This is a genomic window from Roseateles sp. GW821-FHT09H10, assembly GCF_059415865.1.
The window spans coordinates 343172-400842 of the sequence record NZ_JBWKOB010000004.1; the positions used below are offsets into that span (position 1 = coordinate 343172).

44 protein-coding genes (2 of these 44 running past the window's edge) are annotated in these 57671 nt (G+C 68.1%); 20 read left to right on the forward strand and 24 right to left on the reverse strand.

Features of this window, described 5'->3' with window-relative positions; genetic code table 11:
* The 5 genes from AC07OY_RS20190 to AC07OY_RS20210 form a co-directional block, all read right to left on the reverse strand.
* On the reverse strand, positions 1-438 hold the 5' end (the start) of the coding sequence (locus AC07OY_RS20190) for a glycoside hydrolase family 16 protein (protein WP_495044404.1). Its footprint begins 495 nt before the window's first position; only the first 438 of its 933 coding nucleotides appear in the window; it begins with the start codon at positions 436-438; the stop codon falls past the left edge of the window.
* A 126-nt stretch (positions 439-564) separates the two neighbouring features.
* On the reverse strand, positions 565-1902 hold the full coding sequence (locus AC07OY_RS20195) for a GH1 family beta-glucosidase (RefSeq protein ID WP_495044405.1): 1338 nt from the start codon (positions 1900-1902) through the stop codon (positions 565-567).
* An 18-nt stretch (positions 1903-1920) separates the two neighbouring features.
* Positions 1921-2742, reverse strand: a complete 822-nt coding sequence (locus AC07OY_RS20200; RefSeq protein WP_495044406.1) for a carbohydrate ABC transporter permease — start codon at positions 2740-2742, stop codon at positions 1921-1923.
* A complete protein-coding gene (locus tag AC07OY_RS20205; protein ID WP_495044407.1) occupies positions 2739-3650 on the reverse strand; it encodes a carbohydrate ABC transporter permease in 912 nt (303 codons plus the stop codon). Before AC07OY_RS20205 ends, AC07OY_RS20200 begins: the two co-directional genes overlap by 4 nt.
* Positions 3650-4918, reverse strand: a complete 1269-nt coding sequence (locus AC07OY_RS20210) for an ABC transporter substrate-binding protein (RefSeq protein ID WP_495044408.1) — start codon at positions 4916-4918, stop codon at positions 3650-3652. The genes AC07OY_RS20205 and AC07OY_RS20210 overlap by 1 nt, the downstream gene beginning before the upstream one ends.
* Positions 4919-5244: 326 nt before the next feature.
* Here AC07OY_RS20210 and AC07OY_RS20215 point away from each other — a divergent pair, with 326 nt between their 5' ends.
* The 11 genes from AC07OY_RS20215 (at position 5245) to fusA (ending at position 24334) form a co-directional block, all read left to right on the forward strand.
* Positions 5245-6999, forward strand: a complete 1755-nt coding sequence (locus AC07OY_RS20215; RefSeq protein ID WP_495044409.1) for a glycosyl hydrolase family 18 protein — start codon at positions 5245-5247, stop codon at positions 6997-6999.
* Positions 7000-7077: 78 nt separating this feature from the next.
* The gene (locus AC07OY_RS20220; RefSeq protein ID WP_495044410.1) at positions 7078-8691 is read left to right on the forward strand and encodes a chitinase; all 1614 of its coding nucleotides are present in this window, start codon (positions 7078-7080) and stop codon (positions 8689-8691) included.
* 319 nt (positions 8692-9010) lie between these two features.
* Positions 9011-10666 (forward strand): carbohydrate-binding protein, encoded by a 1656-nt coding sequence (locus tag AC07OY_RS20225; protein ID WP_495044411.1) that lies wholly within the window; start codon positions 9011-9013, stop codon positions 10664-10666.
* Between the two features lie 42 nt (positions 10667-10708).
* Positions 10709-12124, forward strand: a complete 1416-nt coding sequence (locus tag AC07OY_RS20230) for a carbohydrate-binding protein (protein WP_495044412.1) — start codon at positions 10709-10711, stop codon at positions 12122-12124.
* A gap of 193 nt (positions 12125-12317) precedes the next feature.
* Positions 12318-13367 carry a LacI family DNA-binding transcriptional regulator gene (locus tag AC07OY_RS20235; protein WP_495044413.1) on the forward strand — a complete coding sequence of 350 codons (1050 nt, stop codon included), beginning with the start codon at positions 12318-12320 and terminating at the stop codon, positions 13365-13367.
* Between the two features lie 408 nt (positions 13368-13775).
* A complete protein-coding gene (locus AC07OY_RS20240) occupies positions 13776-16790 on the forward strand; it encodes a TonB-dependent receptor (RefSeq protein WP_495044414.1) in 3015 nt (1004 codons plus the stop codon).
* 386 nt (positions 16791-17176) lie between these two features.
* On the forward strand, positions 17177-18709 hold the full coding sequence (locus AC07OY_RS20245) for a tryptophan halogenase family protein (protein ID WP_495044415.1): 1533 nt from the start codon (positions 17177-17179) through the stop codon (positions 18707-18709).
* Positions 18706-19416 carry a SapC family protein gene (locus tag AC07OY_RS20250; protein ID WP_495044416.1) on the forward strand — a complete coding sequence of 237 codons (711 nt, stop codon included), beginning with the start codon at positions 18706-18708 and terminating at the stop codon, positions 19414-19416. The genes AC07OY_RS20245 and AC07OY_RS20250 overlap by 4 nt, the downstream gene beginning before the upstream one ends.
* Before the next feature lie 11 nt (positions 19417-19427).
* The gene (locus tag AC07OY_RS20255) at positions 19428-20435 is read left to right on the forward strand and encodes a cupin-like domain-containing protein (RefSeq protein ID WP_495044417.1); all 1008 of its coding nucleotides are present in this window, start codon (positions 19428-19430) and stop codon (positions 20433-20435) included.
* On the forward strand, positions 20432-21979 hold the full coding sequence (locus tag AC07OY_RS20260; protein ID WP_495044418.1) for a tryptophan halogenase family protein: 1548 nt from the start codon (positions 20432-20434) through the stop codon (positions 21977-21979). The genes AC07OY_RS20255 and AC07OY_RS20260 overlap by 4 nt, the downstream gene beginning before the upstream one ends.
* 339 nt (positions 21980-22318) lie before the next feature.
* On the forward strand, positions 22319-24334 hold the full coding sequence (gene fusA, locus AC07OY_RS20265; RefSeq protein WP_495044419.1) for an elongation factor G: 2016 nt from the start codon (positions 22319-22321) through the stop codon (positions 24332-24334).
* 111 nt (positions 24335-24445) lie between these two features.
* Here fusA and AC07OY_RS20270 read toward each other — a convergent pair whose 3' ends face one another.
* A complete protein-coding gene (locus AC07OY_RS20270; RefSeq protein WP_495044420.1) occupies positions 24446-24730 on the reverse strand; it encodes a hypothetical protein in 285 nt (94 codons plus the stop codon).
* Positions 24731-24893: 163 nt separating this feature from the next.
* On the opposite strand from AC07OY_RS20270, the gene AC07OY_RS20275 reads away from it, so the two are divergent.
* Entirely contained in the window at positions 24894-27029 is a 2136-nt protein-coding gene (locus tag AC07OY_RS20275; RefSeq protein WP_495044421.1) for an acyl-CoA dehydrogenase, read from the forward strand.
* On the opposite strand, the gene AC07OY_RS20280 is transcribed toward AC07OY_RS20275, so the two are convergent.
* From AC07OY_RS20280 to AC07OY_RS20310, 7 genes are all read right to left on the reverse strand, one after another.
* On the reverse strand, positions 26975-27886 hold the full coding sequence (locus AC07OY_RS20280; protein WP_495044422.1) for a spherulation-specific family 4 protein: 912 nt from the start codon (positions 27884-27886) through the stop codon (positions 26975-26977). The genes AC07OY_RS20275 and AC07OY_RS20280 overlap by 55 nt on opposite strands.
* Before the next feature lie 14 nt (positions 27887-27900).
* Complete coding sequence (locus tag AC07OY_RS20285) at positions 27901-28773, reverse strand: spherulation-specific family 4 protein (RefSeq protein WP_495044423.1); 873 nt, start codon at positions 28771-28773, stop codon at positions 27901-27903.
* A 23-nt stretch (positions 28774-28796) separates the two neighbouring features.
* Entirely contained in the window at positions 28797-30731 is a 1935-nt protein-coding gene (locus AC07OY_RS20290) for a DUF4832 domain-containing protein (RefSeq protein WP_495044424.1), read from the reverse strand.
* A 150-nt stretch (positions 30732-30881) separates the two neighbouring features.
* Complete coding sequence (locus AC07OY_RS20295) at positions 30882-32780, reverse strand: NPCBM/NEW2 domain-containing protein (protein WP_495044425.1); 1899 nt, start codon at positions 32778-32780, stop codon at positions 30882-30884.
* Positions 32777-35452: an alpha-galactosidase gene (locus AC07OY_RS20300; RefSeq protein WP_495044426.1), complete on the reverse strand. Its 2676-nt coding sequence runs from the start codon at positions 35450-35452 to the stop codon at positions 32777-32779. The genes AC07OY_RS20295 and AC07OY_RS20300 overlap by 4 nt, the downstream gene beginning before the upstream one ends.
* The gene (locus AC07OY_RS20305; RefSeq protein WP_495044427.1) at positions 35449-36543 is read right to left on the reverse strand and encodes an amidohydrolase family protein; all 1095 of its coding nucleotides are present in this window, start codon (positions 36541-36543) and stop codon (positions 35449-35451) included. Before AC07OY_RS20305 ends, AC07OY_RS20300 begins: the two co-directional genes overlap by 4 nt.
* On the reverse strand, positions 36543-39374 hold the full coding sequence (locus AC07OY_RS20310) for a TonB-dependent receptor (RefSeq protein WP_495044428.1): 2832 nt from the start codon (positions 39372-39374) through the stop codon (positions 36543-36545). The genes AC07OY_RS20305 and AC07OY_RS20310 overlap by 1 nt, the downstream gene beginning before the upstream one ends.
* Before the next feature lie 388 nt (positions 39375-39762).
* Here AC07OY_RS20310 and AC07OY_RS20315 point away from each other — a divergent pair, with 388 nt between their 5' ends.
* From AC07OY_RS20315 to AC07OY_RS20340, 6 genes are read left to right on the forward strand one after another with little or no spacing between them, the layout of a single operon-like run.
* Positions 39763-40671 carry an EamA family transporter gene (locus AC07OY_RS20315; protein ID WP_495044429.1) on the forward strand — a complete coding sequence of 303 codons (909 nt, stop codon included), beginning with the start codon at positions 39763-39765 and terminating at the stop codon, positions 40669-40671.
* On the forward strand, positions 40668-41957 hold the full coding sequence (locus AC07OY_RS20320; RefSeq protein ID WP_495044430.1) for a D-tagatose-bisphosphate aldolase, class II, non-catalytic subunit: 1290 nt from the start codon (positions 40668-40670) through the stop codon (positions 41955-41957). Before AC07OY_RS20315 ends, AC07OY_RS20320 begins: the two co-directional genes overlap by 4 nt.
* 2 nt (positions 41958-41959) lie before the next feature.
* Positions 41960-43141, forward strand: coding sequence for an SIS domain-containing protein (locus AC07OY_RS20325; RefSeq protein ID WP_495044431.1), 1182 nt, complete (start codon positions 41960-41962; stop codon positions 43139-43141).
* Between the two features lie 2 nt (positions 43142-43143).
* The gene (locus AC07OY_RS20330) at positions 43144-44097 is read left to right on the forward strand and encodes an N-acetylglucosamine kinase (RefSeq protein WP_495044432.1); all 954 of its coding nucleotides are present in this window, start codon (positions 43144-43146) and stop codon (positions 44095-44097) included.
* Positions 44098-44142: 45 nt separating this feature from the next.
* Positions 44143-44949, forward strand: coding sequence for a DeoR/GlpR family DNA-binding transcription regulator (locus tag AC07OY_RS20335; RefSeq protein WP_495044433.1), 807 nt, complete (start codon positions 44143-44145; stop codon positions 44947-44949).
* 10 nt (positions 44950-44959) lie between these two features.
* Positions 44960-45457: a DUF6714 family protein gene (locus AC07OY_RS20340; RefSeq protein WP_495044434.1), complete on the forward strand. Its 498-nt coding sequence runs from the start codon at positions 44960-44962 to the stop codon at positions 45455-45457.
* 5 nt (positions 45458-45462) lie between these two features.
* Here AC07OY_RS20340 and AC07OY_RS20345 read toward each other — a convergent pair whose 3' ends face one another.
* Entirely contained in the window at positions 45463-46362 is a 900-nt protein-coding gene (locus AC07OY_RS20345) for a LysR substrate-binding domain-containing protein (protein ID WP_495044435.1), read from the reverse strand.
* A 98-nt stretch (positions 46363-46460) separates the two neighbouring features.
* Between AC07OY_RS20345 and AC07OY_RS20350 the strand changes: the two genes are divergently transcribed.
* Both AC07OY_RS20350 and AC07OY_RS20355 read left to right on the forward strand, forming a co-directional pair.
* Positions 46461-47666 carry an MFS transporter gene (locus AC07OY_RS20350; RefSeq protein WP_495044436.1) on the forward strand — a complete coding sequence of 402 codons (1206 nt, stop codon included), beginning with the start codon at positions 46461-46463 and terminating at the stop codon, positions 47664-47666.
* A 17-nt stretch (positions 47667-47683) separates the two neighbouring features.
* A complete protein-coding gene (locus AC07OY_RS20355) occupies positions 47684-48850 on the forward strand; it encodes an L-dopachrome tautomerase-related protein (RefSeq protein WP_495044437.1) in 1167 nt (388 codons plus the stop codon).
* Here AC07OY_RS20355 and AC07OY_RS20360 read toward each other — a convergent pair.
* The 10 genes from AC07OY_RS20360 to AC07OY_RS20405 form a co-directional block, all read right to left on the reverse strand.
* Positions 48828-49235, reverse strand: coding sequence for a RidA family protein (locus AC07OY_RS20360; protein ID WP_495044438.1), 408 nt, complete (start codon positions 49233-49235; stop codon positions 48828-48830). The two genes, AC07OY_RS20355 and AC07OY_RS20360, sit on opposite strands and share 23 nt — an antisense overlap.
* Positions 49232-49675: an acyl-CoA thioesterase gene (locus AC07OY_RS20365; protein ID WP_495044439.1), complete on the reverse strand. Its 444-nt coding sequence runs from the start codon at positions 49673-49675 to the stop codon at positions 49232-49234. Before AC07OY_RS20365 ends, AC07OY_RS20360 begins: the two co-directional genes overlap by 4 nt.
* 2 nt (positions 49676-49677) lie before the next feature.
* Positions 49678-50379 carry an ABC transporter ATP-binding protein gene (locus AC07OY_RS20370; protein WP_495044569.1) on the reverse strand — a complete coding sequence of 234 codons (702 nt, stop codon included), beginning with the start codon at positions 50377-50379 and terminating at the stop codon, positions 49678-49680.
* Positions 50380-50384: 5 nt separating this feature from the next.
* Entirely contained in the window at positions 50385-51179 is a 795-nt protein-coding gene (locus tag AC07OY_RS20375; protein WP_495044440.1) for an ABC transporter ATP-binding protein, read from the reverse strand.
* Positions 51130-52089, reverse strand: a complete 960-nt coding sequence (locus tag AC07OY_RS20380) for a branched-chain amino acid ABC transporter permease (protein ID WP_495044441.1) — start codon at positions 52087-52089, stop codon at positions 51130-51132. Before AC07OY_RS20380 ends, AC07OY_RS20375 begins: the two co-directional genes overlap by 50 nt.
* The gene (locus AC07OY_RS20385; RefSeq protein WP_495044442.1) at positions 52082-53002 is read right to left on the reverse strand and encodes a branched-chain amino acid ABC transporter permease; all 921 of its coding nucleotides are present in this window, start codon (positions 53000-53002) and stop codon (positions 52082-52084) included. The genes AC07OY_RS20380 and AC07OY_RS20385 overlap by 8 nt, the downstream gene beginning before the upstream one ends.
* Positions 53003-53348: 346 nt before the next feature.
* Positions 53349-54512: an ABC transporter substrate-binding protein gene (locus AC07OY_RS20390; protein WP_495044443.1), complete on the reverse strand. Its 1164-nt coding sequence runs from the start codon at positions 54510-54512 to the stop codon at positions 53349-53351.
* A gap of 22 nt (positions 54513-54534) precedes the next feature.
* The gene (locus AC07OY_RS20395) at positions 54535-56133 is read right to left on the reverse strand and encodes a benzoate-CoA ligase family protein (protein WP_495044444.1); all 1599 of its coding nucleotides are present in this window, start codon (positions 56131-56133) and stop codon (positions 54535-54537) included.
* Positions 56134-56135: 2 nt separating this feature from the next.
* Positions 56136-57305 carry an acyl-CoA dehydrogenase family protein gene (locus AC07OY_RS20400; protein WP_495044445.1) on the reverse strand — a complete coding sequence of 390 codons (1170 nt, stop codon included), beginning with the start codon at positions 57303-57305 and terminating at the stop codon, positions 56136-56138.
* A gap of 2 nt (positions 57306-57307) precedes the next feature.
* Positions 57308-57671, reverse strand: the 3' end of a protein-coding gene (locus AC07OY_RS20405; RefSeq protein WP_495044446.1) for an enoyl-CoA hydratase family protein. 476 nt of this gene lie beyond the right edge of the window; the window shows 364 of its 840 coding nt (coding positions 477-840); its start codon lies beyond the right edge, outside the window; its stop codon occupies positions 57308-57310.

Here is a 57671-nt window from a genome sequence, read left to right on the forward strand (position 1 = left end):
GCTGGTGTGGATGCGCGCCGAGGTGTAGTCGCAGGGCTTGGCGTTCCAGCAGGGGCCGGGGTTGGTCGCCTTCTCGGCGGTGATGACCAGCATGCCGGCGCCGTCGGTCTGCGCATTGCGCGCATTGGACGTGTAGTACTGGTGCTCGTGGTTGCCCCAGCCGTTGTTCTCGGCATTGCCGAGGTCGTAGTTCCAGTTGGCTGCCTTGGGCACGGTGCCGGCGGCGTCGTCGAACTCGTCGCTCCAGACCAGGGTCCACTTGTTGGACGGCGCGGGCGTGGGTGCAGGCGCGGGAGCTGGGGCCGGAGCGGGCGCCGGCGTGGGCGCGGCGGGGGCCGCTGTGGCCGAGCCGCCACCGCCGCCACAGGCGGTCAGCACGGCGGCGATGACGGGCAGGGTACGGCGCCAGGGGCTGGGTGCCGGGGTGATCTTGTTCATGTCTTGTCTCCGTAGTTTTCTTGTCAGGCGTCGTGCATTCCCAAGCGGGCGCCGCGGAACTGGCTTTGCCAGGCCGCTGGCGACGCCCCTTGAGGGGCCGGCGGAAGCCGGTAGGGGTGGTCTCATCTAGCCGCGCCAGTCACGCAGGAAGTCGCGGTACCACTCCGCGCTGGCCTTGAGCGTGCGGGCCTGGGTCTCGTAGTCGACATGCACGATGCCGAAGCGCTTCAGATAGCCGCTGGCCCACTCGAAGTTGTCCATCAGGCTCCAGACCATATAGCCGGCCATGGGCACGCCCTGCTGCATGGCGCTGGCCACGGCGGCGATGTGGTCGCGCAGATAGGCGATGCGGTCGTCATCCTGCACGCGGCCGCCCGTCACGGTCTGGTCCTTGAAGGCGCCGCCGTTCTCGGTCACGTAGACGGGCGGCAGGCCAGGGTAGTCGCGGTGCAGCAGGCAGAGCAGGTCGTCCAGGCCCTGGGCATAGATCTCCCAGCCCATGTCGGACACCGGCAGGCCGCGCTCCTCGGGCTTCCAGTCGGCGCCGCTGGCCGACACGACGGTGCGGGTGTAGTAGTTGACGCCGAGATAGTCCATGGGCTGCGCGATGGCGCCCATGTCGCCGGCATGCACGACGGGCGCATCGGCGCCGAGTTCGGCGAGCACCTCCTCGGGATAGCTGCCCTTGAACAGCGGGTCGGCGTACCAGCGCCGGCCGCGCGCATCGGCCATGGCCGCGGCGGCGATGTCCGCGGGCATGGCCGTGGCCGGCACGCACGACGACAGGTTGAGCACGATGCCGAGCTGGCTCTTGGCGCCGTCGGCACGCAGGGCCTGCAGGGCCAGGCCGTGGCTGAGCAGCAGGTGGTGGCAGACCTGGGTCGCGATCTTGCGGCTCTTGATGCCGGGCGCGAAATTGCCTTGCTCGTGGCCCAGCACGGCGACGACCCAGGGCTCGTTGTGCGTGGTGATGCCGTCCAGGCGATCGCCCAGGCGGGCGTTCACGTGGCGCGCGTAGTCGACGAAGCGGTGCACCGTGTCGCGGTCGTTCCAGCCGCCGCGGTCCTGCAGGCCCTGGGGCAGGTCCCAGTGGTTCAGCGTCGCGAAGGCCTGGATGCCGCGCTTCTTCAGGCCGTCGACCAAGCGCTCGTAGAAGTCCAGGCCCTTGGGGTTGAACTCGCCATGGCCCAGGGCCTGCACGCGCGGCCAGGCGATGGAGAAGCGGTAGCAGTTGACGCCGAGCGACGCGATCAGGTCGAGGTCTTCCTCCAGACGGTGGAAGTGGTCGCATGCCACTTCGCCGTTGCTGGCGTCGGCGATGGCGCCGGGCTGCTTGCAGAAGCGGTCCCAGATGGACTCGCCCTTGCCGTCCGCGAAGGCGGCGCCTTCGATCTGGAAGCTGCTGGTGGCCACGCCCCAGACGAAGTTGGGCGGGAACTGGCGATGCAATGGGGCTTGGGACATGGGGAGCTTCTTGTTGCTTTACTTGACGGCGCCGGCGGTGAGGCCCGCGATGAGCTGGCGCGACGAGATGACGAAGAGGACGAGCAGGGGCAGGGTCGCGATGGCCGAGCCGGCCATCAGGGCGCCCCATTCGGTGCTGGTGGTGCTGAAGAGGCTGCGCAGGGCCAGCGGCAGCGTGTAGTTCTCGGCCGTGCGCATGACGATCAGCGGGTTCATGAAGTTGTTCCATGAACTGATGAAGGTGATGAGGCCGAGGGTGCCGAGGGCCGGCTTCATCAGCGGCAGCGCGATGCGCCAGTAGATGCCGAGCTCGCTGCAGCCGTCGATGCGGGCGGCGTTGATGAGCTCATGCGGCACGGTGCTGGCCGCGAACTGGCGCATCAGGAAGATGCCGAATGCGCTGGCCGCGCCGGGCAGGTAGAGGGCCCGGTGGGTGTCGATCCAGCCCAGGGCGTCCATGACCATGAAGCTGGGGATCATGTTCATGAAGGCCGGCACCATCATGGTGGCCATGACGAGGGCGAACAGGGCCTTCTTGAAGCGGAACTCCAGCATCGCGAAGGCATAGCCGGCCATGGAGCAGAACAGCAGGGTCAGCGCCGTCGACATCAGGCCGACATAGAGGCTCCAGCCGACGTTCTTCCAGAACGGCAGGCGCGTCGTCAGCACGGCGATGTTGTTCATCAGCTCGGTGCTGAAGAACAGCGGCGGCGGCACGTTGAAGATGTCGGTGCGCGACTGGGTCGCGAACACGAACATGAAATAGAACGGCGCCAGCATGATCAGCGCGCCGACGCCGACGATGGCATAGGCCGCGTACTTCGGCATGGACCGGGTCATGCTGCCGGCCTCCGGTCCGCGAAGGCCTTGTTGGTCAGCCAGGTCAGCAGCGCGATGATGCCGAACATGATCCAGGCCAGGGCGCTGGCGCCGCCGAAGTCGCTGAAGTCGAAGGCCTCGCGGTAGAGATACATGGCCACCGTCATGGCCTGCTGGTCGGCGCCGCCCTTGCCATTGGTCAGGATGAAGGGCTCCTCGAACAGCTGCAGGCCGCCGATCAGGGACAGCGTGACGCCGAACAGGATCATGGGCTTGAGGCTGGGCAGGGTGATGCGCCAGAACTGCTGCCAGGCATTGGCGCCGTCGAGCTTGGCGGCCTGGTAGAGATCGTGCGGGATGGTCTGCAGGGCCGCGAGATACAGCACCACGTTGAAGCCCACATAGCGCCAGAACACGATGATGGCCACGGCCGGCTTGACGGCATCGGGCGAGCGCATCCAGTTGATGTGCTCGTCGATGCCGAACAGGGCTTCGAGCGCCTGGTTGACCAGCCCATAGTCGGTCGAGAACAGCGAGCCGAACAGCATCGCGATGGCGACGGTGGACGTGATGTAGGGCAGGAAATAGGCCCCCGAGAACAGGCCGCGCCAGCGCCCGAAAGCCTGGTGCAGGAAGACGGCCAGCGGCAGGGCCACCAGGTGCTGGGGCGCGCCCGACATGAAGGCCAGCCACAGCGTGTTGCGCAGCGACTTCCAGAACCAGCCGTCGGTCAGCGCGAAGACATAGTTGTCCAGGCCGACGAACTGCATGGAGGCGATACCGCTGGTGGGCTCCCAGGACTGGAAGGACAGCCAGGCCGAGAACAGCAGCGGGAACAGGCCGAAGACGGCGAACAGGATCAGGAAGGGGCTGACCAGCACATAGGGCGTCCAACTTGCAGGAACACGGGCGGGGATGCGCAGCTTCATCAGCGGTTCGCTCGGTGGACCAGCAGGGCCTGGGCGTCTTCCAGGGCCTTGGGGATGGGCTTGCCGTACTCCAGCACGTTGTCGAGCTCGGCGTTGATGACCTCGTCGGCGAACTTGTGCTGCTTGTGCATCTTGACGACGGGGATGCGACGCGCCGCCTCGCGCCACAGCACGCGCGCGTGCTGGCCGCCGAGGAAGGGCACGGGCTGGTCGAAGAAGGCGTCCTGCTGGGCGTCCAGCAGGGCCGGGAAGGCGTCCTGGGACTTGAAGGCCTCGAGCTGGCGCGCGCGGTCCAGCGTCAGCTCCTGCACCAGCTGCCAGGCGAGCTGCTTTTTCTCCGGCGCCGAGCGGCGCGGGATGGCGTAATAGGTGCCGCCGTAGGAGCAGAAGGTGTTCTCGGGCAATTGCGCGATGCGCCATTTGCCGGCCGTCTGCGGTGCCACCCAGTTGGCCATCTGGCCGGCCATCCAGCCGCCCGACAGCTCGGTGGCCAGGCGGCCGCGCTTGAGCATCTCGGCCCAGTCGTTGAACCAGACCTCGACGCGCGCATCCAGCTTCTGGCGGCGCACCTTCTGGGCCAGCTCGAAGGCGCGCACGAAGCGCGCCGAGGTGATCTGCGGCCGGCCCTGGTTGTCGAAGAACTGGCCTTCGCCGGCCGGCGTGCCGCCGCGCACGATGATGTCCTTCAACAGGCGCACATCGCCGATCAGATAGGCACCCGTCTTGGCCTTGAGCTGCAGGCCGGCGTCGACATAGCTCTCCCAGGACTGCGTCAGGTCGGCTTCCTTCAAGCCGGCCTGGGCCAGCAGGTCGGTGCGATAGAACAGCGAACCCGGGCCGATGTCGGTGGGCAGGGCCACGATGGCACCCTGGCGGTTGCGCGCCGTCTCGATGGCGAAGGGCACGAAGCGATCCCTGAAGCGCTCCGCACCGAAGGCCGGGGCCGACAGGTCCTCCAGGCCCGAGCCCAGCGAGAAGCGGCCGAGGTAGCTCGTCTCCAGCGCGATGACGTCGGGCAGATGGCCAGAGGTCGACAGCGCCGTCGTCATCGCGGTGTGGTGATCGTCGTACTGGCGGCTGATGACCTCGGTCCGCATTTCGGGGTGGCGCTGGCTCCAGCCCTTGAGCACATCCTTGGCGATCACGTCGACCAGCGGAAAGGCCGCCACCGTCAGCGGCGCCTGCGTTTTCGCATGGCCCAGGCCGGCGGCACCGCCGAGGGCGGCCGCGAGCAGGTGGCGACGGGGAAGGGAAAGCTGGTCTCGCATAGTTCTGAAAGCGCTTTCAGAATTGTGCTTGCAGCGGGTGCAGCGCCCCAGCAGCACAAACCCTAGGACAACTCCAGACGAAGGCTCGGCCTCCCTAGAAACCCGCGTCAGCAACGTTTTGACACCCTTGCTCCGGGTTTTTACCGGTGACGCCGGAATCACTGGTGGCAAAGTGGTATTCAAGAGGTGGTAGCAGTCGCAAACTGGATGCATACCAGTTAGAACCAGCTCCAAGAGCCTGCTCGGAGAGGCAGGCCAGCCGCCGGAGAGCCCCCGTTGGGACTCTTCTTTTCAACGAGCTCTTGCCACAGCACAGGACGTCTCCCATGAAGCAGCCCTCATCCAGCATCCCGATGCACCAACTGCGTCGCCTTGCCGCCATCACCGCAACCGCTTTCGCCCTCGGCGCCAGCGCCACGGCCGCCCTCGCCCAGGCCTATCCCGCCTGGGCCCCCGACGTCTACTACACGGCCGGCACCGTCGTGACCTACCAAGGCCGCCTCTATCGCGCCAACGTCAACCAGACCGACTACGCCAGCACCGGCTGGAACCCGACCAATGCCTCGCTGTGGACGGACATCGGCGCCGCCAACGGCCCCGCACCTTCGCCCGCCCCCACGCCTGCGCCGACGCCCGCACCCACGCCGGCCCCGACGCCCGCCCCCAGCCCTGCCCCCGCACCCAGTGGCAATTGCGCACCCGTGTGGGTGGCCGCCACGGCCTACAACGGCGGCGCCATCGCCAGCAAGGGCACGACCAACTACAAGGCCAACTGGTGGACCCAGGGCAATGACCCGGCCACCAACAACGGCCCGGTCGGCAGCGGCCAGCCCTGGACCTCGCAAGGCGCCTGCACGACCGGCCCGGCCCCGAGCCCCAGCCCGTCCCCGAGCCCCTCGCCTTCTCCGTCGCCCAGCCCGAGCCCCTCGCCCAGCCCGGCACCCTCTCCCGCTCCGGCCCCCGGCCTGAGCGACCCGGCCGCCAAGTCGGCCAACCAGAACGGCCGCGCCTACACGGTCTACTACCCGAGCTGGAGCGACAACTGGTTCGATGCCACCGGCAAGACCATGAACCAGGTCTTCCAGGCCAGCAACTTCGCGCGCATCCCGGCCAACTACACCCATGTGGTGGCGGCCTTCGCCCAGCCCAACTTCACCTGGGGCGGCATGGCGGCCAACAACTGGTCGGGCACCGGCATCAACTTCAACGGCCGGCCGTCGGACATCAAGGCCGCCATCGACGTGCTGCACGCCCGCAACATCAAGGTCATCCTGGCCGTGGGCGGTGCGACCTACAACAGCTGGGGCACCCTGTCCGCTGAGGGCCATGCCGGCAGCGGCCCGACCATCACGGCCCTGTCCAACATCATGAAGGACGTGGGCTTCGACGGCCTGGACGTGGACTTCGAGATCGAAGGTCTCGATGCCTATGCCGGCGCCGTGAAGGCCATGCGCAAGGCGGTCGACCTGGCCGGCGGTGGGCGCATCCTCAGCGTGGCCGGCTGGTCCACCGGTGCCGACTGCACGGGCGCGACGCAGAACGATCCGCAATGCGCGGGCGTGGGCGTCAGCTACTGGGGCGGCAAGGCCGGCCTGGAACGCCAGCTCGTCAACAGCTACCCGGCGCTGAAGACCGCGTTCAACCTGGTCAACATCATGACCTACGACGCGCGCTTCGAGCACTTCGACGGCCCGACGTCCTGGAAGCAGTACCGCCAGCTCTTCCCGAGCAGCACCATCGTGTCCATCGGCTTCGAGACGTCGCCGGAAGGCTGGAGCGGCGCGAACCTGGTGGTGAACAACGCCGATGCACAGTGCACGGGCTCCGTGATCCTGCAGAACAGCTATGGCGTCAACATCAACCAGCCCTACTCGGTGGAGCGCTACCTGAACGCGGTCGTGACCAGCAACCTGGCCAACAAGAACCCGCGTGACGGCGCCATGCTGTGGCAGGCCCTGAAGACGGCGAGCGGCAGCTGCGGCAGCGCGCCGCTGGCATCGCCGGGCAGCATTGGCAAGAAGGCCGCCGGCGTGCTCAACCTCGTCGACGACCCGGCGCTGCAGAACGCGCCCTGGAAGTAAGCAGCTCGCCTTGAGCTGAATCGCCGCCGCACCGGTCTGCCGGGCGGCGGCCTTTTCCATCCCTTCTCGGAGAACTCCATGATCTCGCGCCCACCCCTGCCGCGCGCGGCTGGCCCCTGGCTGCTCGCCGGCGCCCTCGCCTTCTCTTCCGCCGCCTTTGCCCAGAGCTATCCCGCCTGGGCACCGGACGTCTACTACACGGCCGGCACGGTGGTGACCTACCAGGGTCGCATCTACCGTGCCAACGTCAACCAGACCGACTACGCCAGCACCGGCTGGAATCCGACCAACGCCTCGCTGTGGACGGACATCGGCGCCGCCAACGGCCCGGCGCCCTCGCCGACGCCCGCGCCCACCCCGGCCCCCACGCCTGCGCCGACGCCTGCCCCCGTCACCCCTCCTCCACCCTCTCCCGCCCCCCCACCGGCCGGCGCCTGCGCGTCCGTGTGGGTGGCCTCCACCGCCTACAACGGCGGCGCCATCGCCAGCAAGGGCACGACCAACTACAAGGCCAACTGGTGGACCCAGGGCAACGACCCCGCCACCAACAACGGCCCGAGCGGCAGCGGCCAGCCGTGGACATCGCAGGGCACCTGCGCCACCGGCGGCCCGTGGCCTGTGCCCCCGCCGCCCCCGGCGCCTGCCCCTTCTCCTTCTCCTTCTCCGTCCCCCAGCCCCAGCCCGAGTCCCTCGCCATCACCGAGCCCCAGCCCGGCCCCCTCGCCGTCGCCCAATGGCAAGCACCAGCTGGTCGGCTACTGGCACAACTTCACCAACCCGTCCGGCCCGACCTTCCCGATCGCCAATGTGCCGAACGCCTATGACGTCATCGTCGTGGCCTTCGCCGACGACGGCGGCAACGGCAGCATCACCTTCAACCTGGACCCGGGCGCCGGTGGCGAAGCCAAGTTCATCGCCGACATCGCGGCCGCCAAGGCCAAGGGCAAGAAGGTCGTGCTGTCCTTCGGTGGCCAGAACGGCACGGTGACGCTGAACAACGCGACCAACGTGACCAACTTCGTCAACAGCGTCGAGGCCATCCTGCGCAAGTACGGCTTCGACGGCATCGACATCGACCTGGAGAGCGGTGCCGGCGTCACATCCGGTGCGCCGGTGATCGCCAACCTCGTCACCGCGGTCAAGCAGTTGAAGGCCCGCATCGGCAGCAGCTTCTACCTGTCGATGGCGCCGGAGCACCCGTATGTGCAAGGCGGCTACACGGCCTACAGCGGCATCTGGGGCGCCTACCTGCCCATCATCGACGGCCTGCGCAACGAGCTGAACCTGTTGCATGTCCAGTACTACAACAACGGCGCGCTCTACACGCCCTACGCGACCCAGGGCTTGGCCGAGGGCAGCGTGGACATGCTGGTCGGCGCGAGCAAGATGCTGATCGAAGGCTTCACGACCAACAACGGCACCGGCAGCTACCGCTTCGCAGGCTTGCGGCCGGATCAGGTGTCGCTCGGCATCCCATCCGGTCCGTCGTCGGCCAACTCCGGCCAGGCCAGCGTCGCGACCATCACTGCGGCACTGAACTGCCTGACGCGGTTGACCCAGTGCGGCGCCATCAAGCCCGCGGTGGCCTACCCGACCTTCAGCGGCGTGATGACCTGGTCCATCAACTGGGACAAGAAGGATGGGCAGTCCTTCTCCAACGGCGTGCGCAACGCATTGAACGCCTTGCCTTAGCCCCTCGCCCAATCTGGCCTGCTGAACGCGGGCCAGCCTGGTCGGTCTTGCAGACCGCGCTGCGCCAATGGCGCAGCTCTTCGGCAGGCACATCACGTCCACTGGACGTGATGTGTCCGGCCTCAGCCCCCGAGGTGACGGCTAGGGGCGGCCCGGCGCTCGGCCCGAATACCCCGTTGAAACCCGCCCTCGGGTAGCCCCGTCCCTGAGTTCTGGCACACGACCGTGTTGCCGCCAAGGTCCTCGTCCGCTTAATCTTGAAAGCGCTTTCAGCTGACGCGGTACCTGGCGGTGAGCACCTCAACCCTGGAGATTTCCAATGAGACTGCTTCGTCCCCTTACCGCCGCCCTGGTCCTGCTGGGCCTGGCCGGCACCGCCTTCGCCCAGACCAAGGTCGTCGGCTACATCCCTTCGTACAAGGGCCTGCGTGCCGTCGCTGACCGCACGGACCTGGCCAAGCTCACCCACATCAACCTCGCCTTCGCCAACCCAGCCCCGGGCGGCAGCTTCCTGAACGGCGGCAATCCCGCCTGCATGGAGGCGGCGACTGGCGCCGACATCAGCTATGTGGTGCAGAAGGCCCATGCCGCTGGCGTCAAGGTGCTGGTCTCGCTGGCGGGTGGCGTCATCCCGAGCTGCTCCGGCAACTGGCAGACGCTGCTGCAGCCGGGCAGCCGCGCCACCGTGGTCAACAGCCTGGTGCAGTTCGTCAACAGCTACGGGCTGGACGGCGTGGACGTCGACATCGAAGGCGCGCTGCTGACCTCCATCGACAACGCCGGCAACTACACGCCCTTCATCCAGGCCCTGCGCAACGCGTTGCCGGGCAAGCTCGTCACCGCCGCCACGGCCACCTACGAGGGCGGCATGGTGCCGGTGTCGTCGCTGCCCCATTTCGACTTCGTCACGCTGATGGCCTATGACGCCGTCGGCCCGGGCTGGGGCACGGTGGGCACCGAGCATTCGACCTATTCGATGGCCCAGAGCCACATCGCCACCTGGCAGGCGCGCGGCCTGCCCAAGGACAAGCTGGTGCTGGGCCTGCCCTTCTATGGCTATGGCTTCAACGGCTATGCAGCCAGCTACGCCTTCTCGGACATCGTCAACCAGTTCGGCGCGGCCGCGGCCCAGACCGACCTGATCGGCCAGCTCTGCGCCAGCTGCGCCTACATCACCTACAACGGCATTCCGACCATCAAGGCCAAGACGCGCCTGGCCCTGCAGCAGGGCGCTGGCGTGATGATCTGGGAGCTGTCGCAGGACCCGGCCGGCGCCAACAACCTGCTGGCCGCGGTGCGCGCCGAGATCGGCAGCCCGCCCACCGGCGTGGCCACGGTCTACCAGCATTGCAACTACGGTGGCTATGCGGCCGGCCTGCCCGAAGGCAGCTACACGCGTGCGCAGCTGCAGGCCCGTGGCGTGACCGACAACGACCTGTCCTCGCTGCGCGTGAATGCCGGCTACCAACTGCAGCTGTTCGACGGCGACAACTTCAGCGGCGCCAGCGTGACCCGCACCGGCGACACCGGCTGCCTGGTGGACCAAGCCTTCAACGACCGCGCCACCTCCGTCGTCGTCTCCAAGGTCAGCACTCCGTCCTGGTCGCGGCAGATCGAGGCCGAGAGCTTCAGCAACCAGAGCGGCGTGCAGACCGAGGCCTGCAGCGAAGGCGGCAGCAACGTCGGCTGGATCGACGCCGGCGACTGGATGGCCTACGCCAACATCAACTTCCCGACCAGCGGCACCTATCGCGTCGAGTACCGCGTCGCCAGCGTCAGCGGCGCCCGCCTGTCCCTCGACCTCAACGGCGGCAGCATCCAGCTCGGCCAGGTGAACGTGCCCGCAACGGGCGGCTGGCAGAACTGGGCCACGGTCTCGCACACCGTGACCATCAACGCGGGCACCTACAGCGTCGGCGTCTACGCGCCGGCCGCCGGCTGGAATCTGAACTGGATCAAGTTCACCAAGCTCTGAGCCAAGTACTCGGAGCATTTCCCACCACCCCAGGAGACATTCATGAGATCGTTGAGATTCATTGCCGCCGCCTTGCTGGCCGCGGCCAGCAGCGTGGCCCACGCCCAGTGGCAACTCGTCTGGAGCGACGAGTTCAACGGCAGCATCGGCCCGCAGTGGGCCTTCGAGATCGGCACCGGCTCCGGCGGCTGGGGCAACAACGAGCTGCAGTACTACCGCCGCGAGAACGCCACCATCGAGAACAACGCGCTGGTCATCACGGCCAAGCGCGAGAACTTCGGCGGCATGGCCTACACCTCGGCGCGCATGAAGACGCAGGGGCTCAAGACCTTCAAGTTCGGCCGCATCGAGGCCCGCATGAAGCTGCCCTCCTTCCTGGGCGCCTGGCCGGCGTTCTGGATGCTGGGCGCCAACCTGCCCCAGGTCGGCTGGCCGGCCTCCGGCGAGATCGACATCATGGAGAAGATCAACGACGAGCAGAAGGTCTACGGCACCATCCACTGGCAGGACCACAACAACACCTACGCCCAGTACAGCGGCAACATCGGCACCACCGTGACCGACTGGCATGTCTACGCCGTGGAGTGGGACACCAACAGCATCCGCTGGTATGTGGACGGCACGAAGTACCACGAGGCCAGCATCGCCAACGGCGTCAACGGCACCAGCGAGTTCCAGAACGACTTCTTCCTGCTGCTGAACTTCGCCATCGGCGGCAACTGGCCGGGCTTCAACGTCAACACCGCCGCCCTGCCCGCCAAGATGCATGTGGACTATGTGCGCGTGTACGCCCCCGCTTCCTCCGGCGGCGTGGCCACGGTCTACCAGCACTGCAACTACGGTGGCTATGCGGCGGGCCTGCCCGAGGGCAGCTACACCCGTGCCCAGCTGCAGGCCCGCGGCGTGACCGACAACGATCTGTCGTCGCTGCGCGTGAACGCCGGCTACCAGGTGCAGCTGTTCGACGGTGACAACTTCAGCGGCGCCAGCGTGACCCGCACCGGCGACACCGGCTGCCTCGTGGACCAGGCCTTCAACGACCGCGCCACTTCCGTCGTCGTCTCCAAGGTCTCCACACCCGCGTGGTCGCGCCAGATCGAAGCCGAAGCCTTCAGCGCGCAGGCCGGCGTCCAGCTCGAGGCCTGCTCGGAAGGCGGCCAGAACGTCGGCTGGATCGATACCAACGACTGGATGGCCTACAACAGCGTCAACTTCCCGAGCAGCGGCAGCTATCGCGTCGAGTACCGCGTGGCCAGCGCGGCCGGCGGCACCGTGTCCCTGGATCTGAATGCCGGCAGCGTCGTGCTGGGCCAGGTCGGCGTGCCCAACACTGGCGGCTGGCAGAACTGGACCACTATCTCGCAGACCGTGAACATCAATGCCGGCACCTACAACGTCGGCGTGTTTGCGGCGCAAGGCGGGTGGAACCTGAACTGGATCAAGTTCACCAAACTCTAGAGAAACTTGCGGGCCGAGCGCTGGGCCGCTCCCGAGCCGGCCCGCGTGAGGCGATGTGCTTGCCGGTCGATCCGGCAAGCATCGCCGTCCCCTCGGGGGACCGACTGGCCGGCCCGCGTTCAGCGCGGCCAGGCCGGGCGAGGGGCGGGCAGCCGTCCGCGCCTACACTCGCGGCTTCGCCTGCCCATTTCTGATGAACGCAAAGCCGACCCCCGCCAAGAAAGCGCCTTCAAGCCGCCCCGACGGCGTGGTCACGCTGGAGCAAGTCGCCGAACTGGCCGGCGTGTCGCCGAGTACCGTCTCGCGCATCCTGAACGGCACCGCCGCCGTCAGCCAGGCCAAGAAGGACGCCGTGCAGGCCGCCATCCAGGAACTGGGCTTCCGGCCCAACCCGGTGGCCCGCGGCCTGGCCGGTGGACGCACCCTCTCGGTCGGCGTCGTCACCCAGATCATCTCCAGCCCCTTCTACGGCGAAGCCCTGCTGGGCATCGAGCGCGAGCTCGAGCGCGCCGGCTATGTGCCGCTGTTCGTCTCCGGCAACTGGCATGAGGACGACGAGAAGAAGGCCATCGAGACGCTGCTGTCGCGCCGCGTCGACGGCGTCATCGTGCTGGCGGGCCGCATCTCGGACGCCGAGCTGACGAGGGTCTCTGACAGCCTGCCGGTCGTCGTCGTCGGCCGCCAGCTGTCCGGGCCACAGCTCTTCAGCTTCAGCTTCGACAACCGCGTGGGTGCCCGCCTGGCCACCCAGCACCTGATCGAGCAGGGCCACCGGCGCATCGCCTTCATCGCCGGCGACCTGATGCACGACGACGCGGTCGAGCGCCAGAACGGCTACTTCGACGCGCTGGCGGCGGCTGGCATCCCGGTCGACCAGAACCTCATCGTGCAGAGCGACTACACCGAGGCCGGCGGCATGCTGTCGGTCACGCGGCTGCTGGAGCGCGATGCTCATTTCACGGCCCTGTTCGCCTCCAACGACCAGATGGCCATCGGCGCCTGCCTGGGCCTGCACCGGCGCAATCTGCGCGTGCCCGACGACGTCTCCCTGGTCGGTTTCGACGACCTCATCATGGCGCGCTACTCCATGCCGCCGCTGACCACGGTGCGCCAGTCGGTCTATGAGATCGGCGTCGAGGCGGCCACGGCCATGCTGGAAATGCTGCGCGGCGGCAAGCCCAAGGCCCAGCTGCCCGGACCCGAGCTCGTCGTGCGCGAGAGCACGCGGCGCATGCAGCGCTGATCCAGGCGCCCGCGACGCCAAGCCCTCCTTTGTTCGCCGCCGGCAGTAGCTCGGCAATGGCCTGACAACGCTGCCAGCTGTTGCTCGGCCCGGGTAAACCATGTGGTCGATCACCGTGCCGCAGCGCATCATTATTTGAAAGCGCTTTCATCAGCTTTGGCTGATGGCGGCTTTTCAACCCAGAACAACCCCTAGTGCCGCCGTCGGCACGCCGCTGCACCGAGGGAAAACGCGGCATCGACGGCGTCTCCAGGGCTGGGCGCAGCCCCTTGGATTGCCGTTGCTCACGCGCAGCAGACCAAGGGTGTTGCCTAGGTTGAAAGCGCTGCCAATGACGTATTCTTGAAAGCGCTTTCAGCTCGTCATCGAGCATCACTCGACAAGATTCATAACTCTGGAGACAAGTGAATGAGACAGCCTCGTCCTGCCCTTCGCCTCACAAGCCTGGCTGCAGCCAGCGGCCTGCTGTTCGCCAGCACGGCGGTGCTGGCCCAAGGCGGCAACCCCAACACCGGCCCCACGCCGAGCACCTCGGTGCCGCAGGCGCTGGCCAGCACCACGCAGCTGGAAACGGTCGTCGTGACCGGCATCCGCAAGTCGCTGGAAACCTCGGTCAACCTGAAGCGCTCGTCCTCGGGCCTGGTGGACGGCATCGTTGCCGAAGACATCGGCAAGTTTCCCGACACCAACCTGGCTGAATCGCTGAGCCGCATCTCCGGCGTGTCCATCGACCGCGCCAATGGCGAAGGCACCCGCATCACGGTGCGCGGCATGGGCCCCGACTTCAACCTGGTGCTGCTGAACGGCCGCCAGATGCCCGGCTCCGCCCTCGACGGCAGCGCCCCGAGCTCGCGCTCCTTCGACTTCTCCAACCTCGCCGCCGACGGTGTGTCGGCCCTCGAGGTCTACAAGACCAGCCGCGCCAGCAGCCCGACCGGCGGCATGGGCGCGACCATCAACGTCCGCACGCCCCGCCCCTTCGACACCAAGGAATTCATCCTGCAGGTCGGCGCCAAGGCGGTGAATGACCAGTCCGCCCGCCGCCTGCCTGGCGAAGAGCAGGGCAAGAGCCTGACCCCCGAGCTGAGCTTCCTCTACAGCCAGCAGTTCGCCGACGGCATGTTCGGCATTGCGCTGATGGGCACCCGCCAGGTGCGCGACTCCGGCTATGCGCAGGCCAACGTCAGCAGCGGCTGGAAGACCTTCGACGGCATCCAGGACAACGACTGGGGCGGCTCCAATGCCGTCTGGGGCGGCCTGCCGCCCGCCTCCCAGGCAACGGAGATCAAGAACCGTCCGGCCATCGGCTCCATCTACAGCGTGCCGCAGAACCTGAACTACTCGTTCACCGGCGTGCACCGCGAGCGCAAGAACGGCCAGCTCGTGCTGCAGTTCAAGCCCGTCAAGGACCTGGTCGGCACGCTGGACTTCGTCGTGTCGGAGCAGAAGTTCCGCCAGCGCCGCAACGACATCTCCGCCTGGTTCAACTACGGCGGTCAATTCGGCGAATACCAGACCGGCTCGCCCTCCTCGCCCATCATCTACGGCGAGCACATGACCAATTCCGACTTGGCCATGGGGGCGTCGCGCATCAACACCAAGAACAAGAACCAGCAGATCGGCCTGAACCTGAAGTGGAAGGCCACCGACGCGCTGAGCTTCGAGCTCGACGGCCACAAGTCCACCGCCACCTCGGGCGCCAACGACCCGCTGGGCACCAGCGTCACGCTGGCCACCGCCTCGATGAACCGCGGCGACACCTATGTCGATTTCAGCAACAAGTTCCCGGTGCTGAACATCAAGGGCAGCTCGCTGGACCCGACCAAGCAGGAACTGCAGGGCTCGGTGTTCGGCAACAGCTACCAGAAGAACGAAGTCGACCAGCTGCAGACCAAGGGCAACTGGAAGCTCGGCGAAGACAGCAGCCTGGACTTCGGCCTGACGCTGACCGAAGTGAAGAACCGCTCGGCCTTCGCCAACGTGCAGCGCGACACCTGGGGCGCCAACGCCGCGGGCGGCCCCGCCGCCATGCCGGATGACATCTGGAAGACCGACTCGATCAGCAAGTACTTCAGCCGCATCCCCGGCTCGAACGACCCGCGCCTGTTCAACCAGTTCTTCTATTTCAACTTCGAAGACCTGCGCGCCGCGGCCATCAAGGCCCTGGGCTCGGACGCCCTGCTGAAGGCCTCCTTCGACTGGCAGGACGAGTACCGCACGACCGAGAAGTCGCAGGCCCTGTTCGGCCAGTACAACCTGGCCTGGGAATGGGGCATCCCCTTCGACGCCGCCATCGGCGCCCGCTACGAGCGCACCAAGGTGAGCTCGCCCTCCACCGAGAAGATCCCGGTGTCGGTGGCCTGGGTGGCCAACAACGAAATCCCCATCACCTTCAACGGCACCCGCTCCGCCGAACGTTCGGGCAAGTACGACTACTTCCTGCCGTCCATCGACTTGAGCGCTGACGTGACCAGCGACACCAAGCTGCGCGTCAGCTACGGCCAGACCATCGGCCGTCCCCTCTGGAATGCCATCCAGGGCGGGCAGCGCCTGGATCCGCTGGCGCGTGTCGACGGCGGCTCGGGCTCGGTGGGCAACCCCAACCTGAGGCCGCTGAAGTCGAGCAACTTCGACTTCTCCGCCGAGCACTACTACGGCAAGAGCAGCTATGTCGCGGCGAGCTACTTCCGCAAGTCCCTCAAGGACTACAACGAAGCCGTCATCACCCGCACCAACCTGTTCAACCTGCACACGCCCATCGGCAGCGCGATGTACAACCAGGCCCAGACGGTGGGCGGTTGCGGCGCGGATTCCGATTGCATCCGCAAGTACATCTTCACGAACTACCCGACCGCGCCGGGCGTCAGCGGCACGTCGGGCACCTCGCTGGGCAGCATCACCGCCCAGCCGGGTGACCCGCTGCTGATGTTCAACGTGGGCACCTACGTCAACAACACCCGCACCAGCAAGCTCAGCGGCGTCGAGCTGAACGCCCAGCACATCTTCGGCAACAGCGGCTTCGGCGTGTCGGCCAACTTCACGAAGGTGAAGTCCAACCTGGCCTATGACAACAACAAGCGCGGTGCGCAGACCGACGTGCTGGTCGGCCTGGGTGACTCGGGCAACCTGGTCGGCTTCTTCGAGAACGAGACCTTCACGACCCGCCTGGCCTACAACTGGCGCGGCAAGTTCCTGGCTGCCAACTTCGGCGGCGTGGAAGGCGCCCAGCCGCTGTATGTGGAACCCTTCGGCCAGCTGGACCTGAGCGTGGGCTACAACTTCAACCAGCACCTGCGCTTCCAGTTCGAAGCCATCAACCTGACGGACGAGTACACCCGCACGCATCTTCGCAACGAGAACCAGATGGGTGCCGTCACCCAGCTGGGCCGTCGCATCATCATCGGCGCGCGCTACAAGTTCTGAGACCGGACCGAGGACAAGCCCTGCGGCTTGTCCGACGCCTGACGAAGGCCATGACGCCTGCAAGCGGCATGGCATAAGAGAAAGCCTCGGGGCCGGCGACAGCCGGCCCTCAAGGAAAGTCGGGACTCCCCGGCTCTCCCTTGTGAGGCAAAGTCTGGTTCGGCGGTGCTTGCGCTCTGAGGCACCGTCCTTGTTCGCCGTTTGGCGAGGCCGCGCGAGCGGCTTTTTTTATGCCCCTCGTCCGGTCTCGCCCCGCTGAACGCGGGCGTGCCCGGCCGATCCCCGCGGGGATGGCGATGCTCGCGGCCTTGAGCCACGAGCACATCGCCAACGGGCCGGCTTGGGGCGGCCCGGCACTCGGCCCGTTCCAGAGTTAAATACAAGAGATGAACGACAGACTGCGTGAAGTGGTGGTGCTGGGCGGCGGCTCGGCCGGCTGGCTGGTGGCCGGCTTGCTGGCCGCCGAGCACGCCGAGCTGAAGATCACCCTCATCGAATCCAGCGACGTGCCGACCATCGGCGTCGGCGAGGGCACCTGGCCGTCGATGCGCGACACGCTGCGCAAGATCGGACTGTCCGAGGCCGACTTCATCCGCCGCTGCCAGGTTTCCTTCAAGCAGGGTTCCCGTTTCGACAGCTGGGCCCGTGGCGCCGCCGGCGCGGACGGCGACCGCTACTACCACCCCTTCATGCTGCCCGTCGGCTACGGCGACGCCGACCTCGTGCAGGCCTGGCTGGCCACGCCAGGCCAGCGCCCCTTCGCCGACGTCGTCAGCCCGTCGGTGCAGGTCTGCGAGGCCGGCCGCGCGCCCAAGCAGGTGCAGACGCCCGAGTTCGGCGCCGTCGCCAACTACGCCTATCACTTCGACGCGGGTCTTTTCGGCCAGATGCTGCGCGAGCACGCCATTCAACGGCTGGGCGTGCAACACGTCATCGACCACGTCGACGCCGTCATCTCGCATGAAAACGGTGACATTGCCGCCCTGCAGACCCGCGGGCACGGCGAGCTCAAGGCCGACCTCTTCATCGACTGCTCCGGCCTCGCGGCCCGCCTCATCGGCCAGCACTTCGGCATCCCGCTGAAGAGCGAGCGCGACGTCCTCTTCAACGACGCTGCCCTGCCCGTGCAGGTGCCCTATGCCACGCCCGACGCGCCGCTGGCCTCGGTCACCGTCGCCACGGCCTGGGCCAAGGGCTGGATCTGGGACATCGGCCTGCCCAGCCGCCGCGGCGTCGGCTGCGTCTACTCGCGCGCCCACGCCAGCGAGGACGAGGCCCAGGCAGCCCTGCAGGCCTATCTCGACGCCACCGGCGCACCGCCCGAGCGCCCCACGCCGCGCTCCATCCGCTTCGACCCCGGCTACCGCGAACAGTTCTGGGTGCGCAACTGCGTCGCCATCGGCCTGGCCTCGGGCTTCATCGAGCCGCTGGAAGCCTCGGCGCTGGCACTGGTCGAGCTGTCCGCCCAGCGCCTGTGCGACGAACTGCCGATGACCCGGGCCTCCATGGACGCCGTGGCCCGGCGCTTCAACGACGACTTCAGCTACCGCTGGAGCCGCGTCATCGACTTCCTGAAGCTGCACTACGCCCTCAGCAGCCGCGACGACAGCGACTACTGGCGCGCCCATCGCGATCCGGCCACCTGGCCCGAGCGCCTGCGCGAACTGCTGCCGATGTGGCAGCTGCGCGCCCCGGCCCGCCACGACTTCGGCCGCATCGACGAAGTCTTTCCATCGGCCAGCTACCAATACGTGCTCTACGGCATGGGTTTCCGCCCTGACACCCAGGCCCTGTCCCCCGCCAAACTCCAGGCAGCGCAGGCCTGCTTCGACGAGGCCGCCCGCCAGGCCCGCCGCTTCGTGCCCGGCCTGCCGGGCCACCGCAGCCTGATCGACCATATCCACAAGACCGAGACATGACCCGCCCCGCCCTGCTCGACAACGTCACCCACCGCCAGCTGCGCATCCGCACCGAGCGCTCCGCCGCCCTCGGCGACGCCCGCCAGTCGGCCCTGGCCCTGCCGGCCGAGTTCCGCCAGTTGCAGGCCCACTTCCCCATCGTCTTCCAGTTGGTGGAGGGCGACGTCGGCTTCCAGCCCGTGGCCCTGTTCGGCCTCGAAGAAGGCCAGAACGTCTTCCTGACCAGCACCGGCTGGAACGCTCCCGTCGTGCCCATGGCCCTGCAGCGCGATCCCTTCATGATAGGCAGCGCCCCCGACGGCACGCTGCAGCTGCACATCGACCTGGACAGCCCGCGCATCGTGCGGCCCGAGGAAGGCGAGATCGGCACGGCCCTCTTCATGCCGCACGGCGGCTTCAGCGACTACCTCGACCACGCCATCCAGCTGATGGAGCATCTGCACGCCCAGGCCCAGCACCTGCCGCTCTTCATCGAGGCGCTGACCCGCCACCAGCTGCTGGAGCCCTTCGTCCTCGACATCGAGATGCCGGGTGGCGAGCAGGGCCGGCTGACCGGCCTCTTCACCATCCACGAGGAGCGCCTGGCCGCCCTGCCCGGCGCGGCGCTCGAGGCCCTGGCGCGCGAAGGCCATCTGCTGCCCATCTACATGCAGATCGCCTCGCTGGCCCAACTGCCCGTTCTCGTCGAGCGAGCCAGCCGCCTTTGAACTGAAACCCCATGCGAGCAGTACCCGCCTGGACCGGGTCGTTTGACCCCAGCAATCTTCCCGCCGAGCTGCTGACCGGCGATCAGCCCTTTGTCGTGCGCGGCGGCTTCGCACACTGGCCCGTCGTGCAGGCGGCGCGCCAGTCGGACCAAGCCCTGGCCCGCTATCTGATGGCCATGTACAACGGCGTGCGCATCGGCCTCTTCCAGCTGGAGCCCGAGGCGCGCGGCCGCGTCTTCTACGCCGACGAGACGCTGACCGGCTTCAACTTCAACCGCTACGCCGCCACGCTGGACCAGGTGCTCACCGGCCTGCTGGGCGTAGCTCACAACCCGGAACCACCGGCGCTCTACGTCGGCTCCACGACGGTGGAGGCCGTGCTGCCGGGCTTCCTCGACGCCAACGTCATGGGCCTGGGCGAGCGCGACGCCCTCGTCAGCCTGTGGCTGGGCAATCGCACCCGCATCGCCGCCCACTACGACCTGCCCGACAACTTCGCCGTCGTCGCCGCCGGCCGGCGCCGCTTCACGATCTTCCCGCCCGAGCAGATCCACAACCTCTACATGGGCCCGCTGGACCCGACGCCCGCCGGCCAGCCCGTCAGCCTGGTGGACTTCGAGAAGCCCGACCTGGAACGCTTCCCGCGCTTCGCCCGCGCGCTGGATGCGGGCATGGTGGCCGAGCTGGAGCCCGGCGACGCCATCTTCATCCCCAGCATGTGGTTCCACCACATCGAGGGGCTGGCGCCGGTCAACCTGCTGATCAACGCCTGGTGGCGCCAGACCCCCGAGTACGTCGACTCACCGCTCGCCACCCTGCACCTGGCCCTGATGACGCTGCGCGACCTGCCCGAGAAGGAACGCCGCGTCTGGCAGCACCATTTCCAGCACTTCGTCTTCGGTGCCGACGACACGACCTGGGACCACATCCCCGCAGCCGCCCGTGGCCTGCTCGGTCCCATCGACGACACCACCTCGCGCAAGGCCCGCGCGCAACTCCTGACCCAGCTGAAGCGATGAACACCACCATGAAGCCCTTCAACCGCGTCGTCATCGCCGGCGGCGGCACCGCCGGCTGGATGATGGCCGCGCTGATGAGCAAGCTGCTCGGCAAGCGCCTGGACATCAAGCTGGTCGAGTCCGAGGAAATCGGCACCGTCGGCGTCGGTGAGGCCACCATCCCGGCCCTGCACACCTTCCACAACCTGCTCGGCATCAACGAGGCCGAGTTCATGGCGGCCACCAATGCCACCTTCAAGCTCGGCATCAAGTTCGAGGGCTGGAAGGACATCGGCCAGGACTACTTCCATTCCTTCGGCTCCACGGGCAACGACCACTGGAGTGCCGGCTTCCAGCACTTCTGGCTCAAGGGCCTCAAGGAAGGCCTGTCCAGGACCTACACCGACTACAACCCCGAGACGGTGGCCGCCTATGCCAACCGCTTCGCCCACGCCGCGCGCAACGGCCTGAACTACGCCTACCACCTGGACGCCGGCCGCTACGCCAAATACCTGCGCGCCATGAGCGAGAGCCATGGCGTGCAGCGCATCGAGGGCAAGATCGCCGCCGTGCTGATGGAGGGTCCACAGGGCCGCGCTGGCGACATCACCGCCCTGCAGATGCAGGACGGCACGCGCATCGACGGCGACCTCTTCATCGACTGCACGGGCTTCCGCGCCATGCTGATCGGCGAAGCCCTGGGCGTGGGCTACGAAGACTGGTCGCACTGGCTGCCCTGCGACCGCGCCGTCGCCGTGCAGACGGCCTCGGTCCGCGAGGCCTGGCCCTACACCCGCTCCATCTGCCACCCCTTCGGCTGGCAATGGCGCATCCCGCTGCAGCATCGCGTCGGCAACGGCCTGGTCTTCAGCAGCAAGGAACTCAGCGACGCCGACGCCCCCGAGGTGCTGAAGCGCAACGTCGAGGGCGAGCTGCTGATCCAGCCGCGCGTGCTCAAGTTCACGCCCGGCCAGCGCCACAAGGTCTGGGAGCGCAACTGCATCGCCGTCGGCCTGGCCAGCGGCTTCATCGAGCCGCTCGAGTCCACCAGCATCCACCTCATCCAGCGCACGGCCATCCGCCTGATGCAGCTCTTCCCGACCGGCGGCATCAACCCCGCCGACGTGGCCGAGTTCAACATGCAGTGCGAGCGCGAGCTGGTTCACATCCGCGACTTCATCATCCTGCATTACCACGTCACCGAGCGCAGCGACTCCGCGCTGTGGAACCATGTGCGCACGATGGAGCTGCCGGCCACGCTGAAGCACCGCATCCAGATGTTCCGCGAAAGCGCCCGCGTCTTCCGGCCGAGCGACGAACTGTTCGCCGAGAACTCCTGGGTCCAGGTCATGATGGGCCAGGGGCTGATCCCCGAGCACTACCACCCCGTGGCCGACCTGATGGGCAAGCAGGAGCTGAGCACCTTCCTCGGCGACATCCAGCTCAAGGTCTCGCGCACCGTCGCGGGCCTGCCGCAGCACCAGGCCTATGTCGAGCAGCTCTGCGCACCCTATCGCAATGCGACGACCGCCCAGCTGGCGGCCACGCCGCTGCTGAGGGCTTGAAAGCCCCACGGCTGGCCCGACATTTCGAAGCACGGATAATTCGCTCCATCATGAAGCTCAATCACACGATCCAAGCCCGCCTCAACAACTGAAGCGCCCTTCGACCGTGTTCGGAAGGCGCCCGCCTTCCGGTCCAAACCAACCCCGGCAGGCTCGTCCCTCCGGGGTTTTGTTTTTCCAGAGTTCAAACCATGCGTCCCCGCACCTTCGACAAGCTGATCGCCACGATTCCCGAGCGCCGAAGCGCGGCTTTGTCGCGTCTGCGCTTCGGCGTCCTCACCGAGCGCTAGGCCCGTGATTCCCACGGGGCTGGCAATGCACCCCGAATCCGGAATCACCATGAACTCGAACAATCTTTATCGCAACCTGCGCAACATCGGTGTCATCGCCCACGTCGACGCCGGCAAGACCACGACCACCGAACGCATCCTGTTCTACACGGGCGAGAACCATCGCATCGGCGACGTCAACGACGGCAACACCGTCATGGACTACGACCCCCAGGAACGCGCGCGCGGCATCACCATCCACAGTGCGGCCACGACCGTGCACTGGCAGGACACGCAGATCAACCTGATCGACACGCCCGGGCACATCGACTTCAACATCGAGGTCAAGCGCTCGCTGCGCGTGCTCGACGGTGCCGTCGTCGTCTTCGACGGCGTGGCCGGTGTCGAGCCGCAGACCGAGACCAACTGGCGCCTCGCGGACGAGTACCGCGTGCCGCGCATCGCCTTCGTCAACAAGCTGGACCGCACCGGTGCAGACTTCTCCCGCGTCGTCTCGATGATGCAGGAGCGCCTCGGTGCGCGCGTGCTGCCGCTGCAGCTGCCCATAGGCGCGGAAGGCGACTTCCGTGGCGTGGTGGACCTGCTCGCCATGCAGGCCCTGGTCTGGGACCGGGACGATGCCAAGGCGCCTGTGCGCGTCGACGAGATTCCCCCCGAGTTGCTGACCGCGGCCCAGGCGGCCCGCGCTCGCCTGGTGGAAGCCGTTGTTGAACGCGACGACGCGCTGCTGGATGCCTGGCTGCGCGGCGAGAGCCCGTCGGTCGAGACCCTGCGCGCCGGCCTGCGCGCCGCGACCGTCGCGAACGAACTGGTGCCCGTGCTGGCGGGCTCGGCCTTCCGCAACCGCGGCGTCGAGCCGCTGCTGGATGCCGTGCTGGCCTATCTGCCCGCGCCCGGTGAAGCACCCGGCGCGGTAGAGACCCACGGTCCGCTGTCGGCCCTGGCCTTCAAGCTGACCGCCGACGACCACGGCGCGATGGTGTTCGTGCGCGTCTACAGCGGCACGCTCAAGCGCGGCGACACGGTCTTCAACGCCAGCACCGGCAAGGCCGAGCGCGTGGCGCGGCTGTACGAGATCCATGCGGACCAGCGTGTCGAGCGCGACGAACTCGTCGCGGGCGATATCGCGGGCGTCGTCGGCCTGAAGGATGTGCTGACCGGCCACACGCTGGCGTCCGCCAAGGACGCGCCGGTGCTGGAAAGCATCGCCGTGCCCGAGGCCGTCATCGACGTGGCCATCGAAGCGCGCCACCAGGAAGGCGCCACGGCCCTGGCCAAGGGCCTGGGCGTGCTCGTGCGCGAAGACCCGTCGCTGCGGCTGCGCCAGGACGCCGATTCGGGCCAGACGCTGCTGTCCGGCATGGGCGAGCTGCAGCTCGAGGTCGCTGTTGAAAAGCTGCGCTCGCGCTTCGGCGTGGAAGTGCAGGTGGGCCGTCCCCAGGTCGCCTACCGCGAGACCATCGCGGCGGCTGCCGAGGTCCATCATCTGCACCGCAAGCAAAGCGGCGGCCCCGGCCAGTTCGCCGAGCTGACGCTGCGCGTGGCGCCCTTGTCTCGCGGCACCGGCATCCGCTTCGCCAGCACCGTGGTGGGCGGCGCCATCCCGCGCGAGTTCATCCCGGCGGTCGAGGCGGGCATTCGCAAGGCCGCCCAGGCGGGTCCGTTCGCGGGCCATCCGCTGGTGGACTTCGAAGCCACGCTGGTCGACGGCAGCGCCCATGTGCGCGACTCATCGGCCCTGGCCTTCGAGCTGGCCGCGGCGCATGCACTGCGAGAAGCGGTGCTGAAGGCCGCGCCGCTGGTGCTGGAACCGGTGATGGCCGTCGAGGTCATCACGCCGGCCGAGCCCCTCGGTGACGTCATCGGCGACCTGCTGCGCCGGCGCGGCCATGTACAAGGCCAGGACGCGCGCGGCAACGCCGTCGTCGTGACGGCGCATGTGCCGCTGGAAAAGATGTTCGGCTACATCGGCCATCTGCGCGCCCTCAGCTCGGGCCGCGCGCAGTTCACGATGCAGCTGGACCATTACGCCCCGGCGCCCGTGAAGGCGGCCCTGGCGGCTTGAGCCTGGCGCGGGGTGGGTTGACCGGAGCGGTCGCCCACCCCGCCTTCTTCGGGGCGACGATCCGCGCAGCGACCGCTTGGCAGGGCTGCGCGGCTGCTGTCGCTGGCCCGCTCAGGGCGCCGCGATGCCGTCGATGCGGTCCAGCCTCACGATGATGCGGCCGAACTGCTGATTGCGCAGCTCCACCCACTTGCCCGCCTCGATGCGCGTGACCGCGCCCGAGATCGTCTGCCCGGCGACGTAGAGGGTGATGCCGCGCTTGTCCTGCAGAGCCACGTTGAGGGCCTGCTCCACCCCTTGCAAGGCGTCGGCCGCTTGGGCCGTGCCCGCAGCGAAGGCGCAGGCGACGACGGCGGCGGCGATGACACGGCGAAGGGAGATGGCGTGCAACGGCATGGGAAGGCTCCTTGAGGGCTGTGATCAGGCGCCACTGTGCGCCAGCGACGCCTTGGCGCTCAAGCGGAGTTTGGTTTCGTTTGTTGCCGCCCCCCAGAATCAGACACGGCTGACGCACGGCCTTGCACGCTTGGCGCAGCATGGCACCAAGGAGACTGCTGCCGTGATTGCAAGCCTGCTGGGACACTGGGCCTTCGAGCCCTTCGCCAAGGCCCTGCCCCAGATGGGCGACACCGAGCGTGCCGCGCTCGAGGCAGGCAGCGTCGGCTTCGAAGGCCAGCTGTTCAGCGGCCGGCCCGATTTCGACCGCCTGCTGGCCATGCCGCCCAACCGGCTGACCGCCGAGGAGCAGGCCTTCCTCGACGGCGATGTCGCCGAGCTCATCGCCATGCTCGACGACTTCGCCATCGACGCGGCCCGCGACTTGCCGCCCGAGGTCTGGCAATTCCTGCGCGAGCGGCGCTTCTTCGGCATGATCATCCCGCGCGAGCAGGGCGGCCTGGGCTTCGGCCACTTCGCCCATGCGGCCGTCGTCACGCGCATCGCCACCGTCAACGTGGCCGCCGCGGTGACCGTCATGGTGCCCAACTCGCTGGGCCCCGCCGAGCTGCTGCTGCACTACGGCACGGACGCTCAGAAGGCCCATTACCTGCCCCGCCTGGCCGATGGCCGCGACCTTCCCTGCTTCGGCCTGACCTCGCCCTATGCCGGCTCGGACGCGGCGGCCATCCCGGACACCGGCGTGCTGACCGAACGCGACATTGACGGCCAGCGCGTGCGCGGCTTCGTCGTGCGCTTCGACAAGCGCTACATCACCCTCGCCCCCGTGGCGACGGTCGTCGGCCTGGCCTTCCAGGCCGTGGACCCGTCCCGGCCCGAGGGCCAGCAGCAGCTCGGCATCACCTGCGCGCTGATCCCGGTGCCGACGCCGGGGCTGCAGATCGGGCGCCGCCACCGGCCCATGGATTCGGCCTTCATGAACGGCCCCATCCGCGGCGAGGAGGTCTTCGTGCCCATGGACTGGGTCATTGGCGGCGAAGCCCAGGTGGGCCAGGGCTGGCGCATGCTGATGGAATGCCTGGCCGCCGGCCGGGCCATCTCGCTGCCGGCCCTGGGCGCGGCCATGCAGCAGACGGCGCTTTACGTGATGGCCGGCTATGGCCGCATCCGCGAGCAGTTCGGCCTGCCCATTGCACGCTTCGAAGCCATTGCCGGTCTCATCGCCCGCACGGCGGCCGACCTCTACGCCAGCGATGCCGCGCGGCGCTATACGGCCGCGGCCCTGGACGCCGGCGAGCGGCCCAGCGTGGCCAGCGCCATCCTGAAGGTGCAGCTCACCGAGGCCGGCCGCCGCGCCGTTACCACCGGCATGGACGTGCTGGGCGGCAAGGGCATCATCAACGGCCCGAGCAACCTGCTGGGCGTGGCCTACCGGCATGCGCCCATCGCCATCACGGTGGAGGGCGCCAACCTGCTGTCGCGGGCGCTGATCATCTTCGGCCAGGGCGCCGTGCGCTGCCACCCGCATGTGACGGACGAGATGGCGGCCGTGCAGGCCAAGGACGAAGCGGCGCTGGGTCGCGCCCTCCTCGCTCACGCCGCGCATGTGCTGCGCAACCTCGGCGCCAGCCTGTTCGGGGCGGGACTGAAGGGGCGCGTGCCGCCGGGGCTGGAGAAGGAAGCCCGCCTCATCGCCCGCGTGTCCGCCAAGTACGCGCTGACGGCCGACCTCGCCATGGGCCTGCTCGGCGGGCGGCTCAAGCGCATGGAGCTGCTGTCGGCGCGCCTGGGCGACGTGCTCTCTCACCTCTACCTGGCCGCCGCCAGCGTGTGGCGCTTCCAGGTGGAGGCCGACGAGGCCCTGCTGCCCTTTGCGCGCGCGGCCGTCCGCTTCCAGCTCGAGGCCGCCGCGGCCACGCTGCGCGAGCTGCACGCCAACCTGCCCTCGGGGGCCTTGAGGGCGCTGTCGCCGCTGCTGTTGAGGGGCACGCGCCACCTGGCACCGCTGCGCGATCGCGACCTCGTCGCGCTGTCGGAGTCGTTGCGCACCACGCCTGCGCTGGTCGCCCGGCTCTGCCCCGACTTCATCCCGCCGGCCAGCGGCGGCCTGCACGACCTGGCCGAGGCCCTGCGCCTGGCCGACGCGCTCGGCGAAGAGGTGACGGAACTGAACCGCGCGCTGCGCCGCACGCGCTCGCTGGAATCCGCCGCCGCAGCCTCACCCAAACCCGAGACGGCGCTGGCCTATCTGCGCGCGGCGGACAAGGTCATCCAGGTGGATGACTTCCCGGCGACCTGAGACAAGCGGCGCCTCTTCAGCAAGGCCAGCAGACCGAGGCCTGAGGCCAGCAGCGCGGTCTGCGTCGGCTCCGGCACCGCCGCCGCCAGCACCTCGGCCTGCCAGTAGCTGGGCAGATGCAGATAGGGATTGCCGCTGGCCATGGTGCCGTCGGTGATGTAGATGGCACCCAGGCCATGCTGCCTGGCCAGGCCCATCACCTCGTGCATCTGCTGCACCGTCATGACGGTGTGCACGATGGCGCCGGTCGCAGCCGCATTCGTCAGTCCGCTCAGGAAGGGACCGTTGACGAAGTCGGTGTAGGAGCCCTCGAAGCTCATCAAGGTGTTGGCCAGGCCGTTGTAGCCGGCCGTGGGCGTGACGCCAGGGTTGCCGACGATCTCCCACGACGGATGCGATGCCTTCAGCGCATGGCTGACCGTCTGATAGAAGGACAGCGCACCGGGCTGGGTGGCCATCTCGTCGAGGAAGACGCCGTCCACGCCGTACCAGTCGGCGTACTTCTGGGCGTCGGCCACCACCTCGCTGGTCGAGCGCGTCGGCGGCACTTCAGGCGTGCACAGGTTGATGCCATAGCAGGTGTAGACATAGCCGATCACCTTGCCGCCCGCCGCGCGCAGCGCATTGATGGACGCCGCGTAGTCGCTGTTGAAGGACGTGCCCGGGCCGTTGCCCGGATTCATGATGGCCGTGACGTCGGCACCCTGTTGGGCCGCCCAGGTCAACTGGTGCCACTCGTTCAGCGACGGCATCCAGGACGGATAGAAATAGGCCGGCACGATGATTTCGATGGCCGACGCGAAGGGCGACGCGGCCGCCAGGGCCAGCGTGGCGATGAGGGTCTTCAAGCGTTTCATGGTGTGGGCTCCGCTCAGCAGCTGCCGCCGGTGTTGAGGCTGTTCAGGCACCAGCGCTCCGAGCCGTTGAGGCTGTTGTTGCCCCAGTAGGTGGGCGTGTAGTTCCAGATCGGACCGCCCCAGGGCAGGCTCGGGTTGTAGGTCATGCTGGTCACGAAGACATAGTTGGCGGCCGAGCCCTTCAGCGTCGTGCGCATCTCGGCCTGGGTGGCGGAATGCACCAGCAGCCAGGTCTTCACGCCCAGGGACGCAGCCAGGCTCTGCACGCCGCCGTTGAGCCAGCTGGCCGCGGCCACGTAGTCGCTGTAGCGGGCCTCGTAGATGACCAGGTGCTCGCCATAGCTGGCCGCGTTGACGAAGCAGCTGCTGGCACCCGGCCAGCCGGCGTTCCACACCACGGTGCCGCCGGTGCCGGTGGCGGCCATCTTGGCGCGCACCGCGCTGAACTTCGAGGGCGTGCCATTGCACTTCTGCGCATCGGTCAGGGCCGCGTCGTCGAAGGCGGCCTCGTCGAAGAAGAAGCCGTCGACGCCGCCCAACGTGGTCTTGTAGGCCGTCAGGTTGGCGTTGATGGCGTTGTAGCGGGCCAGCTCGTCGGCGGTGTTGTAGTTGTAGCCGGTGGCCACATAGCCCAGCACCTTGCCGCCCTGGGCGCGGATATTGGCGATGACGGCCTTCCAGTTCGTCACCTGGCTGGCGTTCAGGCCGGTGGAGCCGCTGTTGGGATTGATGACGACGTAGGCACCGCTGGGGATCTGGCCGCCATAGGTGCTGGCGGTCTCGCCCCAGTAGGCCACCATGCCGAAGCCGGTGGGAGCGGCGGGAGCCAGCGTGGCGCCGAGGGTCAGCAGGCTCGCGGTGGCGAGCTTGAGTCGGATTTTGGACATTTGTTTCTCCTGAAGCGCTTGCTTCAACGGACGGTCAGCGTGGTGCCGGCGCGGAAGGCACCGAGGGTCGCGTCCCAGGCCTGGGCCTTGGCGGCGTTGTCGGCATTGGCCGGGCGCACGCTGTAGCGCACGTCGGCGCTCAGCGAGGCCGCGCCGTCGGGCAGGGCGAGCAGCACGTCATAGGCGCCCGTCGGCGTGCCCGCGGGCACGGTGAAGCCGGCCGACACGGTGGCCGTCGCGTTGGGCAGCCAGGTGCGCGCGTCTACCGTCGGCAGCGCGATGCGCACGACGGCGCCGCTGGTCTTGTGCTTGAGGACCAGCTGAACCGCACGCGGGTTGAAGGCGCGCGCCCAGCCGTTGTTCTTCACGGTCAGCAGCAGCGTGCCCGACTGCCCGGCCGTCACCGCGTCGTTGTGGCGCAGCGTCGAGAACTCGAAGCGGTAGCCCATGCTGCGCTTGACCTCGGCCATGCAGCCCTGCTGCTCCCAGCGCACATGGAAGATGTCGCGGTAGTAGTCGTTGTTCAGATAGCTCAGGTTGAACTGCCGGCCCTCGTTGAGGATGTCGGCGCAGGCAGTGCGCGGCACCGCGCCCTCCTCGTCGGCGGGATTGCAGGTCTCGCCGCCGAAGGGCGCCACCTTGGACAGCGAAGCGATGTAGTTGCGCTCCGTCGTGCGCTCGCTGGCGTTCTCGCTGTAAGTGCCGACGTCGGTGGCCGAGGCCAGGAAGCAGTCGTTGTGCGCCCCGATGCGCGAGGCGGCGGAGCCGTCGCGCCAGCCCGGCACGGTCGGAGCCCACTGCATCAGATAGGCCGGGTAGCGCAGCTGCAGGAAGCGGTCGGCCGGCAGCGCATCCAGCAACGCGTCGCGGATCTGCGTGCGCGGGCCGGTGTCGGTCAGGTTGTTGGACGAGGTGTGCCATTCGCCCCAGGCGCCGATGAAGCCGGCCTGCAGATAGGCGATGACGTCGGCATTGGCCTGCAGCACGGGCTTGAGCTGGCCGATGTGGCCGAGCACGCGCGACAGCGGCGCATCCTTGACGTTCTGGTACTCGGTCTCGTTCTCGGGGTAGTTGTAGAGGAAGCGCGGCACCAGCTTCAGGCCGGCGCGGCGCGCCATCGCGAAGGCGTTGCTGAGCTGGGTCAGCACGCTGGCGGGCAGCGCCGCGTTGGCATAGGCGTCCAGGCGCACCGGCGCGTAGACGACGCGATAGCCTGCCTGGAACTGGCCATCGGCATCGGCCTGGGTCCACAGCAGCAGATTGTCGGCCGCCCAGACATACATGCCGCGCTCCGGGTTGGCGATTTCGGCGGTGCTGGCGGTGAAGCTGGTTTCAACCGGGGCGGGGGCGGGCGTGGGGGAAGGCGACGGAGCCGGTGTGGGCGTTGGCGAAGGTGCCGGCGTGGGCGTCGGCGAGGGAGCCGGCGTCGGCGTGGGCGAAGGGGCCGGCGTCGGCGAGGGCGAAGGCGCGTTGTTGCGCCAGGCCTGGTTGGCATTGCCGGTGCTGCAGGTCGCCACCGAGAAGGCGACCTGGCCCACCTGGGTCGGCGCGGTCAGGCAGACGTTGGCGGATGCGAGCTTGAGCTGGAAGGTCGAGCCGCCCGCCAGCGCGACGGTCTGGAAGCGCTGGCGCGTCTGCGTGGGCTGGCAGGTGTTCAGCTCGACGAAGGAGCCCGTGCCGGTGCCGGTGGCGTTGACGCAGAGGTTGGCCGACGCGTTCTTGATCGTGAAGATGTTGCTGCCCGTGCTGACGGGCGTGAAGGCGAAGTCCTGCTGCGCGCTGCCATTGCAGCTGGCCAGGCGGATGTCCCAGGTGTCGACCTTGGCTTCCAGGCAGGCGCCCAGCGGGTTGGACACGACCGGCGCGGCGCTGGCCGGCATCGCGGCAAGCAGCACGGCACCGAGACCGGCGAGCTTCACCACGGTGCGCGGCAGGGGGCAGGGGCTCATGGAAGGCATCTGGTTCTCCTCAAGGGGATCGGGCGTCAGGCCCGAGGGTGTGGACACGCAGTGCGCTGGACAGGGGTGGGCCAGCCGCGTCAGCGCGAACGCGGCCGGGGCACCGGCGCGACCGGTGCCAAAGTCAGTGGGAGCGGAGTGGCGGGGCGGCTACTCGATGCGAGCCTCGCCCCAGGTGACGACGACGGGGCCCGCGGTGTCGGCCCCGTGCTGGCGCGCGATCAGCTCGATCAGCTTCACGCCGCGCAGGTCGGCGCTGAGGTCGCGCGCCGGCTGGTTGAACTTCATCGGTGCGGTGCTCGCGAGCCGGCGGCCGTCGCCCCAGACCTCGAAGCTGACCGCGGCGGCCTTGCCGCGCGTCGAGTCGTCCACGCCCACGCGGGCGCTGAAGCGCTGTGAGCCGGGTGCCACCTGCACCTGCAGGCGCGAGTCGGCCAGGATGCCGATGCCATGGCGGAAGGCCTGGCGCTGCACGCTGAGGGCCTGGTCATACGGTGTCGAATCAGCACGCGGGCCTCCCCAACCAGCGTAGGCCGGGCGGGTGCCGCCGTTGTCCGTGGTGGACCAGGAAGCCAGCGCGCGATAGACGACGGGGTCCTGCTCCAGCGCGCGGATGCCGTCACGCGCCACATAGACGCTGCCGGGCCGCTCGGACACGAAGTAGCCGCGCGGCAGCACATGCTTGCCGGTGGCGGTGAACAGCAGCGCCTCGCGCGGCTTCAACTCGAACTCGCGCTGGCCGGTGAAGCTGCCTGCGTCCGCGCGCGCCCAGGCGTCGCGCAGCGCGATGGGCATGGTCGCATCCATCTTCAGGTGCTCGGCGGTCAGCGTGAACTTCGCGTTCGCCCCGGTGCGGTTGAACAGCAGCACGGCTTTCCTGTTGATTCCAGGGCCATCGGCCAAGGTCTTGACGAGGATCTGCCGGTCGCTGTCGGCATAGGCCAGCACGCCCTGGTGGCCGGCCGGGTCCTGGTTGATGGCGACCACCTCGGGCGCCTTCAGGATGTCGATGATGGCCGGCGAGGCCTTGGACAGGTCGGTGCCAATCATCAGCGGCGCCGCGACGATGGCCCACAGGCCCAGATGCGTGCGGGCTTCGAGCAGATGGCCGTCGCCGAAGTCGCCATTGCCGATCTCCAGCATGTCGGGGTCGTTCCAGCGGCCGGGGCCGGCATAGAACTCGCGCGTGGCGACGGTGTCGAAGTTGTGCACCATCTGGGCAAAGCCCTTCCAGATGTCGCGGCTGCTGCGCCACATGGAGCCGTAGTCCTGGCCCCAGCTGCGCACATTGACCGTGCCCCAGAGGCAGACCGACAGCGTGTAGTCGCCGCGCGGACGGACCTCATTGAGCGCCTGCTTCAAGCCGCCATAGAGCTTCTTGGTGCCCTCGATGTCGGATTGGTTGATGCTGCCTTCGACGATGGTGGGCTTGTACTCGCGGTACTGGCCCGAGGCCACATGCGGCCGGTCGCGGCCATAGGAAGACAGGCCGCAGCCGTCCACCTTCAGGTAGTCGAAGTTCCACTCCTTGAAGAACAGGGCCACGTCCTGGCGCATATGGCCCATCAGCCCGACCTCACGTTCGGCGTGCGTGCCTTCGGGCAGATTGGGGCTGTCGGCGTCATAGGCCTGAGAGCAGGCGTTGCGGCCGATGTCGGTGTAGAGCCCGGCCTTCAGGCCCATCGCGTGGATGCGGTCGGTGAAGGGCCGCAGCGACGAGTCCTTGCCGGCACCGAGATTCGCGCTCGGGAACAGCCCCGTGCGCACCAGCAGCCGGCCGTCCGTCGTGCGGCGCTTGAGCCACCACCCGTCGTCGACATTGATGTTGCGGTAGCCGGCGGCGGCCAGGCCCGAGTCGACGATGACTTGGGCCGAGGCCAGCACCTTCTGCTCGGTGATGTCGACACGGAAGGCATTCCAGCTCGACCAGCCCATGGGCGGCGTCGGCGAGGTGCCGACGGGCTGGTGCTGCCAGCGGCCGGTGGGCGCCAGCGGCGATTGCGCTTGCGCGGAGAACGCGACGAGCAGGGACAGGGCAAGAAGCTTCATGCGGCGGGCAGCAGGCGGCCGAAAGCGGCCGGGACATGGAAGTCGGGCGTGGCGGTCTGGGTCGGGCTCCACGCGGAATACACGCGGTCCTTGCCCTGGCCTTCGACGCGGAACAGGTTCAGGCGCCAGCCGTCGTCTGCCCCTCGCATCGGCACGGTGAGTTCCGCCGTCCAGACCTTGGCCTTGGCGTCGATCTGCGACTTGGCGCGGCTCTCGCCGACGATGCGCTTCTTGCCCGAGGCCTCGACGGCGATCTCCAGCAGCAGGCCGTTGGGCGACACCTCGACCTCGCGATAACTCTTCAAGCCAGCGCGGTCCGGCGCCTGCAGGAAGACCTCGACGACGTCGCGCTCCCACAGCGGGTAGATGTCCGTTGCCGAGCCGGCGCGGTCGAAGGTGCTCAGCGCCTCGTACTTGCAGATGAAGCGCAGGTAGAGCCTGTCTGCGCCGCGCAGCAACTGCACGCGGGTGGACTGCGGGCCGGCGAGCGCCCTGCCTTGCCAGTCATGGCGGAAGAAGGCGGCCGGCGCGTCGGCCCATTGCGAGGCCAGCGGGAAGCCGTCGACACCGACTTGAGACACCTTGCCGGCGAAGGCGACCGGCAGCGTGTCGGGCGCATCGGGCCTCGCCTCGATCAGCAGGCTGTGCGTGAAGCGCACCGGCAGCGTCGGTTTGTCAGCGCTGACCTTGCCCAGCTCCGTGCCGGTCAACGAGTCCAACACCGTCCAGCGGCCGGCGCTCAACCCCCGCAGCGTGACCGGGCCGTCCCAGCGCTCGGCATAGAAGGCATAGTGCAGCGCGCCGCTGCGCTCGACGACATGCGTCTCCGGCTTGTCAAAGCCCAGGTCATACAGCTCGCCGCGGTAGCGGCCCTCGGCGAGCCGCTGCTTGTTGTAGAGGTCCACCCACTTTCGCCAGTGCGCTTCGCGCTCGGGCGTCAGCAGGAAGCTGTCCTTGGGCTTGGGATCCACCGGCCAGGTGAACTTGCTGGCCACGACGGCGCCGATGCCGACGCTGGAGGCGAAGTCCTGCCCGCCGGTGCTCAGCTCCACATGGTCGCCCGCATAGGCCGACCACGGCCCCATCAGCGCCTTCAGCGTCTTGCCCTTGTGGCGCACCTGCCAGCTGGACAGCGGGTCCGACGACGGCGCCTGGTCCATGAAAGGCATGTTGTGGAAGGCATAGCTGGTGCCGCAGGGGCAGACCTCGACGACCGCTTCCGGGTTGGCCGCATGGGCCGTGTCGTGCATGACCTTGTAGAAGGTCGACACGGCCTCGACGGATTCCTCCGGCCGCGCATGCTTGTGCTTGGGGTTGAAGCAGGGCGCCACGCCGTTGAGATGCTGGCCGTCGACCTTGAGGCCGTCGAAGCCCCAGTCGCCGATGATCATCCGGATCGTGGCGGCCAGGCGGGCCTGGGTCTTCTCATAGGCCGGGCAGAGGTAGAAGCTGTTCCACCAGGTCACGTCCTGCACCGCGCCGTCTTTGTCCAGCAGCAGCAGGTCGGTGTGCTGGTGCAGTTCGTCGCTGCCGGGCGCGACGGCCAGCGGCGCGATCCACAGCCGGGCCTTCATGCCGCGGGCATGGATGTCGGCGACGAGCGCCTTCATGTCCTCGGCACCGCGCGGGAACTTCGTCGAATCGGGCGTCCAGTCGCCGGTCTTGACCTGCCAGCCGTCGTCCAGCACGGCCCACTTGAAGCCCAGCTCCTGCACCTTGGGCAGGGTGGCGCGCACATAGTCCAGCGAGAAGTCGCGCTCATAGCCCCAGGCGCACCACTGCGCCTCGTAGGCGCTCGAAGGCGGCTCGGGCGCGGCCAGGCCCTGGGCGGCCATCAGGCGGCGGTAGCGGTCCAGCGGCACATAGAAGTCGCCGCGGTGCACGGCGAGGAAGCTGCGCGGCGTGGTGAGCGTGGCGCCGGGCTCAACAGTCTGCGGCGCATCGCCGCGCAGAGAAATGTCGACCTGGTCGCCGCTGGCCTTCACGGGCAGCGCGACGAGCTGCGGTTGAAGGGCCAGGTGGCCGACGGCCAGGCCGACATCCCTTCGCCAGACATCGACGACAGGCGTGCCGCCGCCGTAGTCCGACGCATTCATGCCCATGAAGTTCTGCTGGTCGAAGCCGCGCTTGACGGGCTGCACCCAGTCGCGGCGGTCCTGGTGGCTGGCGCCGGAGTAGGTCCACCAGCCGCCCGCGTGTCGCGGCGCTGCGGCCAGGCGGTGGGCGGCGTTGACCCAGGCATCGATGACGAGCGGCTTGTCGCTGGCGTTGATGTAGCTGACGTCCAGCAGCGCCACGCCCGGATGCTCGGCCAGCAGAGTGACGGTGACGCGTTTCTCGATGCCCTCGGCCGAACGGCCGACGAGTGCCAGCGTCTGGCCGGCCCCGAAGGGCGTCGTGGTGGTGCCGGGTTCGGCCTTGCGCAGCGCAAAGCGGCTCAGCGCCTTGCCCTTGGCGACCAGGTGCTCGCTGGCGTCGAAGCCGGTCAGCGTGACCGGCTGCTTGCCGAGCAGGCTGACGACGCGGCAGCGCATCTGCTCGTCGAACTGCAGCGCGAGCGCGGCGTCCTGCAGGCGCACATGGCCCTTGCCGTCGGCGGCCTGAGCGAGCGGCAACTGCGTGGCCAGTGGCGCGGCGCCCAGCCATTGCAGAAAGGCACGGCGTGCCGTCATCGCTTGCCACCCCAGGCGCCGGGGAAGGCACGTTCGGCATTGCTGCGGTAGAGCTTGTCCACCACCGTCTTGGGCAGGGCCAGGCCCTTCACGGGCTTGTCCAGGTCGGCCACCTGGAAGCTGTCGGCCGTGTTGAAGTAGCGCCAGTGCATGCGCCACACACCCTCGGCCTCCTTGGCCAGCGCGGCACCGTCCTGGTCGGGCGCCTGGGCGATGTCGCTGCCGTAGAGGATGCGATCCTGGTACTTGATGAAGAAGCGGCGCACGCGTTCGCGGTCCTGCTGGCTCTGGTATTGCAGTTGGCCGATGCGCGCGGCGACGTCCACTTTCGCCTGCGGGAACTTGTCGAGGAAGGCGGCCAGCTCACCCACGTCGCGCTCCAGCGAGGCGAGATGCACGCCGATGAAGTGCAGCTTCGGATGCGCCGCCACCATGCGGTCGCGCGCGGCCATCTGGGCTTCCCAGCTCGGCATCTCGGGGTGCAGGGCCATGTGGTACTGCGGGTGGGCCTTGAAGTATTCGCGGTCATTGTTGACCGTCATCTTGTCCAGCGGCAGCCAGCAGTTGTGCGGCTCGCCCTGGTGGCCGAGCAGCGGGATGCCCTGCCTGGCGAAGTCGTCGAACAGCGGCGCGAAGCGGGCATCGTCGATCATGACCAGCTTGCTGTCGGCGCCCCTCAGGCTCATGCCGATGTTCTTCCACACCTTCACGCCGACGGCGCCGGCCTTCATGGCTGCGCCGATGCGATGGCGGGTGGCGGGCAGCCAGGCGGGTTGGTCTGAACCATCGACCGGGAAGCTGGCCGCCCAGGCAACGTCCTGCGGAAACTGCTTCTTCAGGTCGATGGCGACGCGCTGCTGGTCGTCCAGCGGCGGGAAGTCCGGGTAGTCGACGTTGATCGTCAACACCTTGAAGTTCTGGACCTGGGCCGCCTTCATGAAGGCCGGCGACGGGTTGTGCAGATGCATGTGCACGTCGACCTTCACGACCCGGCCGTAGTCGGCCATCGTGTAGCTCGGCTCGACGGCATGAGCTTGAGAAAAAGCCGCCCCGGCAAGCAGGGCGGCAAAGGAGGAGACAAGAGATCGCATCAGAACTTGATGGAAGCGCCGAGGGTGAAGGCCCGACCGTAGCGGTAGTAGCCATTGGGCAGGCTGACATTGCCGTTGCCCAGCTTGGGCGCCTGCACCGCATCCGTCAGGTTGTTGCCTTCCAGGCTGATGCGCAGCATGTCGTTCACCTGGTAGGCCACCTGCGCCGTCACCCAGGTCACGGCGTTGGCCGTCTCGTTGAAGTTGGCGCCGATCACGTTGGTGGCGGTGACGAAGCCGTCGGTGCGGTCGGCCGTGGCGCTCATGCTCCACGGGCCGCGCTCGTACAGCACGCCGAAGGAAGCCGTCGCCGGTGCGATGCCTTCGAGCGGACGCTCGACGTCGGCCACCCAGGCACGGGACTTGTTTCGGGTGTACTGGGCCCGCACGCCGAAGCCGTTGTCGAACAGGTGCTGGAAGCCGACCTCGAAGCCGCGCGCCGTCGCCTTGTCGCCGTTGATGGGGCGCTGCACATTGAACAGGCGGCCACCCGGCGCACCGATGTCCTGGCCCGACAGCCACAGGTTGGTGATCTGGTTCTTGATGTTCTTCTGGTAGACGGCAAAGGTCAGCGCCGAGTCCTTGGCGTAGTACCACTCCAGCGACGCGTCGACCTGGCGAGCGCTGTAGGGCTTGAGCTCGGCATTGCCGCCGTAGATCTGCGTGAAGTCGCCCCAGGAGATGCTGGCCGTCGTGTTGGTCGGCGCGAGCTTGTCCACCGCGGGGCGCGCCATGGTCTTGGCGGCACCCAGGCGCAGCTGCAGGGCGTCGGTCAGCAGGTAGGTGAAGTTGACCGCCGGCAGCGCGAAGCTGTAGGTGGCATCCTGCTGCACGGAGGACGGCGGCGCGTAGACGGCCTGGTAGTTCCACGGGCCGTTCTCGATGATGTCGAGGATCTTGGCGTCCCAGGCCTGGGCCGTGGTCTTGGTGCGCACGAAGCGCACGCCGACGTCCGCGTTCCAGCTCTCGCCCGCCAGGTCGGCCTGCACGTAGGCCGTGGTCGTCTTCTCCGTCACGCGGTAGCTTTCCAGCGGGTTCCACTGCGGCGCCGAGATGGTGGAGCTGTAGACGCCGCCACCGGGGCGGGGCTTGCCGTCCCAAGCCTTCAGCGCCTCGGCGTAGTTGGCGACGTCGAAGCCCAGGAAGCTGCGCGGGAAGTTGCCGCTGACGTCGTCCAGGAAGCCCTTGGGGCTGAACGACTGGTTGATGACGTTGCCGCCCAGCGCGCCGACGTTGATGGCGTTCTGGCCCGAGTAGTGGTCGGCGCCGGAGTTGAGCGCGTTGTTGATGAGGTCGCGCGACTTCTTGCGGTTGGTCTGGTTCAGGCCGAACTTCAGGCGGTCGATGTAGAAGCGGTCCACAGCCCACTCGGCGTCGACCTTGGCGCCATTGATCTTGTCGTCGATGTTGTCGCCGGCGCGGCTGTAGTAGTGGGTGTTGAAGTCGCTGGCCTTGAACAGGCCCTGGTCCAGGCCGGTCTGCAGGTCGCGGCCGTCGGCGAAGGTGGTCTTCACGTCGGGTACGGCGCCGCCGTTGAGCTGGATGCGCGTGACGTTGGGCTGGTTCATGCGCAGCACGACATAGCTGTCGTTGCCGCCCGAGTGGCGCTTGGACGTGGACTCGTAGAGGTCGCCCTTGAGCTTCAGCGACGGCGACACCTTCCATTCGGCGTTGACGCCATACAAGGCGGTGTCGACGACGCGGTACTCGGTCTTGTTCAGCAGCTCGGGGTTGAGCCGCATCTCGGGGTCGGTGCTGGCCAGCGTCAGGTCGGTCACCACGCCGTTGGTGATCTTCATGTTGGACCAGCGGCCCGGCGCGTACAGCGGGTAGAACGACAGCTGGTAGCCGACCTGCGGCGAGTCCAGGCGGGTCTTGAAGCCGTCCACGACGACCTTCAGGTCGTTGCTCGGCCGCCATTCCACCTTGCCCGACAGCGCCAGGCGCTTCTTGTTCTCCATGATGGAGCCGAAGCGGAACTGGCCCGGGCCGATCAGGCCTTCCTCGTTCAGGTCGAGCTGGCCGTTGCCGTTGGGGTCGATGGCGCCGCCCCAGGTGTTGCCCCACTGCCAGAACTGGCTCGGGTCGCTGGGAATGGGGTTGCGCGACCAGCCGCCGTCGTTGCCGGCCGTGTCGGTGCGCACATCGCGCTTGGCGTAGACCGCGCCCAGCAACACACCGATCTTGTCGCCGAAGGTGTTGCTGTAGGTGGCCGACACCTTCTGACCGTTCAGGCTGCTCATCTGGTTGCGGTCAGCCTCCACGCGCAGCAGGCCGCGCTGGCCCTTCTGGTCGAAGGGGCTGGCGGAGCGCAGGTTCACCAGGCCGCCGATGGCGCCTTCCATGATGGACGCCTGGGTGGACTTGATGACGTCGGCGCCGCTGATGACGTCGGCGGGCAGCACGTCGTAGGCGAAGTAGCGGCCGGCGCTGTCGGTGCCCAGCAGGCGGTCGTTGAAGGTCGTGATCGTGTACTCGGGGCCCAGGCCGCGGATGCTGACCTTCTGGCCTTCGCCGCCGGCCGTGCGCGAGATGGACACGCCGGTGATGTGGCTCAGCGAATCGGCCACGTTGTTGTCCGGGAAGCGGCCCAGCTCGGTCGCGCTGATGCTGTCCTGCACGCCGGCGGCGTTGCGCTTCAGCGCCAGGGACTTCTGCAGGCTGGCGCGGGTGCCGGTCACTTCGACGCGCTCCAGCTCGTTGACGTCCTTGTCGGTCTTGGCTGCTTCCTGGGCGAAAGCGGGAGCGGCGGCACCGAAGGCAGCGAGGGCCACCAGGCCGGCCAGCGTCAGCGGGTTCAGCGCAAATCGGGGTTGCAGGCGAGGACTCATCGAACAGTTCCTTTGATCTTGTGTGTCGGGGCTGCCGTCAGGGCAGCGCGATGTCATCTGCTTTGGATGCCGGGGCAGCTCTCCCCCGGTGCGGGTTGCCGGCTCCTCGGGTGCCCCTCGAACCGGCTTGATCGCAAGTCTACGAATTCTTTCGTTTGATTTCGTATAGAGTTTTCACGGATGCCAAATGCTTTCGTTGAAGCATGCCACGAAAGCCTTCCACAGGGCTGACATAGAGGGAACGTCCTGAGCTATATCGAGTTTCACCCCCGACCTGCGGGATTCTGCATACGAAAGTGTTTTCGGCGTTGTGTTTTCGTTTTTGTTCGTTTATGCTTTCGCTCGAAAGTTGCCAACGGCGCTTCCCGACCCCACGAAAGACTTCTCCATGCAGAGCAACTGGCTCACCTACACGCTGATCACGACCCTGCTCTGGGGCGTGTGGGGCGCCTTCACCGGCCTGCCCGCCGAGCACGGCTTTCCCGACACGCTGATCTATGCCGTCTGGGCCCTGACCATGGTGGTGCCGGCCGTCATCGTGCTGGCCCGCGCCGGCTGGCGCCTGGACCGCGACCGCCGCTCCGTCGTGCTGGGCCTGGCTGTGGGCCTGCTGGGCGCCGGTGGCCAGATGCTGCTGTTCCGTGCGGTGCAACTGGGCCCGGCCTATCTGGTCTTCCCCATCGTGTCGCTGTCGCCGGCCATCACCATCGCCCTGTCCTTCGGCCTGCTGGGCGAGCGCACCGGCAAGCTGGGCGTGACCGGCATCGCGCTGGCCCTGTGCTCGCTGCCGCTGTTCGACTTCCAGTCCGGCCAGCAGGGACAGGCCATCGGCCTGTGGTTCGTCTTGGCCCTGGCCGTGCTCGTCGCCTGGGGCCTGCAGGCCTATTTCATCAAGCTGGCCAATGTGGGCACCAGCGCCGAGAGCATCTTCTTCTACATGGCCGTCGGCGCCCTGGCCTGCGTGCCTTTCGCGCTGTGGATGACCGACTTCTCCCAGCCCATCAACTGGGGCTGGCAAGGTCCCGGTCTGGCCGCCGCCATCCAGGTGCTGAACGCGGTGGGCGCGCTGATGCTGGTCTACGCCTTCCGCTACGGCAAGGCCCTGGTCGTGTCGCCGCTGGTCAACGCCGGCGGCCCGCTGCTGACGGCCGTCCTCTCCATGGCCCTCAGCGGCGCCGCGCCCACGGGCACCAAGCTGGCCGGCATCGCCCTGGCCCTGCTGGCCGCCCTGCTGCTGGCCCTGCAGCCCGAAACCCCTTCTTCTTCTTCCCAACCCGTTCAAGGAGACGCCGCATGAAGCTCATGCTCGACCTCGTGCGCCGCCACAAGCAAGCTGCCAATGGCGACCAGGCCACCGCCATCGGCATCCCGTCCGTCTGTTCCGCCCATCCCGTCGTCATCGCCGCCACGCTGCGCGAGTGCGCGGCGCAGGGCCGCCCGGCCCTCATCGAGGCCACGTCCAACCAGGTCAACCAGGACGGCGGCTACACCGGCATGACGCCGCAGGACTTCCGCCGCTACGTGCAGGACATGGCCGCCAACGAGGGCCTGGCGCCCGAGCTGCTGCTGCTGGGTGGCGATCACCTCGGTCCCAACGCCTGGCGCAGGCAGCCCGCCGAGGTCGCGATGGCCAAGGCCGAAATCATGGTGGCCCAGTACGTGGCCGCCGGCTTTCGCAAGATCCATCTCGACTGCTCCATGAGCTGCGCCGGCGACCCGGTGCCCCTGCCCGAGCCCGAGATCGCCGCCCGCGCCGTGCGCCTGTGCCGCGCGGCTGAAGCCGCTTGGGCAGCGAGCCCCGACCGCGGCGAGCCGCCCGTCTACGTCATCGGCACCGAGGTGCCCGTGCCCGGGGGCGCGCATGAAGACCTGACCGACCTGGCCGTCACCTCGCCCGAGGCCGCCTCGTCCACGCTGGAACTGCACCGCCACGCCTTCGCCCGCGCCGGCCTGGACCTGGCCTGGGAGCGCGTCGTCGCCATGGTCGTGCAGCCGGGCGTCGAGTTCGACCACCACAAGGTCATCGACTACCGGCCGGACAAGGCGCGATCTCTAAGCGCCTTCATCGAAAGCCAGCCCGGCCTGGTCTTCGAGGCCCACTCGACCGACTACCAGACCCCCGAGCGCCTGGCCCAACTGGCCCGCGACCACTTCGCCATCCTCAAGGTCGGCCCCGGCGTGACCTTCGCGCTGCGCGAGACCCTGTGGGCCCTGGCCGCCGTCGAGCGCGAATGGGTGGGAGAAGGCGATGGCCTCGTGGACACCGTGCTCGGCGTCATGCGCGCCGAGCCCGAGCACTGGCGCGGCTACTACCAGGACCCGGCGCGGCTGGATGTCGACCTCGCCTACAGCTTGAGCGATCGCATCCGCTACTACTGGGCCCACCCCGCAGTTCGCGAGGCCTGCCGGACCATGCTGGCCCGCCTGGACGCCGCGCCGCCGCCGCTGACGCTGCTGAGCCAATACCTGCCCCGCCAGTACGAGGCCGTGCGCGACGGCCGCATCAACACCCAGACCGACTCCCTGCTGCGCGACGGCACCGTCCAAGCCCTGCGCCCCTACCTGCAAGCCTGCGCCGCCTGAACATGACTCTTCTGCACCTCGACCCCACCGACCTCGTGCACCGTGGCGGCACGCACACCGCCCGCGAGATCGCCCATCAGCCCGACGTCTGGCAGGCCATCCACCAGCAGCTGCAGGCCGAGCGCCCCATGCTGGACGCCTTCCTGCAGCCCCTGCTGGCCTTGCCCGACCTGCGCATCGTGCTCACCGGCGCCGGCTCCTCCTCCTTCATTGGCCAATGCCTGGCACCGGCCCTGCTGAAGCTGCTCGGCCAGCGCCCCGGCATCCGCGTCGAGGCCGTGGCCACGACCGACATCGTCTCCAGCCCCGAGCAGTGCCTGCAGCCCGAGGTGCCGACCCTGCTCGTCTCCTTCGCCCGCTCCGGCAACAGCCCGGAGAGCCTGGCCGCCGTCGAGCTGGCCGACCGCTTCGTCAAGCGCTGCCACCATCTCGTCGTGACCTGCGCCGCCGACGGCACGCTGAACCGCCGCCTCGCCGGTCAGGACGGGGCCCATGTGCTGCTGCTGCCCGACGAGACGCATGACCGCGCCTTCGCCATGACGTCCAGCTTCACCGGCATGCTGCTGGCCGCCGCCTGGGCCTTCGGGCTGCCGCTGGCGCCGGTGGCCGAGCTGGGCCGCGCCGCCGCAACGCTGGCCGAAGCCGAGACCAACCGCCTCTATGCGCTGACCGAAGAGAAACCTTTCGAGCGCGTCGTCTACCTCGGCAGCAACGCCCTGCTCGGCCTGGCCCGCGAGGCGGCGCTGAAGCTGCTGGAGCTGACCGACGGCCAGCTCATCGCCCTGGCCGACTCGCCACTGGGCTTCCGCCACGGCCCCAAGACCATCCTCAACGACAAGACGCTCGTCGTCATCTTCCTGTCCAACGACGCCTACACCCGCCAGTACGACCTCGACCTGCTCAACGAGCTGCGCCGCGAAGGCCGCGCCCGCGTGCTGGCCTTGAGGACTTCGTCGCTGAACGGCGCCGAGGCCCCGCACACCGACGACGTGAACCTGGCCCTGCCGGCCAGCGCCCCCGACCTGGCGCTGGCCCCTGTCGCCCTGGTGTTCGCCCAATGCCTGGCCCTGCTCGCCTCGCTGCAACTGGGCATCACGCCCGACAACCCCAGCGCCTCGGGCACGGTGAATCGCGTCGTGCAAGGTGTCACCATCCACCCCCTGACCTCCCAGCAGCAGCAATAGAGATGAGCGCGCTTTTCCTCGGCATCGACGGTGGCGGCACCAAGACGGCCTTCGTCCTCATCGACGGCGGCGGCCGCCTGCTGGCGCGCCACGAGTCGACGACGAGCTATTACCTGGAGATCGGCTTCGACGCGCTGCGCACCCTGCTGCATGACGGCGTGCAGGCCGCGCTGCGCCAGGCCGGCGTGCCGGCGAGCGACGTCGCCCACACCTTTGCCGGCCTGCCCGCGCATGGCGAAGACAGCGAGCTGCTCGGCAGCTTCGATGCGCTGCTGAAAGACGTCGTGCCGCGCAGCACCGTCGGCAACGACATGGTCTGCAGTTGGGCCGGCTCGTTGGCGGGCGGCGACGGCATCAGCCTGGTCGCCGGCACCGGCTCCATCGCCTATGGCGAATGGCAAGGCCGCAGCGCGCGTTGCGGCGGCTGGGGCGAAGTCTTCGGCGACGAAGGCTCGGCCCACTGGCTGGCGCGTGAAGTGCTGGCCCTGTTCTCGCGCATGGTGGACGGCCGCGCCGAGCCGGGCCCGCTGGTCGGCCTGGTGCGCGAGCACTTCGAACTGAGCCACGACCTCGACCTCTGCGGCGAGATCAACGGCAGCGCCGCCCGCAGCGAACTCGCCCAGCTCGCCCGCGTGACCACGGCCGCCGCCCATGCGGGCGACGTGCAGGCGCGCCAGCTGCTCGTGCGTGCCGGCGACGAACTTGCGCTGCTGGCCGCCGGCACCGCGCGCAACCTCGGCGTGCCTGCGGGCGCCGCGGCGGAGGTATCCTATTCCGGCGGCGTCTTCGCGGCCGGCGAGCTGGTGCTCGGCCCGCTGCAGGCCGCCCTCGCCCGCCGTTTGCCCGGCGCCGTGCTCAAGCGCCCGCGCTTTGGCCCCGAACTCGGCGCCGCCCTCTATGCCGCCCGCCTGGCCGGCCAGCCCTTGTCCGCTGAAGCCCTAGGCAAGCTCGCGTAGGCCCGTCGATATCATTCGAAAGCCGTTCCCGCCTTTCGATCCCGCATGCCTGCCACCGCCAACCCACCCGCGAAAACCGAAAGCCCGCTGCTCATCGACGAGCGGCGCCGGCTGATCCGCGAGCTGGTGCAGTCCCAGGGCCGCGTGACGGTGGACGAACTGGCCGACCGCTTCGGCACCTCCGTCGTCACCATCCGCAGCGACCTCAACGCGCTGGCCTCCACCGGCGCGGTGCTGCGCACGCATGGCGGCGCGCTGGCCCAGCGCGACACCGAGGAAGTGCCCATCGGCGTCAAGCAGAAGCTGCGCCACGAGCAGAAGGCCCGCATCGCCGCCGAGGCGGTCAAGCTGATCCGCGACGGCGAGACCATCCTGCTCGACTCCGGTTCCACCACCGAAGAGATCGCGAAGCAGATCCGCGGTTTGCGCCTGACGTCGCTCAACGTCATCACCAATGCGCTCAACATCGCCGCCCTGCTGGCGCCGGTGTCCCACATCAACCTCATCATGCCGGGCGGCCAGTTGCGGCCGAACTCGTACTCCTTGTCCGGCCCGCAGGCGGTGGCTGCGTTGCAGGGCCTGTATGCCGACCGGCTCTTCCTCGGGGTCGACAGCCTCGACCCCGACATCGGCCTGATGACGCCGCATCTGCTCGAAGCGCAGCTCAACGCCCAGATGATGAAGATCAGCCGCCAGGTCGTCGCCGTGGCCGATGCGTCCAAGCTGATGAAGCGCAACCTGTCGGTCATTGCGCCGGTGGAGCAGCTGGACATGCTGATCACTGACAGCGGGGCCGATCAGGCCATCGTGGATCAGTTGAGGGGGCGGGGGATTGAGGTGGTGTTGGCCTGAGGCGCCACTCATGTCCAGCGACATGCCAATGAATCAAGCTTCGATTCGAGCACTGATCGAAGAGGTTTTTCCGTTTGTGCCGCGGCCTAGCCTGGGCGAGCTGTCGTTTCACGGGCCTGACTGTTGTCACTGCGCGATGTCTCGCGACTACCTCAGCGAGTACACCCATCCTGAACTGCCTGCGTCTGCCGTCGCCTACCTGTTCGATGACCTGACGACGCTTTCGTCGAAGGGCTTTGAATGGGTTCTACCTTCGTACCTACGCCATGTGCTTGATGAGCCAGACGACCTCAATTCGTCGACTGAGTACCTCATCTACAACTTAGGACCGAAGCCGGAGTTCGAGGACGAGACCGCGCAGAGGCTCTCTCGTCTCGAAAACAAGCAGATTGAATGCCTCATCAGGCTCATTCAATATTGGCAACAGTCGGGTTTCTGGGGTGACTACTGCCCTGAGGATCTGGCCCGCGCAGAACATTTCTTGCGGAGGCAGATCGAAGCGATCTGATCGTCCTACAGAGAGTCCAGCTCTCCAAGACTCTCCGCCAAGTAGTCCAAGAAACACCGAATCCTCAACGCCAGCTCCGTGTTCCGGTAGTACACCGCATTGACCGGCTGCCTCACCTCCACGGTGTCCTTGGCCAGGATCTGCACGAGATCGCCGCGCTTGCGGTCCTCGGCGGTCATGAAGTCCGCCAGGCAGGCGATGCCTGCGCCGGCCAGCGCCAACTGCCGCACCGTCTCACCACTGGATGCACGCATGGATGGCGCAATCTCGTAGCGCTCGCCCGCAGCGCTGCGCAGCGGCCACTGGTTCAGGCTGTCGGGCTGCGTGAAGCCGATCAGGCTGTGCCCACCCAATCCCGCCACGCTGCGCGGCCGGCCCGCTCGCTCCAGATAGGCCGGGCTGGCCAGCACGCGCAGGCGGTGGCTGCCCAGCGGCCGCGCATGCAGCGTGGAATCCCGCAGCGTGCCGATGCGGATGGCCACGTCGGTGCGCTGCTCGATGAGGTCGATGATGTCCTCGTTGCTGTTCAGCTCCAGCTCGATGTCGGGGAACCGGCGGCGGAAATCATCCACCAGCGGCACGATGACGTGCAGCATGAAGGGCGAAGCCGCGTTGACGCGCAGGCGGCCCGCGGGCTTCTGGCGGCAGACGGCCATCTGCTCCTCGGCAGCCTCCACCGAGGCGAGGATGCTGCGCGCACTGGCCAGGAAGAGATGGCCCTCGGGCGTCAGCTCCAGCCGGCGGGTGGTTCGCGTCAACAGCGTCGTGCCGAGCTTCTCTTCCAGGCGACTCAATGCGCGGCTCACGCCCGAGACCGTCTGCCCCAGTTGCTCGGCGGCGGCGGTGATGGAGCCGGTGTCGATGACGGCCGTGAAGGCGAGGAGTTCGTCGAGGCTGGTCTTCATTTTTGACTTTGAATCAAGAATATTCTGCGCCAACATGGCTTTTTCGGCATGAATGAAATCCACACACTGCGGGCCTTCGCAGTCTCTGGACTTCTGCCATGTCGCTTGCACTCCTCGCGCTGACCATCAGCGCCTTCGCCATCGGGACGACCGAGTTCGTCATCGTCGGCCTCATCCCCACGGTCGCGGCCGACCTGGGCATCACCTTGCCGTCGGCGGGCCTGCTGGTCAGCCTCTACGCGCTGGGCGTCGCCATCGGCGCCCCGGTGCTGACCGCCCTCACCGGCCGCCTGCCGCGCAAGGCACTGCTCGTCGCGCTGATGGCCCTCTTCACGGCCGGCAACCTGCTGGCCTGGCAGGCACCCAGTTACGAGGCGCTCGTGGCCGCGCGCGTGCTGACGGGTCTGGCCCACGGCGTGTTCTTCTCCATCGGCTCGACGCTGGCCACCAGCCTCGTGCCCAAGGACAAGGCCGCGGGTGCCATCGCCATCATGTTCACGGGGCTGACGGTGGCCCTGGTCACCGGCGTGCCGCTGGGGACCTTCATCGGCCAGCACTTCGGCTGGCGCGCCACCTTCCTGGCCGTCGCGCTGCTGGGCGCCATCGCCTTTGTCGCGAGCCTGGCCTTCGTGCCGCGCGGCCTGCGCGGCGCGCCGCCGGCCTCGCTGGCCCAGCAGGCCCGCGTGCTGCGCGAGCCGCGGCTGCTGCTGGTCTATGCCAAGACGGCCATCGGCTATGGCGGCACCTTCATCCCCTTCACCTTCCTGGCGCCGCTGCTGCAGGACGTGGCCGGCTTCAGCGCCGGCTCGGTGGGCCTCGTCATGCTGGTCTACGGCGTGGCGGTCGCTGCCGGCAATATCTGGGGCGGCAAGCTCGCCGACCGCAAGGGCCCCATCGCGGCACTGAAGCTGATCTTCGCGCTGCTGGCCGTCGTGCTGTTCGCGCTGACCTTCACCATCCACTCGAAGGCGGCGGCCCTGGCCACCGTGCTGCTGTGGGGCGCCGTCGCCTTCGGCAATGTGCCGGGCCTGCAGCTTTATGTGGTGCGCCAGGCCGAGCGCTTCGCGCCGCAAGCGGTGGACGTGGCCTCGGGCCTGAACATCGCGGCCTTCAACCTCGGCATCGCCTTCGCGGCCTGGGCTGGTGGCCTCATCGTGACCCACCTGGGCCTGATGCATACGCCCTGGATCGGCGCCCTCGTCGTGCTCGTCGCCCTCGCGCTGACGCAACGCAGCGGCACTCTCGACCGTCGCGAAGGGCAGCCCGCCCGCATGCCCTCCGGCGCCCGCCCGCTGGCCCACTGATCGAAGGACTCGTCATCATGAAACTCACTTCATCGCTTCTGCTCGCCCTGGCCTTCAGCCACACCGCCTCTGCCGACACGCCGCTGGAACGCTGGCGCAGCTACACCGGCGTGACCTGGACCGCGCCGGCGCCCTATGCCGACTCGGCCAAGTCGCCTATCGCCGGCCTGCATTTCGACGCCAAGGGCGGTGCCTACGTCAGCACACCGCGGGTGCTGGCCGCCCACACGCCGGCCACGCTGAGCCGCCTCGACACCACGGCCACCCGCGGCCCCGCCCGGCTGACGGCCTTCCCGTCCGCCGAGGCCAACGACCCGACCGCCGCACCCGCCACGCATTTGCGCAGCGTGCTGGGCTTCCACATCGACCGCCGCAACGGCTGGCTGTGGGCGCTGGACCAGGGCTTTGTCGCCGGCGAGGCCGAAGCACCGGCCGGTGCGCAGAAGGTGCTCGTGTTCGATCTGGCCTCGGGCAAGCTCATCAAGGCGCTGCCGCTGGACGGCGCGGCCGACCGGCGCGGCAGCTTCCTCAACGACATCGCCGTCGATGAGAAGCGCCGCATCGCCTTCATCTCCGACAGCGGCCTGCGCAGCGCGCCCGACAACCAGGCCGGCCTCATCGTGCTGGACTTCGCCTCAGGCAGCGCACGCCGCGTGCTGCATCGCCACGCCAGCATGTTGCCCGAACCTGGCGCCAAGGTGGTGTCACATGGCGCCGAGGTCTGGCCCGGCAACCCGCTGGTGCTGGGCGCGAACGGCATCGGCCTGTCGCCCGACGGCGCCACGCTGTACTGGGCGGTGACAACGGGCACGCATCTGTTCTCTGCACCGACGGCGCTGCTGCGTGACGCGAAGGCGACCGACGCCCGGCTCGCCGCCGCCGTGCGCAATCTGGGCGATGTGGGGGGCAACACGGACGGTCTCGTCGTCGCTGCCGATGGTGCGGTCTATATCACCGACGTGACGCGCAACGGCATCACCCGCTACGACCCACGCGCCGGGCGTTTCACGCTGGCGGGGGCCGACGACGGCGTGCACTGGCCCGATACGCCGGCCCTGATGCCCAACGGCGATCTGGTTTTCACGGCCAGTTCGTTGAACGACCACTTTGCCGGCCGCGTGGCCGCCGGCCAGGAGCGCTATGAGTTGTGGCGCCTGCCACTCAAGTCGGCACGACAGCCGTGACCTCGATCTCCACCTTGGCACGGTCTTCCATCAGCGCCGACACCTGCACGGCGCTCATGGCGATGCCGTAGTCTCGGCCCAGCACCTCGCGGTAAGCCTGGCCCACCTCGCGGCCACGCGCGATGTACTCGCGCTTGTCGATGAGGTACCAGGTCATGCGCACGATGTGCTCGGGCGCGGCGCCGGCCTCGGCCAGCACGGCGCGAATGTTGAGCAGGGTCTGGCGCACCTGCGCGATGAAGTCGTCGCTGTCGAACTCGCAGCGCTCGTTCCAGCCGATCTGGCCGGCGACAAAGACCTGGCGTCCGCTCGCGGCCACGCCATTGGCATAGCCGCGCGGCTGGGTCCAGCCGGCGGGCTGCAGGATTTGCTTGTTGTTGCTCATGATGGTTTTGTCTCCTGTTCTTGTGCGGCGAGCGAGCGCTCCAGCGCGGCACGCAGGTCGTCGGGAAAGGCCTGGGGCTTGTGGGTGGCGAGCGAGGTGCAGACCAGCACCTGCGTGAACTCGACGCGCGGGCCGTCGGCGCCCTCGAATGCGATGCGCAGCTTGACCGAGCTGCCGCCCAGGCGCTCGATACGGATGCGCTGCACGAGATGGTCGCCATGCCGGCTGACGCGCAGGAAGCGCGTGTCCAGCTGGGCCGTGGGCATGCCGACCCGGCGCTGGCCGATCAGCACGTCGAAAGGCAGTCCGAGGTCGTTGGCGAACCAGTCCTCGACCAGCTCGTTCAGCATCTCGAAATAGCGTGGGTAGAAGACGATGCCGGCCGGGTCGCAATGGCCGAAGCGCACGAGCTGCTCACGCTGGAAGGCAAACCCGCCCATCGTCAGACCCCCAGATGCTTCTGCCATAGCGCGGGCTCGGCGGCGAGCGCTGTAGACGGCCCGGCCCAGGCTACGCGGCCGCGCTCAACGAGCGTGTGGTGGTCGGCCAGGCGGATCAGGCGCTGCACATACTTGTCGACGACGAGGATGGTCTGGCCGGCGGCACGCAGCAGGTCCAGGCAGCGCCAGATCTCCTCGCGCACCAGGGGCGCCAGGCCCTCGGTCGCTTCGTCCAGCACCAGCAGGCGCGGATTGGTGACCAGGGCCCGGCCGATGGCCAGCATCTGCTGCTCGCCGCCGGACAGCTGCTGGCCTGAGTTGCCCGCGCGCTCGGCCAGGCGCGGAAAGAGGTCGAAGACGCGCGCCGTCGTCCACTGCTCGGCCGCACCACTGCGGTTGGCCGCAAAGGCGTCCAGATGCTCGCGCACGCTGAGGTTGGGGAAGACCTGCCGGCCCTCCGGCACCAGGGCCAGGCCGAGGCGCGCGATGCGGTCGGCTGGCCAGCCGGTGACATCCTCGCCGCAGAAGCGGATGCGCCCGCCGCTGGGCTGGAGCCAGCCGCAGAGGCAGCGCAGCAGCGTGCTCTTGCCCATGCCGTTGCGGCCCAGCAGCGTGGCGACCTCGCCGGGCTTAATGGCGAGCTGCATGCCGAACAGCACCTGGCTGGCGCCGTAGCCGGCTTCGAGGCCATCAATCTCAAGCAATGCGCTCATGCCGCCGCCTCCATCTCGTCGCCCAGATAGGCGCGCTTGACCTCGGGATGGGCGCGGATGGCCGCCGGCACATCGCTGGCGATGACGCGGCCGCCGACCAGTGTGGAGATGCGGTCAGCCAGACGGAAGACGGCGTCCATGTCGTGCTCGACCAGCAGCAGGGTCTGGCCCTCGGCCTTCAAGGCCTGCAGCAGTTCGACCATGCGGGCCGATTCGTCCGGCCCCATGCCGGCCAAGGGTTCGTCCAGCAACAGCAGGCGCGGCCGGGCGGCCAGGGCCAGACCGACTTCGAGCTGGCGCTGCTCGCCATGGGCCAGTTCACCGGCCATGCGGTCGGCCTGAGCGCTCAGGCCGACGCGCGCCAGCAGGCGGTCGGCCTGATCATGTGCCGCGGCATCGGCCCGCGCCGGCCGCCACCACGACGGCGCACGCTCGTCTCGGGCCAGCAGGGCCAGCACGAAGTTGTCACGCACCGTGCAGGGCTTGAAGAGGCTGGTGATCTGGAAGCTGCGCACCAGGCCGGCTTGCACGCGGCGGGCGATGTCCAGCCGGGTGACGTCCTGGCCGTCGAAGACGATCTGGCCGGAATCTGGCGCCAGGGCGCCGGAGATCTGGTGGATCAGCGTCGTCTTGCCGGCACCATTGGGGCCGATCAGCGCATGCAGCTCGCCCGCCCGCACCTCGAAGCTCGCGCCATCGGTCGCGGCCAGTGCGCCGAAGCGCTTGACGAGGTTCTTGATCTCAAGCACGGCGCCCCTTCCAACTCCATCCCGCCAAGCCGCGCGGCGCATACAGCACGACGAGCAGCAACAGCGCGCCCAGACCCAGCTGCCAGTGCAGGGTGTAGCCGGACAGCAGCTCCTCCAGCAGCAGCAGGGCCGCGGCGCCCAGCGGCCCGCCCCAGAGCGCACCGGCGCCGCCGATGATGACCATGACCATCAATTGGCCGGACTGCGACCAGTGCATCAGATGCGGCGACACCAGGCCGTTCAGGTTGGCCAGCATGGCGCCGGCCAGACCGGCGATGGCGCCTGCCAGCACAAAGGCCTGCCAGCGCAGGGCGAACACACGGCCACCCGCTGCGGCGACACGCACTTCGTTCTCGCGTGCGCCCTGCAGCAGCCAACCGAAGGGCGAGTTCACCAGGCGCTGCAGGCCGAGCATGACGCCGGCAAACAGCGCCAGCGCTACCCAGTAGAAGCTGGCGTCGTCCTTGAGGTTGAGCCCCAGCCCGACCACCGAGCGCTGCGCCAGCGGCAGTCCGTCGTCACCGCCATAGGCCTTCAGCGACACGGCCAGGAAATAGAACATCTGGGCGAAAGCCAGCGTGATCATGATGAAGTAGACGCCGCGGGTGCGCAGGCTGATGGCGCCGATCACTGCCGCCGCGATGGCACTGACGAGCATCGCGGCCGGCCAGGCGATCCAGGCTGACGAGATACCCGCATCCATCAGCACACCGACGGTGTAGGCACCCAGGCCGATGTAAGCCGCATGGCCGAAGCTCACGAGGCCGCCGAAACCGAGGATGAGGTTCAGGCTGGACGCCGCGATGGCAAAGATGAGGATGCGTGTCGCGACAACGGTATAGAACTCCAGGCCGACGGCCTGCAGCAGCGGCGGCAGCGCGGCGAGCACGACCAGCAGCAGCCAGAGCCAACGGCCGAGCCCACGGTGATGGAGGCTGCGAGATTCAGCCATGGGCAGGGAAGAGGCCTCTCGGCTTCCAGAACAGGATGGCGGCCATCAGCACATAGATGAGGATGGAAGCGAGGGCCGGGCCGAGGTTGGACGCGACCTCGGGCGAGGCGAGCTGGCGCAGCAGGGCCGGCAGCAGCGTGCGGCTGGCCGTGTCGACGACGCCGACCAGCAGCGAACCCACCAGCGCACCGCGCACCGAGCCGATGCCGCCGACGACGATGACGACGAAGGCCAGGATCAGGATGCTCTCGCCCATGCCCACCTGCACGGCCAGCAACGGACCGAGCAGTGCACCGGCCAGCGCACACAGCGCGGCGCCGAAGCCGAACACGGCCGTGAACAGCAGGCGGATATTGACGCCCATGGCCGTGGCCATCTGGCGATTGGACGCACCCGCCCTCACCCAGGCGCCGTAGCGCGTGCGCGTGACCAGCAGCCACAGCAGCAAGGCGACGGCGAGGCCGACGCCGATGATGAGCAAGCGGTAGGCCGGGTAGTGCAGCCCCGGCAGCAGTTCGACCGGGCCAGACAGCGCGGCCGGCGTGTTCAGCATCAGGGGCTGGTCGCCCCAGACGATGCGCACGCCTTCGTTGAGCATCAGGATCAGGGCGAAGGTGGCGAGGACCTGGCTGAGGTGGTCTCTGGCGTAGAGCTTTCGCAGCAGGGTGACTTCGAGAGCCATGCCGAGGATGGCCGTTCCTGCCAGGGCGGCAAGGACGGCGACCAGGAAGGATCCGGTGGCGGCGGCCGTGGCGGCGGCGAGGTAGGCCCCGACCATGTAGAGCGAGCCATGCGCCAGGTTGATCATGTCCATGATGCCGAACACGAGCGTCAGGCCCGCGGCGAGCAGGAAGAGCATCAGGCCGAATTGGAGGCCGTTGAGGGCTTGCTCGGTGATGAGAATCCAGTCCATCAGTAGATAGCCTTGACCAAACCCGGAAGCCGGTCGCACCGAGGTATTTGTCTTCCCCCCTTTGAGCCCGCCGAGAAGCGCAGGTCCTTGAGGCCGCGTGCGCAGCACGCTCCAAGCTCTGACTCCGCGCAACTGTTTGACCAGAGCGTAGCGGCGGGAGTTTCGCGCGGGGCCTCAAGGATCGAGCATCGCAGGGCACCCCTCGCTGTGCGAGGGGCGGGCGGTTCGGGGGCGATTTCTTTGCCTACTTTCTTGTTCGCACAAGAAAGTAGGTCGCCCGCCGGGGCGAACTCCCGGCTGGGCCTCACTCGCAAACCCGATCCTTCAGCGAAGCCCATCTCAACACTCACATCTTGCAAGCCGACGCATACGCGTCTTCATGCTGCGTGAAGATCTTCCCCAGCGTCCGATTCGTCACCCTTCCCTGTCCATCCTTGGTGATGACGCGCAGGTAGTAGTCCTGAATCGGGTACTGGTTCCTGTTGAACTTGAACGGCCCGCGCACCGACTCGAACCTGGCGGCTTTCAGCGCCTTCAACACCGCCGCCTTGTCCTCCGTCTTGCCCTTCACATCCCTCACCGCCGCATTCATCAGCAGCGCCGCGTCATAGCCCTGGCTCGCATACAGCGACGGCAGACGGCCGTAGTCCTTCACAAAGTCCGCCACGAACTTCTTGTTCACCGCGTTGTCCATGTCATGCGCCCAATGCGAGCTGTTGAACATGCCCAGCATGGGCTCGCCGACGGCCTTGATGACGTCTTCATCCGCCGAGAACCCCGGCCCGAACAACGTCACGTCCTTGGATAAGCCAGCCCCGACGAACTGCTTGATGAAATTGATGCCCATGCCGCCGGGCAGGAAGATGTACATCGCATCGGGCTTGGCGGCGCGGGCCTGGGCCAGTTCGGCGGCGTAGTCGAGCTGCCCGAGCTTGGTGTAGATCTCCTCGACGACGGCGCCCTTGTAGTAGCGCTTGAAGCCCGTCATCGCGTCCTTGCCCGCGGGATAGTTGGGCGCCAGCAGCACCAGCTTCTTGAAGCCCTTCTCCGTCACCGTCTTGCCGACGGCCTCGTGCAGGTTGTCGTTCTGCCAGGCGACGTTGAAGAAGTACGGGTTGCACTGCTCGCCGGCGTACTGCGATGGACCGGCGTTGGCGCTGACATAGGGCACCTTGGCATCGAACACCGCCGGGCCGACGGCCAGCATGATGTTGGAGAAGACGATGCCGGTCATGAAGTCGACCTTGTCGCGCTTGATGAGGCGCTCGGCGCTCTGCTTGGCGACCTCGGGGTTCTGCTGGTCGTCGGCCGTGACCATCTCGACGGGCAGGCCGCCGAACTTGCCGCCGCTGTGCTTGAGGCCGAGGGCGAAGCCGTCGCGGATGTCCACGCCCAAACCGGCGCCGGGGCCGGACAGGGTGCTGAGGAAGCCGATCTTGAGCTTGTCGGCGGCTTGAGCCGCAGGGAGCAAGGCAAGGCCGAGGGTGACGGCGGCAAAGGTCTTCTTCATGCGCAGGTCTCCATGGATGGGGTCAGGCTTTGAGCTTAAAGCGTTGCAGCTTGCCGGTCTCGGTGCGCGGCAGGCTGTTGCGGAACTCGATGGCACGCGGGTATTTGTAGGGCGCGATCGTCGCTTTCACATGCTCCTGCAGCGCCTTCACGTCGCCGGCATGGCCCTCGCGCAGCACGACGAAGGCCTTGACCAGCTGGCCACGCTCTTCGTCGGGCACGCCGATGACGCCGCATTCGGCAACGGCAGGGTGACTCAACAGCGCTGCCTCGACCTCGGGGCCGGCGATGTTGTAGCCGCCCGAGATGATCATGTCGTCGGTGCGGGCCTGGTAGACGAAGTAGCCCTCGTCATCGATCAGATAGGAATCGCCCGTCAGGTTCCAGCCGTCCTGCACATACTGGTGCTGGCGCTCGTCGGCCAGATAGCGGCAGCCGGTCGGGCCCTTGACGGCCAGGTGGCCGACCTGCCCGGCGCGCAGCGGCTGGCCGGCGTCGTCGAGGATGCAGGCCTGGTAGCCGGGCACGGGCTTGCCGGTGGCGCCAGCCTTGGCGTTCTCTTCGGTGTGCGAGATGAAGATGTGCAGCAGCTCGGTGGCGCCGATGCCGTCCAGCAGCTCGATGCCCGTCGCCTGCTTCCACAGCGCGCGCGTGGCGGCCGGCAGGGCCTCGCCGGCGCTGACGCATTTGCGCAGCGACGAGATGTCGTGCTGAGCCACCAAGGGCGCCATCGCCCGGTAGGAGGTCGGCGCCGTGAAGCAGACCGTCGCGCGGTGCTCGGCAATCGCAGCCAGCAGCAGGTCGGGTGCTGGCTTCTCCAGCAGCACCGTCGACGCTCCCACGCTCATCGGGAAGAGCAGCAGGCCGCCCAGGCCGAAGGTGAAGGCCAGCGGCGGGCTGCCGATGAAGACGTCGCTGGCCTCCGCACGCAAGCAATGCACCGGCCAGCAGCGGCAGATCGCGAGGATGTCGCGATGGAAATGCATGGTGCCCTTGGGCTGGCCCGTGGTGCCCGAAGTGAAGGCGATCAGCGCGCAGTCATCGCTGGCGGTGTCCGCATTGCTGAACGTGGCCGGCTGACGCGCCGCGCGGGCTTCCAGGCCATCCGGCTCGCTGCTGCGGTAGTGGCAGATGCCCCGCAGCATCGGGTTCTGCAACTGCGCCGCCGCGAGTTCGTCGGCCAGCGCCGCATCGCACAGGGCATGCGTCACCTCGGCCTTGGCGATGACCTTGCCCAGTTCGCCGGCGCGCAGCAGCGGCATGGTGGCCACGGCAATGGCGCCGGCCTTGATGACGGCGAACCAGCAGGCCGCCAGCTGCGGCGTGTTGGCGCCGCGCAGCAGCACACGGTTGCCGGGCACGACGCCGAGTTCGTTGCGCAGCACGTTGGCAATGCGATTGGCCTCGGCCTGCAGCTGCGCATAGGTCCACTTCACAGCGCCGCCCTGCACGCAGAGCCGGTCGCCCAGGCCTTGCTGCACCCAGCGGTCCAGCAGTTCGGTGGCCGCATTGAGCTGGGGGCCGAACTGCAGCTCGGGCAGGTCGAAAACCAGCTCCGGCCACTGGTCCTGCGGCGGGAGGTGGTCTCTTGCGAAGGTGTCCAGATGGGCCGAAGGATGCATGTTCAAGCCTGCTTCAACAGTTCGCGGCCGATGATCAGCTGCTGCACTTCGCTGGCGCCCTCGTAGATGCGCAGCGCACGGATTTCGCGATAGAGGGATTCGACGATCTCGCCGCGGCGCACGCCACGGCCACCGAAGAGCTGCACCGCCGCGTCGATGACCTGCTGGGCGCCCTCGGTCGCCATCAGCTTGGCCATGGCGGCCTCTTTCGTGATGGTCCTGCCCTGGTCACGCAGCCAGGCGGCGCGGTAGACCATCAGGGCGGATGAGTCCACCGTGCAGGCCATGTCGGCCAGCTTGGCCTGCGTGAGCGGCAGGTCGGCCAGGCGGGCGCCGAACATGGGGCGCGCCTTGGCTTGCCTCAAACCCTCCTGCAGTGCGCGTCGCGCAAAGCCCAGGGCTGCGGCGGCGACCGAGGTGCGGAAGACGTCCAGCGTGCGCATGGCCAGCTTGAAGCCCTCGCCGGGCGCACCGAGCATCTGGCTCTTGGACACGCGGCAGTTGGTGAAGCGCAGACGGGCCAGCGGGTGGGGTGCGATGACGTCGATGCGCTCGGCGATGTCAAAGCCCGGGATGCCGGCATCGAAGATGAAGGCCGAGATGCCACGCGTGTCTCGACGAGGAACACCCTGACCGGGCGTTCCGGGCGCTTCGCCCGTGCGGGCGAACAGCACGTAGAAGTCCGCGATGCCGCCGTTGGAGATCCAGGTCTTCTCGCCATTGAGCAGGTAGCCGTCGCCGTCCTCGGTGGCGCTGCACTGCATGGCGGCGACGTCGGAGCCGGCCTCGGGCTCCGACAGCGCAAAGGCAGACAGCGCCTCGCCCCGCGCCACACGGGGCAGATAGCGCTCGCGCTGGGCCGGCGTGCCCTGCAGCGAGATGGCGCCCGAACCCAGGCCCTGCATGGCGAAGGCGAAGTCAGCGAGCCCGTCATGTTTGGCCAGGGTCTCGCGGATCAGGCAGATGGCGCGGGTGTCGATGGCCTGGCCTTCGCCGGCCACCGCGTGGTTCAGCCAGCCAGCCTGGCCGAGCAGCGCGACGAGGCGCCGGCATTCGCCGCCCACGTCGCCATCATGGTCGACATGCCGCAGATGCTCGCCGCACCAGGCATCGAGCGCGGTCGCCAACTCGCGATGCTTGGCTTCGAAGAAGGGCCAGTCGAGATGGGACATCTTCAATCTCCCTGGAAGACCGGCTTCTGCTTGGCGACAAAGGCCTCGTAGGCGCGATGGAAGTCCTTGGTCATCATGCAGATGGCCTGGGCCTGCGCCTCGGATTCGATGGCCTCGTCGACACCCATGGACCATTCCTGGTGCAGCATGCGCTTGGTCATGGCATGGCCGAAGTTGGGGCCGCTGGCGATGTCACCTGCCCACTTCAGCGTCTCGGCCTGCAGTTGCTCGGGCTCGACCAGACGGTTCAGGAAGCCCCAGTTCAGCGCCTCTTCGCCGCCCAGGCTGCGGCCGCTGTAGAGCAGGTCCGACGCCCGGCCCTGGCCGACGATGCGCGGCAGCATGGCGCAGGCGCCCATGTCGCAA

Bases quoted from the DNA above. Each gene is read 5' to 3' on its own strand.
- AC07OY_RS20240 (WP_495044414.1), top strand. From the start codon at position 13,776: ATGAGACAGCCTCGTCCTGCCCTTCGCCTCACAAGCCTGGCTGCAGCC.
- AC07OY_RS20395 (WP_495044444.1), bottom strand. From the start codon at position 56,133: ATGCATCCTTCGGCCCATCTGGACACCTTCGCAAGAGACCACCTCCCG.
- AC07OY_RS20305 (WP_495044427.1), bottom strand. From the start codon at position 36,543: ATGCGATCTCTTGTCTCCTCCTTTGCCGCCCTGCTTGCCGGGGCGGCT.
- AC07OY_RS20220 (WP_495044410.1), top strand. From the start codon at position 7,078: ATGATCTCGCGCCCACCCCTGCCGCGCGCGGCTGGCCCCTGGCTGCTC.
- AC07OY_RS20320 (WP_495044430.1), top strand. From the start codon at position 40,668: ATGAAGCTCATGCTCGACCTCGTGCGCCGCCACAAGCAAGCTGCCAAT.
- AC07OY_RS20225 (WP_495044411.1), top strand. From the start codon at position 9,011: ATGAGACTGCTTCGTCCCCTTACCGCCGCCCTGGTCCTGCTGGGCCTG.
- AC07OY_RS20325 (WP_495044431.1), top strand. From the start codon at position 41,960: ATGACTCTTCTGCACCTCGACCCCACCGACCTCGTGCACCGTGGCGGC.
- AC07OY_RS20255 (WP_495044417.1), top strand. From the start codon at position 19,428: ATGCGAGCAGTACCCGCCTGGACCGGGTCGTTTGACCCCAGCAATCTT.
- AC07OY_RS20200 (WP_495044406.1), bottom strand. From the start codon at position 2,742: ATGACCCGGTCCATGCCGAAGTACGCGGCCTATGCCATCGTCGGCGTC.
- AC07OY_RS20245 (WP_495044415.1), top strand. From the start codon at position 17,177: ATGAACGACAGACTGCGTGAAGTGGTGGTGCTGGGCGGCGGCTCGGCC.
- AC07OY_RS20315 (WP_495044429.1), top strand. From the start codon at position 39,763: ATGCAGAGCAACTGGCTCACCTACACGCTGATCACGACCCTGCTCTGG.
- AC07OY_RS20350 (WP_495044436.1), top strand. From the start codon at position 46,461: ATGTCGCTTGCACTCCTCGCGCTGACCATCAGCGCCTTCGCCATCGGG.
- AC07OY_RS20335 (WP_495044433.1), top strand. From the start codon at position 44,143: ATGCCTGCCACCGCCAACCCACCCGCGAAAACCGAAAGCCCGCTGCTC.
- AC07OY_RS20235 (WP_495044413.1), top strand. From the start codon at position 12,318: ATGAACGCAAAGCCGACCCCCGCCAAGAAAGCGCCTTCAAGCCGCCCC.
- AC07OY_RS20230 (WP_495044412.1), top strand. From the start codon at position 10,709: ATGAGATCGTTGAGATTCATTGCCGCCGCCTTGCTGGCCGCGGCCAGC.
- AC07OY_RS20390 (WP_495044443.1), bottom strand. From the start codon at position 54,512: ATGAAGAAGACCTTTGCCGCCGTCACCCTCGGCCTTGCCTTGCTCCCT.
- AC07OY_RS20195 (WP_495044405.1), bottom strand. From the start codon at position 1,902: ATGTCCCAAGCCCCATTGCATCGCCAGTTCCCGCCCAACTTCGTCTGG.
- AC07OY_RS20295 (WP_495044425.1), bottom strand. From the start codon at position 32,780: ATGAAGCTTCTTGCCCTGTCCCTGCTCGTCGCGTTCTCCGCGCAAGCG.
- AC07OY_RS20210 (WP_495044408.1), bottom strand. From the start codon at position 4,918: ATGCGAGACCAGCTTTCCCTTCCCCGTCGCCACCTGCTCGCGGCCGCC.
- AC07OY_RS20260 (WP_495044418.1), top strand. From the start codon at position 20,432: ATGAACACCACCATGAAGCCCTTCAACCGCGTCGTCATCGCCGGCGGC.
- AC07OY_RS20345 (WP_495044435.1), bottom strand. From the start codon at position 46,362: ATGAAGACCAGCCTCGACGAACTCCTCGCCTTCACGGCCGTCATCGAC.
- AC07OY_RS20400 (WP_495044445.1), bottom strand. From the start codon at position 57,305: ATGTCCCATCTCGACTGGCCCTTCTTCGAAGCCAAGCATCGCGAGTTG.
- AC07OY_RS20300 (WP_495044426.1), bottom strand. From the start codon at position 35,452: ATGACGGCACGCCGTGCCTTTCTGCAATGGCTGGGCGCCGCGCCACTG.
- AC07OY_RS20215 (WP_495044409.1), top strand. From the start codon at position 5,245: ATGAAGCAGCCCTCATCCAGCATCCCGATGCACCAACTGCGTCGCCTT.
- AC07OY_RS20310 (WP_495044428.1), bottom strand. From the start codon at position 39,374: ATGAGTCCTCGCCTGCAACCCCGATTTGCGCTGAACCCGCTGACGCTG.
- AC07OY_RS20280 (WP_495044422.1), bottom strand. From the start codon at position 27,886: ATGAAACGCTTGAAGACCCTCATCGCCACGCTGGCCCTGGCGGCCGCG.
- AC07OY_RS20380 (WP_495044441.1), bottom strand. From the start codon at position 52,089: ATGGCTGAATCTCGCAGCCTCCATCACCGTGGGCTCGGCCGTTGGCTC.
- AC07OY_RS20270 (WP_495044420.1), bottom strand. From the start codon at position 24,730: ATGCCGTTGCACGCCATCTCCCTTCGCCGTGTCATCGCCGCCGCCGTC.
- AC07OY_RS20290 (WP_495044424.1), bottom strand. From the start codon at position 30,731: ATGCCTTCCATGAGCCCCTGCCCCCTGCCGCGCACCGTGGTGAAGCTC.
- AC07OY_RS20355 (WP_495044437.1), top strand. From the start codon at position 47,684: ATGAAACTCACTTCATCGCTTCTGCTCGCCCTGGCCTTCAGCCACACC.
- AC07OY_RS20340 (WP_495044434.1), top strand. From the start codon at position 44,960: ATGTCCAGCGACATGCCAATGAATCAAGCTTCGATTCGAGCACTGATC.
- AC07OY_RS20360 (WP_495044438.1), bottom strand. From the start codon at position 49,235: ATGAGCAACAACAAGCAAATCCTGCAGCCCGCCGGCTGGACCCAGCCG.
- AC07OY_RS20250 (WP_495044416.1), top strand. From the start codon at position 18,706: ATGACCCGCCCCGCCCTGCTCGACAACGTCACCCACCGCCAGCTGCGC.
- AC07OY_RS20375 (WP_495044440.1), bottom strand. From the start codon at position 51,179: ATGCGCCGCGCGGCTTGGCGGGATGGAGTTGGAAGGGGCGCCGTGCTT.
- AC07OY_RS20365 (WP_495044439.1), bottom strand. From the start codon at position 49,675: ATGGGCGGGTTTGCCTTCCAGCGTGAGCAGCTCGTGCGCTTCGGCCAT.
- AC07OY_RS20285 (WP_495044423.1), bottom strand. From the start codon at position 28,773: ATGTCCAAAATCCGACTCAAGCTCGCCACCGCGAGCCTGCTGACCCTC.
- AC07OY_RS20205 (WP_495044407.1), bottom strand. From the start codon at position 3,650: ATGAAGCTGCGCATCCCCGCCCGTGTTCCTGCAAGTTGGACGCCCTAT.
- AC07OY_RS20385 (WP_495044442.1), bottom strand. From the start codon at position 53,002: ATGGACTGGATTCTCATCACCGAGCAAGCCCTCAACGGCCTCCAATTC.
- fusA (WP_495044419.1), top strand. From the start codon at position 22,319: ATGAACTCGAACAATCTTTATCGCAACCTGCGCAACATCGGTGTCATC.
- AC07OY_RS20330 (WP_495044432.1), top strand. From the start codon at position 43,144: ATGAGCGCGCTTTTCCTCGGCATCGACGGTGGCGGCACCAAGACGGCC.